This is a genomic window from Mycolicibacterium llatzerense (genome assembly GCF_000878195.1).
GTDB classification, from domain to species: Bacteria; Actinomycetota; Actinomycetes; order Mycobacteriales; family Mycobacteriaceae; genus Mycobacterium; species Mycobacterium llatzerense.
On sequence record NZ_JXST01000021.1, the window covers coordinates 57,672 to 112,345 of the forward strand.

Below are 54,674 nucleotides of genomic sequence, written 5' to 3' on the forward strand. Positions count from 1 at the left end.
TATCGCCGACTACGTGCTGGCCGGCTACGGCACCGGCGCCATCATGGCGGTGCCCGGCCACGACCAGCGGGACTGGGAGTTCGCCACGGCGTTCGGCCTGCCCATCGTGGAAGTCATTGCCGGCGGCGATCTTTCGGAGTCGGCGCACACGGGCGACGGCGCACTGGTCAACTCTGACTACCTCGACGGCCTTCAGGTCGCCGACGCCAAGGCCGCCGTCACCGAGAAGCTGGTGGCGGCCGGCCGGGGACAGGCCCGTGTCGAATTCAAGCTCCGCGACTGGCTTTTCGCCCGCCAGCGGTACTGGGGCGAACCCTTCCCGATCGTCTACGACGCAGACGGCCGGGCCCACCCGCTGCCGGACTCGGCGCTGCCTGTCGAACTGCCGGACGTGCCGGACTACTCGCCGGTGCTGTTCGACCCGGACAACGCCGACAGCGAGCCGTCGCCGCCGCTGAACAAGGCCACCGAATGGGTGCACGTCGACCTGGATCTGGGTGACGGCCTGCAGCCGTACACGCGCGACACCAACGTCATGCCGCAGTGGGCCGGCAGCTCCTGGTACGAGCTGCGCTACGCCGACCCGCACAACTCGGAAACGTTCTGCGCCAAGGAGAACGAGGCCTACTGGATGGGCCCGCGCCCCGAGATCCACGGTGCCGCTGACCCGGGTGGTGTCGACCTATATGTCGGCGGTGTCGAGCACGCGGTGCTGCACCTGCTGTACTCGCGGTTCTGGCACAAGGTGCTGTTCGACCTCGGCCACGTGTCGTCGCGCGAGCCGTACCGGCGCCTGGTCAACCAGGGCTACATCCAGGCGTTCGCCTACACCGATGCCCGCGGCGCCTATGTGCCGGCCGCGGAAGTCGTTGAACGCGAAGGCAAGTTCTTCTGGACCGGCCCGGACGGTGAGATCGAGGTCAACCAGGAGTTCGGCAAGATCGGCAAGAGCCTGAAGAACTCCGTCTCGCCCGACGAGATCTGCGAGGAATACGGCGCCGACACCCTGCGCGTCTACGAGATGTCGATGGGTCCGCTGGAGGCGTCGCGGCCGTGGGCCACCAAGGACGTCGTCGGCGCGCACCGGTTCCTGCAGCGCGTGTGGCGCGTCGTCGTCGACGAAACCACCGGTGAGCCAAGGGTTTCCGACGACGCCCTGTCCGACGACACCCTGCGCCAGCTGCACAAGACCATCGCCGGGGTGAACGAGGACTACGCGGCGCTGCGCAACAACACCGCAGCGGCCAAGCTCATCGAGTACACGAACCACCTCACCAAGGGGGGCGTCACCGCCCGCGCCGCGGTCGAGCCGCTGGTGCTGATGGTCGCGCCGCTGGCCCCGCACCTGGCCGAGGAACTGTGGCGCCGGCTGGGCGGTGCCGCGTCACTGGCGCACGGCCCGTTCCCCGTCGCCGACGAGCGCTACCTGGTCGACGACACCGTCGAGTACCCGGTGCAGGTCAACGGCAAGGTGCGCGGCAAGATCGTCGTCGCCGCCGATGCCGACAAGGCCACGCTGGAAGCCGCCGCCCTCGCCGACGAGAAGGTGCAGGCCTTCCTGGCCGGTGCGACCCCCAAGAAGGTCATCGTGGTGCCCGGCCGACTGGTCAACATCGTCGCCTGACCCGTGATTTGTGCACGATTTTCCGCGGTCGGCGCGGAAAATCGTGCACAAACCCCACGGATCAGCGCGGGCGGATGATCACCTCGTGCTGGTGGGCGTCGTCGGGGGTGGCCACCACCTGGGCGATCACCTGGGCGACGGTCGAGGGCTTCAGGAACCGCTCGGGCTTGTACTCGCCGCCTTCGTAGGCCACCAGGTTCCATTGCATGTCGGTGTCGATCCGGCCCGGGTACACCGTCGTCACCCGCAGTGACGGTTCGTCGGTGCGCAGGGCGTCGGCGAAGGCCCGCAGCGCGAACTTGCTGGCCGCGTACGACGCCAGGCCGGGGGACGGGCTGCGGCCCGCGCCGGAGTTGACGAAGATCACCTGACCCCGGGCCGCGCGCAACGCCGGTAGCAGGGGCAGCGTAAGTCCCACGGCGCCAATCACATTCACTTCCATGGTGGCCCGCCACTCCTCGACCGACGATTCGCCGACCCGGCCGGGGTACGCCACGCCGGCGTTGTGCACCAGCACGTCGAGCTCGACGATCGGCTCGACCGTCGCCTCGACGCCCTCGTAGTCGGTGAGGTCCATGGGCCAGGTGGTCGCGCCCAGCCGCTCGGCGACGGCGTCGAGTTCGGCCGACGGCCGGCCCGCCAGGAACAGCGTGTGGGTCGGGGCCAAGGCTTCGGCGATGGCCAGTCCGAGGCCCCGGGAAGCGCCGGTGATCATTGCGGTCGGCATGGCGTGAGCCTACCGATCAGCGAATCCCGGAGCCGCGACGCACAATGGACAGCGATGCCACCCGACCACAGCTTCGCGCCCACCCAGCTCTCCGCCCGCGCCGCCTACCTGCTGCGCGGTAATGACCTGGGCGTCATGACGACGGCGGCGCCGCTGCTGTACCCGCACATGTGGAGCTGGGACGCCGCGTTCGTGTCGATCGGGCTGGCGTCGCTGACCGTCGAGCGCGCTGTCGTCGAACTGGACACGTTGTTGTCGGCGCAGTGGGCCAACGGCATGATCCCGCACATCGTGTTCGCCAACGGCGTCGACGGCTACTTTCCCGGGCCGGCTCGATGGGAGACCTCCACGCTGGCCATCAACGCGCCGCGCAACCGGGACACGTCCGGCATCACGCAGCCTCCGGTGCATGCCATTGCGGTGCAACGGATTCTGGACCACGCGCGCACCCGCGGGCGGTCCACCCGGGTGGTGGCCGAGTCGTTCCTGGACCGCAGGTGGGACGACCTGGTGCGCTGGCACCGCTGGCTGGCCGAGGCGCGTGATCCGCAGGAGCGCGGCCGGGTGACGCTGTATCACGGCTGGGAATCCGGCATGGACAACTCGCCACGGTGGGATAGCTCCTACGCCAACGTGATTCCGGGCGCGGTGCCCGAATACCAGCGCGAGGACAACGCGATCATCACCGACACCAGCCAGCGCCCGTCCGACGTCGAGTACGACCGGTACCTGTGGTTGCTGGAGGAGATGAAGTCCGTCCGGTACGACGACGCGCTGCTGCCGAAGGTGATGAGCTTTCAGGTCGAGGATGTGTTCGTCTCGGCCATCCTGTCGGTGGCGTGCACGGTTCTGGCGGAGATCGGCGAGGACTACAAGCGGCCGAATGCGGATGTGCGCGAACTGTATTCGTGGGCCGAGCGGTTCCGTCAGGGTGTGGTGGCGACCACCGACGAACGCACGGGCGCGGCCCGCGATTTCGATCTGCGGGCCGACAAGTGGATCCCGAGTGAGACCGTGGCGCAGTTCGCCCCGTTGCTCTGTGGCGGTCTGCCGCATGACCGCGAACGCGCGCTGCTGCGGCTGCTGGAGGGTCCGCGGTTCTGCGCGCACCCCGACCTCAAGTACCCACTGATCCCGTCGACGTCACCGGTGTCCCGCGACTTCCGCCCGCGGGAGTACTGGCGCGGCCCGGTGTGGCCGGTGATGACGTGGCTGTTCTCGTGGTGTTTCGCGCGCCGCGGGTGGTCGGAGCGGGCATCGATCCTGCGCCGGGAAGGCCTGCGGCAGGCCAGTGACGGCACGTTCGCCGAATACTACGAGCCCTTCACCGGGGAACCGCTCGGCAGCATGCAGCAGTCGTGGACCGCCGCGGCCGTACTGGACTGGCTGGGTTGAGCTAGGCCGTATTGCCGCGCTTCTCATCGTGGCTCGTTCCTCGCCGCTTGATCCTCGCGCGGCTAGTCGTCGTTGCTGGTGGCCAGCTTCTCCAGTGGCGCAAGGGCCTTGGAGATGTTGTCGATGTCCTCGGGTGTCAGCTTGGCCATCATTGCGATCAGGACCTTGCGACGGGCCTCGAGGGCCTCACGGTGCTGCACGAGTCCGCGCGGCGTCACGTTCACCAGGACAGCGCGCAGGTCAGAAGGGTCACGGGACCGCTTGACCAGACCCAGCTTCTCCAACCGCCGGATCGCCACCGTCGTGGTGGGGGTGCGGACCCGCTCATGCGCGGCCAGCTCGGTCATCCGGATGGGTCCGCGATCCAGCAGCGTGAGCAGGATGGACAACTGCGCGAGGGTCAGGTCGGCGCCGGCCTCGGCGTCCTTCGGGATCTCGACGCGTCGGCGCATCACGTTGAACAGCTTGGAGAGGACCTGCTGCAGGTCTCCTGCAAGGTCCGCGACCTGCGGCTCCGTCGACGACATAGTTCGATAGTCTAACGTGTATGCCGGGTACTGGCCGGTATTAGACAACCTGCGCCAGAAATTGACGTAAACGTTGAGTTTCAGCGGATTCGAAGATCCGCTCGGGGGTTCCGGTCTCGATCACGCGGCCGCCGTCCATGAACACCACCGAATCTGCCGCTGACCGGGCGAAACCCATCTCGTGGGTGACGACCACCATGGTCATGCCGTCGGCCCCGAGTTCGCTGATGAGCGTCAGGATGCCCTTGACCAGTTCGGGATCCAGCGCCGAAGTGGCCTCGTCGAAGAACATCACCTGGGGATTCATGGCCAGGGCGCGGGCGATCGCGACACGTTGCTGTTGTCCGCCGGAGAGGGTCGCGGGGCGGACCTCGGCCTTGTGCTTCAGCCCGACGCGCTCCAGCAGTTTCAGGCCGAGTTCGCGGGCGGCATCGGCGTCCAGGCGCTTGAGTTTGCGGGGCCCCAGCGTGACGTTCTCCAGCACCGTCCGATGCGGGAACAGGTTGAAATGCTGGAACACCATCCCGATCCGCTGGCGCAGCTGATCGGGGTTGTCCTTCAGGACCGAACGACCGTCGAGCAGGATGTCGCCGCGGTCCGGTTCGTACAACCGGTTCAGGGTGCGCAGCAGCGTCGATTTGCCCGAGCCCGACGGGCCGATGACGGCCGTCGTGGTGCCGGCCGGCACGTCCAGGTCGACGCCCCGCAAGACGGTGCTGGCACCGAAGGACAGGTGAATGTCGTTGGCGGCCAGGGAAACCGGCTGCGGGGCGGTCATGCGATCTCCTCGGTCGCGGCGGTGAGCTCGGGTTCGGCGGGCCGACCTTTACTGAGTCGCCGGTCGATGTAGTTGACCAGGTGGGTCAGGGGCACGGTCAGGGCCAGGTAGAACAAGCCGGAAGCAACCAGGGGAGAAAGGTTTCCGGTCTGCGCGTTGAGGTCGCGGCCCACCTGGAACAGCTCGCGCTGACTGGCGATCAACCCGAGGAAGTACACCAGCGACGACGCCTTCAGCAGCGAGATGAACTGGTTCATCAGCGCCGGCAGCACGCGGCGGACGCCCTGCGGCACCACCACCAGGCGCATCGATGCCGGGTAGCCGAAGCCGAGCGCGCGCGAAGCCTCGAGCTGGCCGGCGTCGACACTCTGAATACCCGAACGCAGAATTTCCCCGATATAGGCGCCCGCCATCAGCCCCAGCGCGGCAATTCCCAAGGGGTACGGGTTGTTTCCGGTCAGCGAGCCCACCACCGGACCGATGCCCAGCCCGATCACCAGGATGATCACCACTTCGGGCAGACCGCGGAAGATGTCGGTGTACACCCGCGCCGGCCACCGCAGCCAGCGCGACCGGGAGATGCCCGCGATGGCCAGCGTCATGCCGATGATCAAGCCGATGATGCTGGCGCTGACGGTCAGGATGAGGGTGTTCGGCAGGCCCGTCTTGAACAGATCCGGGATGGCCTGCCGATACAGCCGCCAGTCCAGGAATGCGTCTTTCAGTTGGGACAGAGTGGATTTCGGCGCGGGACCGGACGTCGGCGCCGCGGACGCGTGCGACGCGGCGATGGCGTTGAAGTCGGGCAGTTGCGGCAGCGGAGCGGCCTTCGATCCGGGCTTCCAGCCCGGCGGCAGGGCTCGCGGTACCCAGTCCGAATAGAGCCGAGCCCAGGTGCCGTCGGCGATCACCGCGTCGAGGCCCGCGTTGAGCGCGTCGATCAGCGGCTTGTTCTCCTTCGCGACCGCGTAGGCCACGAAATTGTCCAAGCTGAAGGTGTTTTCGACGATCCGCGCCGGGTCACCCGGCTGCACGGTGCCGGAGGCCTGCTGCGACGGCGCCACCCAGGCGTCGATCTGCCGGGTCTTGATGTTGGCGTAAACCGTTGCGTAGTCCGGGAATTTCACCGGTTCCAGGTGCAGGGTGTCGACGACGTAGGCCTCCTGCACGGTGCCCTGTACGACGCCGATGCGCTGGCCCGCCTTCAGTGCACCGAACCCGTTGATGGCCGATCCGCTCGGCACGACGAGCGAAAAGTAGCCGAAGTCATAGCCATTGGTGAATCCGACGGTGCGGCGCCGGGCGTCGGTGGTGGTGATCGATGACGACCCGACGTCGAATCGGCGGGAGGCGACCTGGGCGAGCAGCCCGGCGAAATCGGTGCCGACGAAGTTGACGCGCAGCCCGATCTTCTCGGCGATGGCCCGCAGCAGCTCGTTGTCGAAGCCGGTGAACTGGCCGCCCGAGTTGATACAGATGCTCGGCGGCGCATCGGACAGTGTGCCGACGGTCAGCACCCCGGGGGCGCTCAGCCCCAAGGTCTCCGGCCGCACTGTCGAAAGCGGTTGGGTACCAGGCGTCGTGTACTTGTCGGTGCCGTCGCCCTGGGCGGCGGTGGCCAGGTTGGTGGGCAGCGCGCTGGCGCTCTGCACGCCCGGCGGAGCGCACTGGTCGGTGGTGGCGCGGGCCGGGGCGCCCACGGACAGCGAGCAGACCAGGAGTGCCACCAGTATCGCTACCGTCGCACGCAGGAAAGAGGTCACGCAGGTCAACCTAGCGGGTGCCCGGCCGAATTCAGCGGCTTCAGCTCGCCCGGAATTGATCCGGCCGGGCCACGTCGGTTACTGGCTGTCGCGCCACCGGCACAGGGTTTCGGCGTGGCCCAGGTCGTAGTCCGGCCCGTTGACGCCCACCGTCAGCAACGAAACACCCAGCGCGGTCAGGGCTTCGGCGTTGGCGATCAACCCGTCGCCGCTGTCGTCCACGCCGGCCGAGCGGACGATGGTGCTGGGGTCGCGGCCGACGTCGGCACAGTGCCGGTCCAGCACGGCGGCCTTCTCCGGATACGTCGACGCCGAGGTGAAGCTGTGCCACATCTGGGCGTACTGCGCGACGAGCTTGAGCGTCTTGCGTTCGCCCTGGCCGCCGATCAGGATCGGAATCTCGCGCACCGGGGCCGGATTGAGCTTGCCCAACCGCGAGATGATCCGCGGCATCGCCGCTGCCAGGTCGTCGAGTCTGCTTCCGGCCGTGCCGAATTCGTAGCCGTACTCGTCGTAGTCCTTCTCTTTCCAGCCCGATCCGATGCCCAGGATCAGCCGCCCGTCGGAAATGTTGTCGACCGTCCGCGCCATGTCCGCCAGCAGTTCCGGGTTGCGGTACGAGTTACAGCTGACCAGGGCGCCGATCTCGATCCGCGACGTTTGCTCGGCCCAGGCGCCCAGCATCGTCCAGCATTCGTAGTGCGCGCCGTCGGGATCGCCGTACAGCGGGAAGAAGTGGTCCCAGTTGAAGGCGACGTCGACGCCGAGGTCCTCGCTGCGACGGACCGCGTCGCGCATCAGGCCGTAGTTGGGGGAGTGCTGGGGCTGCAGTTGAACCCCGATGCGGATGGGAAAGGTCATGTCCCCACGCTAGCGGCCGAGGACGCCCCGCAGAATGTCCACGAGCGCCGCGGGCTGATCGCCCTGCACCGAGTGCCCGGAATCGGCGACCATGTGGGTCCGCTGGAAACCCGGCGCGCCTGCGGCGAAGGCGGCGGCATCGTCGTCGTTGACGAAGTACGACTTGGCGCCCCGCACCAGGGTGGTCGGCATGGTGATGGACGGGACGTCGTCCCACAGTCCGGCGAAACCGTCACCGACGCGGAGCGAATCGTAGCGCCAGGTCCAGGTGCCGTCGTCGAGTTGCTTGGCGTTGTGAAAGACGCCGCGGCGCAACGAGTCCCGGCTGCGGTGCGGGGATGCGGCCATCGTGACGTCCAGCATCGCGGCGAAACTGGGGAAGCTGCGGTCGCCCTTCACCAGCGCGACCGCGCCCAGCTGGGCCTGGGTCATCTGCTCGTGCCGCTCCGGCGCCGACGGGGTGACGTCGATCAGGACCAGCGAGGGCACCAGGGCCGTGTCGGTCGCCGCGATGCGCAGCGCGGTCAGCCCACCCAATGACATCCCGACCACCAGCCGGGCCGACGGGGCGTGCGCGCGCAGCACCGGCCGCAGGGTTTCCGCGTTGAGCTTGGGCCCGTAGTCGCCGTCCTCGCGCCAGGCCGACCGCCCGTGCCCGGGCAGGTCGATCGCCAGCGCCGGCACGCCGAGGCCGAGAATGACCGTGTCCCAGGTGTGCGCGTTCTGTCCGCCGCCGTGCAGGAACACCACCTCGGGTTCCGAGGTGCCCCACTTCAGCAGGCTGATCGGCCCGTCCTCGATCCGGGACACCGCGGGCAGCGGACCGGTCGCGCCGATCTGCTCGGCGTTCTCGGGCAGCAGCGCGAACTCGTCGAGCGCCAGCAGGTCGTCGTCGGAAATCTCGAGGGCCACGTTTCGGACATTACCCCCGGCGCCGGGGAGCGCTCAGCTGCCGACCGGGGCGGAGGTTCGGATCAGGTGATCGAACGCCGACAGCGCCGCTGTCGCACCAGCTCCCGCCGCGATGACGATCTGCTTGAACGGCACCGTCGTGCAGTCGCCGGCGGCGAACACGCCGGGGACCGACGTCTGGCCGCGTTCGTCGATGACGATCTCGCCGCGCTTGGACAGTTCGACGCTGCCTTCGAGCCACTCGGTGTTGGGCAGCAGGCCGATCTGGACGAAGACGCCCTGCAGCTCGAGGGTGTGCGCCTCGCCGGTGGAGCGGTCCTGGTAGGTCAGGCCGGTGACCTGATCGCCGTCGCCGAGCACCTCGGTGGTCAGCGTGCTCAGCAGGATGTCGACGTTGGGCAGGCTGCGCAGCTTGCGCTGCAGCACCTCGTCGGCGCGCAACACGGAATCGAACTCGATGAGCGTCACGTGGGAGACGACGCCGGCGAGGTCGATCGCGGCCTCCACGCCGGAGTTGCCGCCGCCGACGACGGCGACGCGCTTGCCCTTGAACAGCGGTCCGTCGCAGTGCGGGCAGTAGGTGACGCCCTTGTTGCGGTACTCGGCCTCGCCCGGCACGTCCATCGAGCGCCAGCGGGCGCCGGTGGACAGGATGACGGTGCGAGCGGTCAGCGAGGCGCCGCTTTCCAGCGAGATCTCGATGAGCCCGCCCTCGTCGATCGCGGGCAGCAGCTTCGCGCCGCGCTGGGTGTTCATCACGTCGACGTCGTACTCGCCGACATGGGCTTCCAGCGCCGCGGCGTACTTCGGTCCTTCGGTGTGCGGGACGGAGATGTAGTTCTCGATCGCCATGGTGTCGAGCACCTGACCACCGAATCGCTCGGCGACCACGCCGGTGCGAATTCCCTTGCGGGCAGCGTAGATTGCGGCCGCCGCTCCTGCGGGTCCGCCACCGATCACCAGCACGTCGAAGGGGTCCTTCTCGGCGATCGCTTCGGCAGTGCGCTGCGCGGCGCCGACGTCGACCTTGCCGATGATCTGCTCGAGGGTCATCCGGCCCGAGTCGAACACCTCACCGTTGAGGAAGACGGTGGGCACCGCCAGCACCTTGCGCTGCTCGACCTCGTCTTTGAACAGCGCGCCGTCGATGGCGACATGGGTGATGCGCGGGTTGAGGATCGCCATCAGGTTCAGCGCCTGCACCACGTCGGGGCAGTTCTGGCAGGACAGCGAGAAGTAGGTCTCGAAGTGCAGGTCGGCGTCGAGGCCCCGCACCTGCTCGAGCAGTTCGGGGGCTTCCTTCGACGGGTATCCGCCGACCTGCAGCAGGGCCAGGGCCAGCGACGAGAACTCGTGGCCGAGGGGGATGCCTGCGAACCGGACCTCGACGTCGGTGCCGGCGCGACGGATCGCGAACGACGGCCGACGGGCGTCGTCGTCGGCACGCGAGTAGGTGATCTTGTCCGACATCGCCGCGATCTCGGTGAGCAGTGCGGCGAGTTCGGTGGACTTGGGGCTGTCATCGAGGGAGGACACCAGCTCGATGGGCGCGGTCAGGCGCTCCAACAGGGACTTCAACTGGCCGGCGAGTGAGGTGTCGAGCATGCGGATCAACTCCATCGATGAGAGGACTGGCTGGGCCATTTATGGCCCGAAAGATATTGGTGAAAAACAGTTTTGATGGGCGGTGCGGGCCGGATGAACCAGACCCGCACCGTCAACCAACAGTGCAGAGCTAGATCTTGCCGACGAGTTCCAGCGACGGGGCCAGGGTCTCTTCGCCCTCTTCCCACTTGGCCGGGCAGACCTCGCCCGGGTGGTTGCGGACGTACTGAGCGGCCTTGACCTTGCGGACCAGCTCGGCGGCGTTGCGGCCGATGCCCTCGGCGGTGACCTCGGTGAACTGGACGACGCCGTCGGGGTCGACCAGGAAGGTGCCGCGGTCGGCCAGGCCCTGGTCTTCGCGGAGCACCTCGAAGTTGGTGCTGATCTGCAGGGTCGGGTCGCCGATCATGGCGTACTGGATCTTGCCGATGGTGTCGGACGAGTCGTGCCACGCCTTGTGGGTGAAGTGGGTGTCGGTGGACACCGAGAACACCTCGACGCCGAGGCGCTGCAGCTCCTCGTAGTGGTCGGCGAGGTCGCCGAGCTCGGTCGGGCAGACGAACGTGAAGTCGGCCGGGTAGAAGAAGAAGATCGCCCACTTGCCCGCGATGTCGGCGTCGGACACGGGGATGAAGGTGCCGTTCTTGTACGCGGTGGCGGAGAACGGCTTGATCTGCTTGTTGATCAGGGCCACGGGAACCTCACTTCGGGTCACTATCGGATGTTGGTTACGACTCCGTAGCTTAGTCCCATTTTTTGGACTAGTTCCAGTTTGAGGAGGGTGGTTGTGGCCAGTCTCACAGCGCCGGACCTGATCATCGCGGCGCCCCAAATGCAAAGTGGGCGGCCAGGTTTCACCTGGCCGCCCACTCTGACGTCGATAATTACCCTGCGATGAAGGCTTCCAGCTGAGTGCGGGCGAGGTCGTCGGCGACCTGCTCCGGCGGGCTCTTCATCAGGTAGGCCGAGGCCGGCAGGATGGGGCCACCGATGCCGCGGTCCTTGGCGATCTTGGCGGCGCGCACGGCGTCGATGATGATGCCGGCCGAGTTGGGGGAGTCCCAGACCTCGAGCTTGTACTCCAGGTTCAGCGGCACGTCACCGAAGGCGCGGCCCTCGAGGCGGACGTACGCCCACTTGCGGTCGTCGAGCCACGCGACGTAGTCCGACGGGCCGATGTGGACGTTCTTGTCGTAGACCTTGTCGGCCAGCGAGCCGGTCAGGTTCGAGGTGACGGCCTGGGTCTTGGAGACCTTCTTGGACTCCAGGCGCTCGCGCTCGAGCATGTTCTTGAAGTCCATGTTGCCGCCGACGTTCAGCTGGTACGTGCGGTCCAGGGCGACGCCGCGGTCCTCGAACAGCTTGGCCATCACGCGGTGGGTGATGGTGGCGCCGACCTGGCTCTTGATGTCGTCGCCGACGATCGCCACACCGGCGTCGGTGAACTTCTTGGCCCACACCGGGTCGGAGGCGATGAACACCGGCAGCGCGTTGACGAACGCGACCTTGGCGTCGATGGCGCACTGCGCGTAGAACTTGTCGGCCTCTTCCGAGCCGACGGGCAGGTAGGAGACCAGAACGTCGACCTCGGCGTCCTTGAGCGCCTTGACCACGTCGACGGCCTCGGCGTCGGACACCTCGATGGTCTCGGCGTAGTACTTGCCGATGCCGTCCAGGGTCGGGCCGCGCTGCACCGTCACATTGGTGGGCGGCACGTCCGCGATCTTGATGGTGTTGTTCTCGGAAGCGAAGATGGCCTCGGACAGGTCGAAGCCGACCTTCTTGGCATCCACATCGAACGCGGCCACGAACTTCACGTCGCGCACGTGATACTGGCCGAACTTCACGTGCATCAGTCCCGGCACGATCGTGTTCTCGTCAGCGTTCTGGTAGTACTGCACGCCCTGGACGAGCGATGCCGCGCAGTTGCCTACGCCGACGATTGCGACCCGAACCTCGTTCGACTCAGACATGTGACGGTCTCCTTTTCCTACTCTTTCAGTGCGTTCGCCGGGGCGTGAGCGCTCAGGTTTGGTCGGCGTGACCCTGCGCCACGCGCTCGGCTGCAATCAGTTCGTTGAGCCATTTCACTTCGCGCTCACTGGACTCGAGACCGAGCTGATGCAGCTGGCTGGTGTAGCGGTCGAGTGAACTACTGGCCCTTGCGATCGCCTCGCGCAGACCTTCGCGACGCTCCTCGACCTGACGGCGCCGCCCTTCCAGGATTCGCATCCTGGCTTCGGCGGGCGTCCGATTGAAGAACGCCAAGTGCACACCGAATCCGTCGTCGGTGTAGTTCTGGGGGCCGGTGTCTGCGACGAGTTCGGTGAACCGTTGCTTGCCGGTGTCGGTGAGTTGGTAGACGCGGCGCGCCCGGCGCACCTTCGTCGAACCGAGCGGTGCGGCGTCTTCGACGATCAGGCCGTCGGCCTGCATGCGACGCAGCGCCGGGTAGAGGGAGCCGTAGGAGAAAGCCCGGAAGGCTCCCAATAGCCCGGTCAGGCGCTTGCGCAGCTCGTAGCCGTGCATGGGGGACTCCAGCAGAAGCCCCAGGATGGCCAGCTCCAGCACAGTGTCACCTCCCGATTTGACTGACGGCGTCACCTATCAGGCGCTACGACGCCTCAACACCTCGCACAATAGTATCGCGCCGATATATACGGAGCCAATCGAGAGCTCACATGGAGATGAACGGCATTCGATGCGGGCGTCAACGCGGCCCGAACATGGGGCGAATCAGCCGGGGTAGTTGATCTGCTTCTGGTTGCCGTCCGGGTCGAGATTGATGTAGCCGCTGTTGTTGAACTTGCCGGACACGTAGATCGAGATCTCGACGGTGTCCTGCGGCGCCGTGATGTCCTTGCCGGCCTTGATCGACATGTAGACGGTGTTGATCTCGTTGCGCTTGATGCCCAGGGTCTCGGGGGCGCCGTGCAGGATTCCGGCGATCTTCTCGACGTTGAATTTGCCCAGGTCGACGACGCGCTCGTCGCTGCTCACCGAGGTGGTGTCGGGGTCGTCCCAGCCTCCGCGGTAGTCGTACCGCAGCACTCGGCGCGGTTCGCCCGGGTCGGGGCGCTCGAGGATCGCGTAGTCCCCGTAGATGTTCAGCTCATAGCCGGTGGTGTCGCCGAATTTTTTCTTCATCTGGGCCAGCAACCCGGTCAGCCCGCCGAGCGACTGCAGCTGGCGCGGCGGGGTCAGCACGATCGGCGCGATCCCGTCGGGCTTGGCGCCGGGGTCTTCGGCTGCGCTCAGCGGCGACTGGCCCGGCGCGGCGTAGATACCCCAGCCGATCGCGAGACCGACCACGAGCATCACCGCGGCGCCGGCGGCGAGCACGCCCCAGCCGGTGGACGGCACCGCGCGGCCCGCGCCCGTCTTCAACGTGGGCAGCTTGACCGACGAGTTCCCGGTCTGCAGATCGGTCACCAGCGAGCGCAGCTCCCCGAGGGTCACGGCTTTGGTGGCCGTTGCGACGCGCTGCCGGTGCTCCTCGGCCGACAGCTGGCCGTCGGCCAGCGCCGTGTCCAGAATCTGGCAGGTGTCGTTGCGGTCGCTGTCTTTCGCCCGGGTCGCTGCGGTGGCCACCGGGAAAGAGTAAAGGTCAGGTGGCACGGCCGCGTGAGCCCGGCCACAAGCCATCTACCACTGCACCTCTCAAGCTGGCTACAACCCGGCCACATGCGTGCCATCACGCATCGGCGTCCAGCTGCCCGACGTACTCTGGTCAACGTGCGATTGCAGCGGCAGGTGGTCGACTATGCGCTCCGGCGCAGGTCGCTGCTGGCCGAGGTCTACTCGGGCCGTACCGGCGTCACAGAGGTGTGTGACGCCAACCCCTACCTGCTGCGCGCTGCAAAATTTCATGGCCGGTCCAGTTCGGTGATGTGCCCCATCTGCCGGAAGGAACCACTGACATTGGTGTCGTGGGTGTTCGGCGATCACCTCGGGGCGGTGTCGGGTTCGGCCCGTTCCACCGAGGAGCTCGTCCTGCTGGCCGCCAAGTTCGACGAATTCGCGGTTCACGTGGTGGAGGTATGCCGCACTTGCAGTTGGAATCATTTGGTCAAGTCATATGTATTAGGGACGCCGAGTCCCCCGAAGTCGGCGAAGCCTCGTGGCACGCGCGCGGCGCGCTCGAAAGCGCGCACCGCCAGTGAGTGACGGAGTGAGTGGGGCTGGGCGTCACAGCCGGTCAGGCGACGACGCGACCAGACGACCGGCCGCCGGCGCGCAGCAAGGTCGCCCTGGCCCCGTGCCGCCGGATGACCGGCGCACCATGATCCTGCCGTCGGTCGGGAAGGCCGACGACCCGCGGCTGCGGGATCCGATCGACGCCGTGAAGGCGGCGCTGGACGGCACCAAACGGCCGAGTCAGCCCCCGATGAGCGCGGGCGGCGGCATGAACCCGCCGCCGAAATCGCCGCCAGCACCGCCTCCGCGGACCGGCGGTGGAAAGTCCGGCGGACCCCAGCTGCCGAAGTTCAAGTGGAACTGGAAGCTGTTCCGGCGGCTCTGTTACGCCGGCATCGTCGTGTTGCTGGTGCTGCCGATCGTCACGTTCGGCATGGCGTACCTCATCGTCGACATCCCCAAGCCGGGTGACATCCGCACCAACCAGGTGTCGACCATCCTGGCCAGCGACGGCACCGAGCTGGCGAAGTTCGTTCCGCCGGAAGGCAACCGGGTCGACGTCAATATCGACCAGATTCCCGTGCATGTGCGCAACGCGGTGATGGCCGCCGAGGACCGGGATTTCTACACCAACCCGGGCTTCTCGTTCTCCGGCTTCGCGCGCGCGTTCAAGAACAACATCTTCGGCGGCGACCTGCAGGGCGGGTCGACCATCACGCAGCAGTACGTGAAGAACGCGTTGGTCGGTGATGCCCGCTCCGGCATGGGCGGCTTGGTCCGCAAGGCCAAGGAGCTGGTGATCGCCACCAAGATGTCGCGGCAGTGGTCGAAAGACGAAGTGCTGCAGGCGTATCTGAACATCATCTATTTCGGCCGCGGCACCTACGGCATCGGCGCGGCGTCGAAGGCCTACTTCGGCAAACCGGTCGAGCAACTCGACGTGGCCGAGGGCGCGCTGCTCGCCGCTCTGATCCAGCGGCCGTCGACCCTGGACCCGGCCGTCGACCCCGAGGGCGCCGCCGAGCGCTGGAACTGGGTACTCGACGGCATGGTGACCATGGGCGCGCTGTCCAAGGAGGACCGCGCACAGCAGAAGTTCCCGGCCACCGTGCCGCCGGAGCAGGCGCGCCAGGCGAACCAGACCGAGGGTCCCAACGGCTTGATCCAGCGGCAGGTGATGAAGGAGCTGCAGAGCATCTTCAACATCAACGAGCAGGCGCTGAACACCGAAGGGCTGCAGGTCACCACGACCATCGACCCGAAGGCGCAGCAGGCCGCACAGGATGCGGTGTCGAAGTACCTGGACGGCCAGGCGGACGACATGCGGGCGGCCGTGGTGTCGGTCGATCCGCACACCGGCGGCATCAAGGCGTACTACGGCGGCTCCGACGCCAACGGCTTCGACTTCGCGCAGGCGGGTCTGCCGACGGGTTCGTCGTTCAAGGTCTTCGCGTTGGTGGCGGCCCTGGAGCAGGGCATCGGCCTGGGTTACCAGGTGGACAGCTCACCGGTGACGGTCAACGGCATCAACATCACCAACGTCGAGGGCGAGGGCTGCGGCACCTGCAGCATCGCCGAGGCATTGAAGCGGTCGCTGAACACCAGTTACTACCGGTTGATGCTCAAGCTCAAGCACGGCGCGCAGGATGTCGCCGACGCCGCGCACAAGGCCGGCGTCGCCGACAGCTTCCCCGGCGTCGAACACACGCTGTCCGAGGACGGCAAGGGCGGCCCGCCCAACAACGGTGTGGTGCTGGGCCAGTACCAGAGCCGCGCGCTGGACATGGCCTCCGCGTACGCGACGCTCGCCGCGTCCGGTCAGTACCACAAGCCGCACTTCGTGCAGAAGGTCGTCAACGGCGACGGGCAGGTGCTGTTCGACGCGTCGTCGCAGGACGGCTCGGGTGAGCAGCGGATTCCGAAGGCGGTCGCCGACAACGTGACCTCGGCGATGCAGCCGATTGCCGGGTACTCCCGCGGCCACAACCTGGCCGGCGGCCGGGCCTCGGCGTCCAAGACGGGCACCGTGCAGCTCGGTGACACCGGCGCCAACCGCGATGCGTGGATGGTCGGCTACACGCCGTCGCTGTCCACCGCGGTGTGGGTCGGCACAACGGCCGGGACGCAGCCCCTGGTGAACAAGGGCGGCGGACCGGTGTACGGCTCGGGGCTGCCGTCGGACATCTGGAAATCCACGATGGACGGCGCGCTGAAGGGCACCGACAACGAGTCGTTCCCCAAGCCCACTGCCATTGGCGGGTACGCCGGCGTCCCGCAGGCCCCGGTGATCAAGCCACCGGCGCCTGATGACCCGCAAGGGCCGCCGCCGGGTGCGCCCACGGAGACGGTGGTCCAGCCGACGCTCGTCATCGCCCCGGGTATCACCATCCCGTTCGGTCCGCCGACGACCATGCAGGTCGGTCCGCACCAGGACGCGCCGCCTCCTGGCGGCGGTGACCCGAACCAGCCTGGCCCCCCGCCGCCGCCGTGACGGTCGAGGAACCAGACAAGCCCGGCGCCCCGACGGTCTCGCCGGCCCGGCTGGCCCGGGACCTGCGCAGCGCCGACGACCGCGACCTGCCCAGCCGCACCGACGTCCTGGGTGCCGCGCTGTCCGGTGTCGTGGGCGGGCCGGTGGGCCGGCACGCCATGATCGGCCGGGCGCCGTTCCTGACCCCGTTCCGGGTGATGCTGCTGATCGCGCTCGTCTTCCTGGGGCTGGGCTACACCACCAAGGCGCCATGCCTGGTGACGACCGGCTCCGGCACCGCCGATCAGCGGGTCGCAAACTGGCAGAACCAGCGGGCCTACTACGAGTTCTGCTATTCGGACACCGTGCCGCTGTACACCGCGGAGCTGCTGAACCTGGGCAAGTTCCCGTACAAGTCCAGCTGGATCGAGACCGACAGCGCGCACAAGCCGCGCGTCCAGTACGACGGCACGCGGGCCATCCGCTACATGGAATACCCGGTGCTGACGGGCATGTACCAGTACGCGTCCATGTCGGTGGCCAAGACCTACACGGCGCTGTCGAAACTGGTCCGGATACCGGTGGTCGCCGAGGTGATCATGTTCTTCAACATCTCGGCGTTCGGGCTGGCCCTGGCGTGGATGGCCACCGTCTGGGCGACCATGCGAATGTCCGGCCGACGGGTCTGGGACGCCGCGATCGTGGCCGGGTCGCCGATCCTGATCTTCCAGGCGTTCACGAACTTCGACGCGCTCGCGACGGGGTGCGCGGCCGGCGCCATGCTGGCCTGGTCGCGGCGGAAACCAGTGGTGGCCGGGGTGCTCATCGGGGTCGGCGTGGCCCTCAAGCTCTACCCGCTGCTGTTGCTGATCCCGCTGGCGATGCTGGCGGTGCGGACCGGCAAGTGGCGGCCCGTGGTCAAGACCGCGATCGCCGCGCTCGTGACGTGGATTGCGGTGAACCTGCCGATCATGCTGATGTACCCGCGCGGTTGGTCGGAGTTCTTCCGGCTCAACACCCGGCGCGGGGATGACATGGACTCGCTGTACAACGTGGTGAAGTCCTTCACCGGCTGGAGCGGCTTCGACACCAACCTCGGGTTCTGGGAACCGCCGACGGTGCTCAACACCGTCACCGCGGTGCTCTTCGTCCTATGTTGTGCGGCAATCGCTTACGTGGCGTGGACGGCGCCGCAGCGGCCGCGGCTGGCGCAGCTGGCGTTCCTGGTCGTCGCGGCGTTCCTGCTGACCAACAAGGTGTGGAGCCCGCAGTACTCGCTGTGGCTGGTGCCGCTGGCCGCGCTCGCGCTGCCGCATCGTCGAATCCTGTTGGCGTGGATGACCATTGACGCACTGATCTGGATTCCGCGGATGCTGTATCTGTACGACGACCCGAAGCTCGGGCTGCCCGAACAGTTCTTCACCACGACCGTGCTGCTGCGGGACATCGCGGTGATCGGCTTGTGCGCGTTGGTGATTCGTGCCATCTACCGGCCGGAGGTGGACCTGGTCCGCTGGGGCGGCCGGGTGGACGATCCGTCCGGCGGCGTGTTCGACGAAGCCGACGACAATCCGCCGCGCTGGTTGCCCGCCCGGCTGCGTCCGCGCCCTGCGGCCGTCGCAGAACCCGACCCCGCGTCCGAGCCTGAACCGGAGCTTGCGCCCACGGCATAAAGGGGCTGCGTTCTGTCGCGCTCGGTGGCAGGGTCGAGGCGTGACTGACTTGACCTTCTCCGATTCCATCGTCGTCGACACCGATCCCGAGACCCTCTATGCGCTGGTCTCCGACGTGACCAACATGGGCCAGTGGAGCCCGCAGTGCAAAGAGTGCTGGTGGGAGGACGAGGACGGCGGCCCGGTGGCCGGCGCCTGGTTCAAGGGCCGCAACGAGGAGGGCGACCGGACCTGGGAGACCCGCAGCCAGGTGGTCGTCGCCGAGCCCGGCCGCGAGTTCGTGTGGGAGGTCAACGGCGGCTGGGTGCGCTGGGGCTTCACCGTCGATCCCGTCGACGACGGCACCCGGCTGACGCAGTCCTGGGAGTTCCTGCCGGCCGGGATCGAGGGCTTCCACGGGCGCTGGCCCGACGACGCCGAGCATCAGATCGCACTCCGCACGAAGTACGCGAAGGAAGGCATCCCGGTGACGCTGGCCGCGATCAAGAAGACCGCCGAGGCCTAGGTTTTTCTTGCCGCGAGTGTGCAGTCGGCGCGGATGTCGCTTTTGCGGCGCGCTGGCCGCACTTCGCGGCGCCGGTCGCGCTCTCTCCCTTGGCAACTTCGATCTGGAGCCGTCAACTTTCCCTGACGTCAAGGAAAGAAAGCTGACGGCCCGGGATCGCACATGCCGGGGAGGGCTGGCCCCGACTCAGCCCTGATGCGGCGGGTAATACGCGTACTGCGGAAGTTGTTGTGGCGCAGCCTGACTCTGCCCCGCTCTGATCCACGCGGTGGTTGACGGCAGCAGCACCAGGACCATCGTGACGATCGGGAATGCCAGGCCGACAAAGGCGCTGACGACACTTTCGGGCGAGTACCAGCCATCCGACGTCACGGCGGTGGTGAAGACGGAGGTCATCAGGTTGCTCACGATGGCCACCGCACATCCACTGACCACGAGCCACCGGCCGAGCATCTTGCGCCGAAAGAGCAGCACTGCGCCGGCGATGAGCAACACGCTCAGCAGCGTGCCGAGCACGAAGCCGATGATCACCACGGCGACCATTCCGATGGCAAGGACGCCGAAGATGCTGTCGAGGAGTTCGAGATCAGAATGGTCGAAGTTGCTGCCGATCGATGCGATGGCGATCAGGAAGAACAGTGACACGGCGGTGAGGCCGAGGCCGAGCAATCCGCCCAATGCCGCCAGCACTCCGGCGGTGATCGCGGTGCCGCCGCTCGGCTGGGTCGGTGCCGCCGGCGGGGCGGGGTAGGCGCCTGGCTGCGGGTATTGCGGATACGTCATTTTTCCCCTCTGACGCCAGGTTGATCCATTTAGCCCTGGTACGGCAGCCTATCGGCCGTGACGCGTCTGCCGGGGTGACGGAAGACTCCTGCGTTGATTGTGAACTGACGCCGCAAAAGTTCGAGTGAGTGTCTGCGTAGACGCACAGTCAACGCCCCGCGCGGACGGCTGGATCCGACTCAGCCCTGGTACGGCGGATACTGCGGAAAGTACTGCGGTGCAGTGAGATTCCGCTTGGCGTGCATCCATCGGGTGGTCGAGGGTAGGAAGGTCAGCACGACGGTCGCCACCGAAAAGATCGCGATCGGGAGGGCTATCACCCCCACGGGGCCGGCCCCGTCCGCATTCGCCGCCAGGAAGGCTCCCAACCCGAACGCGAAGATGGGCACGCATCCGATGCCGATGAGCCACCGACTGGCCGGCTTGCGCGACAGCAGCATGAAGCCCCCGACCAGGATCAGCAGGCCGCCGATGACCGACATCGCAAGGAACAAGTGGCCGACGTGCGACGAAGAGCGGGTGGTGAAGGGGCCCGGTTCTTTCGTGAGGGACTCTACCAAGGCCATGGCACCGAGGCAGCCATGCAGCAGTCCGCCCATGATCGACAGCACGCCCGCGATGACTCCACCGACCCCGCCAGTCGACGCGGGCGGCAGGGGTGCGGGCGGAAAACTGCCCGGATAGCCGCCGGGATATGCGCCCGGCTGCGGGTATCCCTGCTGGTAGGCGGGTTGCGCGGGGTAACCGGGCGGATACCCTGGCTGCTGCGGGTAGCCGGGCTGCCCGGGGAACCCCTGGCCGTAAGGACCCTGCGGATAGGTCATGCGTCCCCCTCGCCGACAACAATCGTGCACCCAGCCTATCGATCTTTACGGCTCCGTCAGGGCGGCACTTCTGAGTGCCGATTTCGCAGCTCAGGGGCTCTTCGGGTAACCTGGCCCGGTTGCCGACGCAGGCGACCCTCCTGCCACGGAACACGCCGTGGCCGACACGACCATAGGAGGTGATGGGTTCCACATGCGTCCATACGAAATCATGGTCATTCTCGACCCCACACTTGACGAGCGCACCGTAGCTCCGTCGCTGGAGACGTTCTTGAACGTCGTCCGCAAAGACGGCGGCAGCGTCGAAAAGGTGGACATCTGGGGCCGCCGCCGGCTGGCTTACGAGATCGCCAAGCACGGTGAAGGCATCTACGCGGTTGTCGACGTGAAGGCCGAACCGGCCACGGTCAACGAGCTCGACCGTCAGCTGAACCTGAACGAGTCGGTGTTGCGTACCAAGGTCCTGCGGACCGACAAGCACTAGAAGCACCGAAGCTCTGCGGATTTGTCGCGAGCCTTGCGTAGGCTCGCGCCTAATTCACCCAATCCGTCCCAGGAGGATCTCGTGGCTGGTGACACCACCATCACCGTTATCGGAAACCTGACCGCTGACCCGGAACTGCGCTTCACGCCGTCCGGTGCTGCCGTTGCGAACTTCACCGTGGCCTCGACGCCGCGGATGTTCGACCGGCAGAGCAATGAGTGGAAGGACGGGGAGGCGCTGTTCCTGCGCTGCAACATCTGGCGGGAGGCGGCCGAGAACGTCGCCGAGAGCCTGACCCGGGGGTCGCGTGTCATCGTGACCGGCCGGCTGAAGCAGCGCTCGTTCGAGACCCGTGAGGGTGAGAAGCGCACTGTGATGGAGGTCGAGGTCGACGAGATCGGCCCGTCTCTGCGGTACGCGACGGCGAAGGTGAACAAGGCCAACCGCAGTGGCGGCGGTGGTGGCGGCTTCGGTGGCGGCGGCGGTTCCCGCCAGCCCGCCGGTGGCGGCGGCGCTCCGGCCGACGACCCGTGGGGCAGTGCCCCGGCATCGGGTTCGTTCGGCGGCGCCGACGACGAGCCGCCCTTCTGATCCACGTAATTGGCTGGGAAACCAGCTAGACCCAGAAAGAGAAACACATGGCTAAGGCCACCAAGCGGCGTCCGGCCCCGGAAAAGCCGGTCAAGACCCGCAAGTGCGTGTTCTGCTCCAAGAAGGCGCAGATCATCGACTACAAGGACACCGGACTGCTCCGGACCTACATCAGTGAGCGCGGCAAGATCCGTGCCCGTCGCGTCACCGGTAACTGCGTGCAGCACCAGCGCGACATCGCCATCGCCGTGAAGAACGCCCGTGAGGTTGCGTTGCTTCCGTTCAGCTCGTCGACGCGATAGGGAGGACTGAGAAATATGAAGCTCATTCTGACCACCGAGGTCGACCACCTGGGTTCGGCCGGCGACGCCGTTGAGGTTCGTGACGGCTACGGCCGTAACTACCTGCTGCCCCGCGGTCTGGCCATCCTGGCCAGCCGTGGTGCCGAGCGCCAGGCCAACGAGATCCGTCGGGCGCGCGACGCCAAGACGGTTCGCGACCTGGACCACGCCAACGAGCTGAAGCAGGCGATCGAGGCCCTCGGCCCCGTGTCGCTGGCTGTCAAGGCCGGCGCCGACAGCGGCAAGCTGTTCGGTTCGGTGACCGCGGGCGACGTCGTCGCCGCGATCAAGAAGGCCGGTGGCCCGAACCTCGACAAGCGCACCGTCGAGCTGCCCAAGGCGCACATCAAGTCGGTCGGCACCCACAAGATCGCGGTGCGTCTGCACCCGTCGGTCAACGTGCCGGTGTCGCTGGCTGTCGTCGCCGGATAGGCATGCAGTAGCTCAAGCAGCAGAACGCCCGGGTGGAGTCAATCTTTGACTTCGCCCGGGCGTTTTCTGTTGACAGCGGGCGAATATTTTCAGCCAATCTGCAAACAGTGATCTACGCCGGCTGTTAACCTGCGCGGCCCTTTTCCGCTACGCGCCCGCAACACAACACGCCCGAGATGGCTACCCGGCACGACACGCCGCACCAATTCTCATGCACAGGCTCAGAGCCGATATATAGGCCGTTGAGCAGCATGTTTGGGAATTTACCCGCGGGTATTCCACAAGTTCTCCCCAAGCGGTCAACATCGTTGTCCACGTCTTTCCACATTTCATCCACAGGGTTGCTAACAGGGGCGGTTCCGGACTGCTCCAGCAACGCCTAACGTGGTGCGTCGCACGGCAGGTGAGCGGCTTGAGAGCCCGGTCTGTCGGCAGGGTGAAGTACGGTCACGAGTAGCTCGTTCGAACGTTTGTTTGCTGTTGGTTTTCGGGGGAAGAGGAGCGCTTCGTGGCTGTCGCTGACGACCTGGGTCGGTCCGACATGGAGGAGCCGCCGAGCGAGGATTTCGGCCGGCAACCGCCGCAGGACATGGCTGCCGAGCAGTCGGTGTTGGGCGGCATGCTGCTGTCCAAGGACGCGGTCGCCGACGTCCTGGAGCGTCTCCGCCCCGGCGATTTCTACCGGCCGGCACACCAGAACGTCTACGACGCCATCCTCGACCTGTACGGCCGCGGGGAGCCCGCTGACGCCGTCACTGTCGCCGCGGAGCTGGACCGTCGCGGTCTGCTCAAGCGCATCGGTGGCGCGCCGTATCTGCACACCCTGATCTCCACCGTGCCCACGGCCGCCAACGCCGGCTTCTACGCCGGCATCGTCGCGGAGAAGGCCACGCTGCGCCGTCTCGTCGAGGCCGGCACGCGCGTCGTGCAGTACGGCTACGCGGGCGCTGAAGGCGCTGACGTGGCCGATCTGGTGGACCGGGCGCAGGCCGAGATGTACGACGTCACCCAGACCCGCAGCAGCGAGGATTTCACCGTCCTGGAGGAGCTGCTGCAGCCCACCATGGACGAGATCGACGCCATAGCCTCCAATGGCGGTATCTCGCGCGGCATCCCGACCGGCTTCACCGAGCTCGACGAGATCACCAACGGTCTGCACCCGGGCCAGATGATCATCGTGGCCGCGCGCCCCGGTGTGGGTAAGGCGCTGGCGCTCGACACCCCGCTGCCCACTCCCGGCGGCTGGACCACCATGGGTGACGTCTCGGTGGGCGACGAGCTGATCGACGCCAGCGGACGGCCCACCCGCGTGGTCGCCGCGACTCCGGTGATGGAGGAGCGGCCGTGCTACGAGATCGACCTCTCGGATGGCACCACCATCGTGGCCGACGCATCGCACCAGTGGCCGACCGGCCGCGGCATCGTCACCACCGCGACCCTGCGGCCCGGCGCGGACCGGCTCGAGCCGGCATTGACCGCCGGTGGGCTGGCCGTGCTCACCCGCCCCGTGACGATTGCCGATGTGCGCCGGGTGGATTCGGTGCCGGTGCGCTGCGTCGAGGTCGACAACCCGGCCCACCTGTACCTGGCCGGGCGGTCGATGGTGCCCACGCACAATTCGACGATCGGGCTGGACTTCATGCGGTCCTGCTCGATCAAGCACCAGCAGGCCAGCGTCATCTTCTCGCTGGAAATGAGCAAGACCGAGATCGTCATGCGATTGCTCTCGGCCGAAGCCAAGATCAAGCTGGGCGACATGCGCTCGGGCCGCATGAGCGACGACGACTGGACCAAGCTGGCACGCCGCATGAGCGAGATCTCCGAGGCGCCGCTGTACATCGACGACTCGCCGAACCTGACAATGATGGAGATCCGGGCCAAAGCCCGTCGTCTGCACCAGAAGGCCCAGCTGCGGCTGATCGTCGTGGACTACATGCAGCTGATGACCTCGGGTAAGAAGTTCGAGTCCCGGCAGCAGGAAGTCTCGGAGTTCTCGCGGTCGCTGAAGCTGATGGCCAAGGAACTCGAGGTTCCGGTGGTCGCGATCAGCCAGCTGAACCGTGGTCCCGAACAGCGCACCGACAAGCGCCCGCAGGTGTCGGACCTTCGTGAGTCCGGATCGCTGGAGCAGGACGCCGACATGGTCATGCTGCTGCACCGCCCGGACTCCATCGACCGTGACGACCCGCGCGGTGGTGAAGCCGACATCATCCTGGGCAAGCACCGCAACGGCCCGACCGCGAATATCACTGTGGCACACCAGCTCCACTTCTCGCGGTTTACGAATATGGCGCGGTAGCGGGCCGGGGAGCTTATCCGATGATCGTCTGTGCCGCTGTTCAATCGGCTGCTGCTGAGGCCCGGGGACGCTGATGACGGTGACCGTGCCGCAGGTGGAGGCGTCGCGGCCGGAGTCGTTGACTGAGTCGGCAGCTGAACTGAGTGGCAAGGCGTCGCGGCTGGCGGCCAGATCGACGCGCAGCGCGCTGCGATCGATGGGCTGCGGGGGAGCTGGCAGGGCACCGCTTCTGATGCCGCGGTGGCCAAAGTGCAACCGACTATGGCACGGATGCAGAAGATCTCCGATGCCCTCGGCCGTGCGCAGGCGGTGCTGCAGGTTGGCGGCACACAACTCGCAGCGGACGGTACGACGCTCCGGGCCTGGACCTCAAGGGCACCGGGGTAGCCGAGCCGTTCATGGCCCGTGACGTCAATGCACTAGCTGTTACACACGTGGGCGAGCACTCACACACCACGGTGATCGGCCATTCATATGGGTGGACGACGGTGGCCGATGCGGCGGCCGGGTACGGCATGAGCACGGACGACGTCATCCTGGTCAATGTCGACCGATGTCAAGGGAGCGCTCAAGTCCGGATAGCCCGCGGTCGGCCGTCGACCACGCCCATTCGGCGGCCCGATGGCGGCAGCGACATCTCGCAGTGCACAGTGTGGACGCCGGCTATAGCGCCGAAGGATTTGCACGGGAAGTGCACATCAAATATGTTGTGGTTCAACATCATTGACTCAACTAGCGAGTAGATCAAGCTGTTTGAGGCGCCGGACCAGCAGACTTGGGAGCCATTGGCCAGTCGATGACGCGGTGATGTTCGAGGTGTGGTCAAGTAGGTGACTGAGCACGATCCTTGCCTCCAATCGGGCGAGTGCCGCTCCCACGCAGAAGTGCGCTCCCTTTCCAAAGGTGATGTGCCCCTTGCCTGCTGGCCGGTCGAGCCGGAATTCGTCGGGTTCGATGAACTGTGCCGGGTCGCGGTTGGCGGCGCCCCATAACAGGAGCAGCCGTGATCCCGCTGGAAGCTGCATCCCACCGAGTTCGGTGTCGTTGACGACGTGGCGGTAGTGCCCGCGAAACGGCGGTTCGTAGCGCAGGACTTCTTCAAGGAACACGCCGAGTTGTTCCGGCTGCTCGCGCAGTTGGCGCTGGATATGTGGGTGAGTGGTGAGTATCGAGGCGGCTGAGCCGATGAGAGATGCGGTCGATTCTCCGCCGGCGCTGAACAGCGTGATCATTATGGCCAACGCGACCAGGTTGTCGAGTTCGCCGGTGGCGCATCCGGTAGCCAGGTCGCCGAGCAGGTTGTCTTGGGGGTTTGCTGCGGCGTGCTCGAACTGATCAATTATGTAGGCGGCCAGTTCCATGACCGCGACACCTGCGGCATCCATTTGTTCTTGTGTCACAAGACCTTCGACTATTTGTGTGGCCGAGTAGCCCCATTGGATGAGTTTGTCGGTAGCGTCGTCGGGCACGCCGATGATTCGGCCGACGATCATCATCGGCAACCTGTTGGCGATGCTGCCCATCCATTCGATATGCCGGTCGTTGAGATGGGTGTCCCAGAGGCGAGCGATGGTGTCGGCGATGAACGGTTCGAACGCCAGGATGCGTTTGGCCGCGAGCTGCGGCAGGAGTGCTTTGCGATGGATGGCGTGAGCGGGCTCGTCGGCGGTAGCAAGTATTTGTGTCTGTCCACCGAGTTCGCCGACGTGAAATGCTGAGATAGTTCCGTCGGGCTGATACATCATGGTGGCCGTCAGGTTCGAGGAGAAGTCCCTGCAGCGCGTGACAGCCTCGTTGACCGCTTCCCAGCCACTGACCGCGTAGAAGCTGGATGCTCCTATTCGATGCACCGGTCCAGCCCGGTGCATCTGCGCATAGAGCGGGTGCGGGTTCTGAACGTACTGGTCATCGAACAGTGTGAGGCCGAGCGCGCCGTCGGACGTAGTCATCGCTTCACGCTGACCGTGAAGTCATCTGTAGGTCAATGGAGCTGGCGCAAGTCGCAATGTGCAGCATGCGGCTGTTTTTGCTCGTGTCTCATTGCACGTGCGTTGATCAGCGCCGATACTGTTACATGACGATCAATTCGTCTCAGATTTGAGAAACTACGCCTGCATCGACACGCGGAGGGACGCTGCATTTGATGGTGCGCGAGGACTGGGTAGTTGGCGGTGACCGACAAGCGGCGGCGGCTGATCGTATCTACGCGGCAGCTACCGACCTGGTCCTGGCCAAGGGCTTGGATGCCTTCGGCATTGATGCACTCGCGTCTCGATTGCATTGTTCTCGCGCAACGATCTACCGATATGCCGGTGGCAAAGCCCAGATACGCGATGCGGTGTTACTGCGCCTGGCGGCAAGCATTATCGACACCGTCCGCAGCGCCGTGGCCGGCATGAGCGGCCAGCAGCGGGTCATCGTGGCAATCAGCGTGGCTCTGGAACAAATCAGATCCGATCCCCTGCGGCGCGTGATGCTTGAGTCTGGCCACTCACCTCAGCCCGGCGAATTGCACGCCTCACCCATGCTCAGCCACCTTGCCGCTGAGCTGACGGGCATCACCAACGATCCCGAGGCTGCGCAATGGATTGTGCGCGTGGTTGTTTCGCTAGCCCTGTGGCCGACACCCAACCATCGTGCCGAGCAAGCCGTACTCCAACGTTTCGTAGCCCCTGCCTTTGCGTGACAACGCCACTCCGAGTTGGCCTCGGTCACCCATTGACGCCTGCCGAGCTAATCTGCCGCAGAGTCCGGATGCCGGCTCCGAGCTCGGCTCTCGACACCACCGTTCAGCGGACTGGCCGTCATGGTGCCGTCGCGGTGAGGTCGGTATCGATACCCTGAAAGCGCAACTCGACGCCCAGTCGCCGTTGCAGGTCGGCGACGGACACGCCGAAGGTCTCGATCACCGTCACACCGCGCGTAGCGGACAGGTCGATGATCGCTATGTCACTGTAAATCCTTCGAACGCAGCGCTTTCCGGTGAGCGGGTAGGTGCGCGCGTCCACGAGCTTCGCCGATCCTCCTTCGGTTTGTCAGCGCTGGTGTTGGCGCACCATGCATCTCACCTCCTGCTACGTGTGCCTGTCGGTGTTTCGTGCGCCACTGCGTCTGGATGATCTGGGCGTGCGTGTGGGTAGCGGGGTCTGTTGGCCGGCCTGTAGTGCGGCGTTGCGCAGTTCCAGTGCGCTGTTGTCCGATGCGAGTTGGCTGTTCTGATCTTGAAGGTCGCCGTTTTGGTCTTGTAGGTCCAGGATGCGGCCGATGCCGGCGATGTTGACGCCGGCGGCGACCAGGGTGACGATCCGTTCGATGCGGGCCAGATCATCGGCGCTGTAGCGGCGGGTGCCCCCCTCGGAGCGGGCCGGGGACAGGAGACCGTGACGTTCCCACAATCGGAGTGATTGTGTTGGGGCGCCGGATAGTTCAGCGGCCACGGTAATCCCGTACACCCCGTGGCCGGGTGCGGGGATGCGCTGTCCGGGTGCCCGGTTTGGCAGGGCGGCGCCGTCGTTGGTCAGATCCACAATCTTTTTCTCGTTCCCTACTTGCATCTGATATCTGCCAGTGCTATATAAAAATCTATACCAGATGGCACAGATAAGCCAGTCTGGTTGACGCAACAGATGGCACAAGGGAAAGGACAGATGGAGGTGGCCACGATGCTGATGCGTACCGACCCGTTCCGGGAGTTGGACCGATTCACCCAGCAGGTGCTGGGCACGGCAGCACGCCCGGCGGGCATGCTGATGGATGCCTGGCGCGACGGAGATGAGTTCCATGTGGAGTTCGATCTGCCGGGTATCTCCGCAGATTCGCTGGATCTGGATATCGAGAACAATGTGGTGACTGTGCGCGCCGAGCGCGCCCCGGTGGATCCGGCCCGGGAGATGTTGGCCGCCGAGCGCCCCCGCGGGGTGTTCTCTCGCCAGCTGGTGCTGGGCAACAACCTCGATACCGGCCGGATCACCGCGGACTACCACGACGGGGTGCTGCGCCTGGTGATCCCAGTGGCCGAGAAAGCCAAGCCCCGCAAGATCACCGTGGGCCGCCCCGATGCGACCAAATCGATCGATGAGACCACAGTGATCAACGAGGACGGCGAGCAGGTGCGCGGCGGTAGTGCGGTCAGGGAGCCGGTCGGCGCCTGACCCAGGTTTGTCCCCTCCGGGGAACCGGGCTGCTGCTCCCTCGCCCCGCCCGGTTCCCCGGTTCCCCGTCGCCGTCAATGACCGGTTTACTGCTGCCGCAGCGACATTCGGGGTCTCGCGCGGTCGCATCCCACAATCTTGAATGGCCGACCTGCTGACAACAGGAAGAGGAGGTGAGCACTGATGCAGAGCACAACGATGGCGGCGCCGGCAGCGCCAAGCCCCACCGAGCCAGAGCTGCTGGCCATGTCCCTGGGCGTCGATGACCCCACGGGGGTGATGGCGCTGATCGCCGAAGTCGACGCCATCTTCCGCGCGCCTGTGGAAGCTCCCCGGTGTCGGCGGCCGGCACCACCAGCGGTCGGGTGCGCCCTTCGCGGGCCCCGGCGCGCTGGTCGGTCTTCCAATCACTCGGCGCCGCGACCGCACAGTGAGCCGGTCCAGCGTATCGATCCGATGCAGCGCAGCCCTCCGATGCGCAGATCACCGGCCCCACAACGCAATCCGACGACTCTGCGACCAGTTCCGTGAAAGCGAGGTGATGGCATCACCGCGACAGCGGCCGGGCCGGCCCACCCCCCGGGCCACATCCTGGGCGTCGTCCCCACCCACGCCGGGTACGTTCGGACACGCCAAAGCCCAACCGAGGCAACACTTCCCCCATGGCGGGTGGCCCCGGCCGCTGCCGACACCGATCACGTGGACGGTCACAACCGCGAATCACGCCCCAGCCCAGGAGAACCACCCATGACTGCCGAGCCCGAACAAACCGATGTCACGGACGAGCGGACCGCGCAGCATGCACACTCAATACATCTTCAGCGCGTGCGCAAAGCAAACGCGGCCGTCAGGGAGGCGCAGACCGCCCTGCGCAACACTGTCGAAGATGCCCGCAAGGCCGGCCACACGTGGGAAGACATCGCTGCAGCCTTCAACAGCACCGGTCATTCTGACACCCCCGACATTCTCGGCATCAGTGATATTCCCAGCATCAGTGACATCGTCCAGACCGTGCTGGGAACGAGCTAAGCCGATCGGCTAAATCTGCTGCCGCTCAATCCAACCCGCCAGGATCAGAAACATCCTCGCCGGGCCAACCACAGCTACAGCCGCGACCGAATGGCCTTGAACAGGCCAGCTTGAGTTGCGTGCCGCTCCTGTGTGCCTCGGATCACGTAATACCGACGTTCGGTTCCGGCCACGGGTCACGACTAACCACATATAGCGGTGGCTAATTCCACGAAGGTTCAGGCGTTCCGGAACCTTCGCGGCGAACCCACCGCTTACGCACAACCCAGATGGCCCGGGAGAACCCCTCCTCGGCGGGGACATTCTCGAAAGGGGAACTGGAGCAGCATGTTTAGTCGTCTACTGTCGCTCGCCGGCGCCGCAGCGGTCCTCGGGGCGTTGCTATCCACCGCAATCCCTGTGCACCTGGGCTCTGTGGACCGGGCCGGAACTCCAATTCCCTGCGGCAACGGCTTTCACCCACGCCTCGAAGTCGCCCGAGAACAAGACCAACTCAACTTCGATCAGCACACCAGCGGCGGGCCCATGTTCGTGACGAGCAACTATGTCGAGCAGTGCCAATCGATACTGTCTGATCGCCAATCAACCACGCTCCCGGTCGGCGCCGGTGGCGCTGCAGCGCTTATCGCCGCCATTGTCCTGTGGAGTCACCGTCGTGCCCACGTGGGCCAGGACCCTGCCGTGGCACCGATGTTGATCCGGCCGATCAACCGAGAGCCTGCATTGTTGTAACAGCGGGTGTGGCACGCGGACTCACGTCGGTCGTCTTCTTGACGGCTAGAGCGGTCTAATGAACCCATGGCAGAACGCGATCGCGATGAATCCGGGCGGCCTCGCAACGATCGACCCCGCGACGCGTGGGGCCGCCCCCTTCCGGCGGGCAGCGAGGGCATTCCCCGCGTGCCAGACGACCTTGAGCTGTCGCCGACTGAAACCCTCGCCTATGCCCAGGGTCTATTGAACGAGGGTTTCGCGTTCACAGCGCATGAGGTTCTCGAGGCCGCGTGGAAGAACGGCCCAGACGACGAGAGACCGCTCTGGCAAGGCCTGGCCCAGCTCGCAGTCGGCATCACTCACGTCCAGCGTGGCAACCGCAACGGTGCGATCGCTCTGCTTCAGCGCGGGTCTGGTCACCTGGGCGAGGTGCGCCAGCCGCCGCCGCACTGCGTTGACATCGACGGCCTAGGCTCCTGGGCCGGTGCGCTGATAACCGACCTTGCCGCAGATGCCGACATCTCACCGACACGTCTGCGCCCGCCGCTGACGACCCGCTAGCGTGCGCTGCTGGCGCGAGACAGTTTGCAAACGGCCACGTCAGCCCTAGCGGGGACACGGCGGTCGTGAGAAGCTACTGCGGACAGAACCAATAGTGCCCAAGTCGCCTAAAAAGGCTTCAGCACAACGCTTCTAGGGCGTCGATCCGCTGACTACCGACGTCGCCGCATCGGCGAAACGCTGTGCAGATGATGTGCCAGCGTCTCGTTCCGTGCTCGGGTGATCGACGCCGGCTATCCAAAATATCCCACAGGTCGTAATCACGATCGTGACCACTAGAACCACCGGCACCCGCCACCAACGACTGCGACACCACCACGACCGGTCGCCCGGCGAAAAGTCCTCCACGACGGTTCCCTCTGCATCCACGCGGTCTGATATCCGACGTCAATGTCAGACACGTTCTTGCAAGGTGTAGTCGGGAGTCCGTCCCGAAACCGAATGCCGCCCGACGGTGACCTAGCGCACAGCAAACGACAGTGCCGGCAACCGAGCGCAGCTTGTCGGTATCTCCTGGGATGTCGAAGTCATCAGCGCGCAATGGGTTTCGCCGGCGCGATGTGCGTGACGGGTGATATGTCGATGGGGCTCATGTGAGCCCGAGCACCATGCAGGCGCGAGAGTTTCGGCAAGCCCCCGGTTCAGCGTTTAATGACAGAGCGCTCGGCGCTAGCGAATCAGCAAGGAGGCGCAATGGCCGGTCTCGACTCGACGGAAGACAGCGACGCGCTGCCACCGCCGCCGATCGCCGAGGGGCAGGTCCACGCCCCGTTGAACCCTGACCGGTCACCGCCCTACCGCGCGGCAGCGGTGGGGCTGGTGCTGTTCGCGGTGCTGGTGCTGGCGCTGACTTGGTTCCAGTTCCGAGGCTATTTCGACACGAAGGCAGTGTTGTATGTGATGTACAACCGGTCCGGATTGTCGATGGATCCCGGTTCTAAGGTCACCTACAACGGGGTGCCGATCGGCCGGCTGCAGGCCGCTGAGGCCCAAAGCGGTAGCGACGGCCGGACTCAAGCCAAACTCGTCCTCAGCGTTGATCCGCAGTATGTGGGCCTGCTGCCCGCCAATGTGGACGTCAAACTGTTGGCCACCACCGCCTTTGGCAACAAGTACATCTCGTTCACCTCGCCGGCGAACCCGTCGCCGCAGCGCGTCAACAGTGGTGACGTGATCAACGCCAGTGGCGTCACCACCGAGTTCAACACGCTGTTCGAGACCATCACCGCGATCTCCGACCAGGTCGACCCGGTCAAGCTGAACGCGACGCTGACCGCGGCCGCCCAGGCGCTCGACGGGCTGGGTGAAAAGTTCGGTCAGTCGCTGGTCAACGGCAACACGATCCTGGCCGACCTGAACCAGCGGATGCCGACCTTCCGGCACGACATCACGGCCCTCGCCGACCTATCCGACGTGTACGCCAACGCATCCCCGGATCTGTGGGACGGCCTCAAGAGTGCCGTGACCACCGAGCGCACTTTGAACGATCAGCGCGGCAACATCGACCAGGCGCTGATGGCCGCAGTCGGTTTTGGCAACACCGGTGGTGACATCTTCGAACGGGGCGGCCCGTACCTGACCCGGGGCGCCGAGGACCTGTTGCCGACCGCCCGGTTGCTGGACAAGTACAGCCCTGAGCTCGACTGTATGTTCCGCGGTTTCGCCACCGGTGCGCCGGCCGCGGCCAAGGGCGTGGGCGGTAACGGCTACTCGCTGGCGATGAATCAAGAACTGGTCGGTGCCGCCAACGCGTATGTCTATCCGGACAACCTGCCCCGGATCAACGCCTCCGGCGGTCCGATGGGTCGACCGGGCTGCTGGACGGTCAGCAAGGACATCTGGCCGATGCCGTACATGGTGATGGACACTGGCGCGTCGATCGCGCCGTACAACCACCTTGGCCTGGGTTCGCCTTTCGCGTCCGAATACGTCTGGGGCCGTCAAGACGGGGACTACACCATCAACCCATGACCCGAGTGTCGCCCGGCGGCACAGTTGGGGTGCTCTGGTACGGGTGTACGTCACCTTCACGCTCCCGTGGACGCTGACCTCAGTGTTGTCGGGGTGGGCTTGCCGACGCGGGAATGGTGGGTCCGCTATCGATTCCCAGGTACATCCACGACGTACCCGAGAAGCTTGGTGAACGGCGAAAACGCAAGGGCTGCAACCACATCACGGCCGGAGCTGAGGTGGGCCGCATTGCCGCAGGACGGACGGACCCGGTCGACTGGCAGTGTCCCGATCGCACGCCTGCGCAATGTCGATGACGGTGACGCGGCGTCGATCCTCGCAGGGACCTACCGTCCCGGTGTCGACGGTTCTGGAGCGGGGTCGGGCGCTGGCCTGAGCAGTCGGTGTGCGATCACGCCGATCACCAGCGCCCAGAACGCCGCACCGACACCGGCCACCGTCGTCCCCGAAGCTGCAACGACAAGCGTCACCACTGCAGGGAGTCGCGCCGATTCGTCGGCCATTGCTCCCGCGCAGGCGCCGGCAAAAGCACTGAGCAGCGCCACACCGGCAACGGCCTGCACGACACCGGCCGGGGCGGAGAGAACAGCCGCTGTCAGTCCGGTGGAGACCAGGCCGAGCCCGCAGTACACCGCGCCGGTCGTGAACCCGGCGATCCAGCGGCGGCGGGGGTTCGGGTCGGCGTCCGGTGCGGCTGCCAACGCGGCGCTGATCGCGGCCAGGTTGACGGCGTGTCCGCCGAACGGAGTCGCCAGCAAGGAACCGATCCCGGTCACCGTCAGCGCCGGACGCCAGGGAACGCGGTAGCCGAAACCCGACATGACTGCGACGCCGGGGATGTTCTGCGCTGCCATTGTCACGATGTACAGCGGCACAGCGATGCCGGTGAGGGCTTGCAACGTGAAGCTGGGAGCCGTGAACTGCAGGTGGGGGATCCATGCACTGGCTGCGGGCAGGGCGTGGTTTCGGACCAGCGTCACCGCGATCACCACCAGGGCGGCGCCGAACGCGGCCGGTACCGCCCAGCGGGGTCGCAGCGCCACCATGATGAGCCACACCACCAGCACCGGTGCGATCGCGCCCGGATCGTGGGCCAAGGCGGTTACCGGAGCAACGCAGAGCGGGAGGAGGACCCCCGCGAGCATCGCCTGAGCGACGGGATTGGGGATGCGGGTGACCAGGCGTGCGAGCGCCGGCCAGAGGCCGGTCGCCAGCAGCAGCACCGCCGTGAGCGCGAACGCACCGACGGCCGCGGACCATCCGCCGGCCACCGCACCGGTCGTGACCAGCAGCGCCGCGCCGGGCGTCGACCATGCACTGGTGATCGGCATCCGGAACCGCCGCGACAACAGCATCGATGACGCGCCCATCGCCAAACTCACCGCCACCAAACCCGAGGCCGCCTGTTGCGGATTTGCGCCCGCTGCCCGCAATCCCGCGAGAACCACCGCGAACGACGACGTGAAGCCGACCAGCGCGCACACCACGCCGGCACTGATCGGGACTGCCTTCGAGACGTCCTGTTCCATCCGCACTCTCCGTTCTGAATACGGAACGTTCTGTAAACAGAACGTATCATGGGGCGATGTACGCGGGAGAGGTCGGTCGCCGATTGCGAGAGCTACGGGTCGAGCGGGGTCTGAGCCTGTCCGAGCTCGCCCGCAGAGCGGGGGTGGGCAAGGGGTCGTTGTCCGAGATCGAGTCGGGCGGTCGCAATCCCACGGTCGAGACCCTCTACGCCCTGTGTGGACCCCTGGATGTGCCGCTGACCGCGCTGGTCGGGGAGTCTCCGGGCGTGCACTCTGCCGCCGGCGGCGGGATGCGCACGGTGCTGCTCTCGGTGCGGCACCTGCCCCGGGTGACCGTCGAGGTGTTCCGCCTGGAGTTCCCCGACGGCGCCGAGCACATCTCGCCGTCGCACGGGGTGGGCGTTCGCGAGCACCTCACGGTCGTCGACGGCAAGGTGCTGGCCGGGCCGGTCGGTGAGGAGAGCCTGGTCGAGGAGGGGGCGACGCTGAGTTGGCTGAGCGATCGCCGCCACCGGTTCGCCGCCGTCGATGGTGCTGCCGAAGCGGTAGTGGTGATCACCACCCCGCGGTGAGGCCGGCGGAAGGACGCAAGCCGTCCGGCTAGGCGGGGAAATCCGCGCTGCGAGAGAGTGTTTCGCTGGCCCGGATGTCGGCCAGGTTCTGCTCCAGAGCATCGATCACGGCGTCGTATCCGCTGTTGCCCAGGACCAGTCGGCGCGGCGGCGGGTCCTGGGCCATCGCCGCGAGCACCGCACGTGCTCCGCGGCGCGGATCGCCAGGCTGCACTCCGTCCATCCCGACGAAAGCGGCGCGGACCTGCTCCAGCATGTCGTGATACTCCGGAATCGACTTAGCGACAGGCTCGTTGGTGAAGCCGGCGTAGGCGTTCGTGCGGAACGCCCCCGGTTCGACCGCCAACACGGAGATTCCCTGTGCGGCAACCTCGTCGCGCAGCGCATCGGTGATGGCTTCGATGGCGAACTTCGTCGCGCTGTAGTAGCCGAATCCGACCGCCGACACCAGTCCGGCCACCGAGGACACGTTGACGATGCACCCGCTTCCGCGGGCGCGCATGCCTGGCAGCACGGCACGCGTCACGGACAGCACCGCGAAGAAGTTCAGATCGAACATTGCCCGCAACGAGGTCTCGTCCATCCCTTCGATTGAGCCGTACCAACCGCGACCGGCGTTGTTGACCAGCACGTCGATGCCGCCGAAGTGCTCCTCGGCGGCGCGCACCGCGCGCTGCACCTGCGCCGCATCGGTGAGTTCCAGCGGCACGACGAGAACGGCATCACCGTACTGTTCGGCCCAGGTCGCCAGCTCTTGTGGACGCCGGGACGTGAGCACCACGCGGTCTCCCGTCTCGAGCGCCGCCTCGGCGAAGGCCACCCCGAAGCCGCCGGGCGTGCCCCCTGTGATGAACCATCTCCTGCTCATGGCTCGATCACCAGCCGGCTGATCGACGCGCCGTCCAATGTGAAGCGGTAGTGCAGGTCGACGACCCCGCCGGGGAAGTTGCCCTCCAGATGCTGCCCGACGTCGATGGTCGTGTCGGTGGTGGTCGCGCCGGTGAACTCGGAGGTATAGGTGTACTCGCCGGCCGAGGCGGTCAGCCAGGCCCCGATCTCGTCACGGCCTGTGTAGTCGCGCCCCTCATCGGTCACGACGGCATCGGCGGTGAAGGTGGCAACCGCGCAGCCGTCGTGCGGGGTGCTGAGTGCGGTCATGAACGTCTTTATGTTGCCCGGGAGGGCATCCCAATCTGTGGTCATGACCCCACGGTGGAGCTTCCCGTAGGGGGAGGGTCAAGCCTGGGCCGCGATGTTGACCTTGCCCCAGGGGGAGACTGCAGGATGGCCTCAGCCGATAACGCAGGCGGCCGATCGCATGAGGAGGACGTCGTGGGCGCACAGGTTTCGATCGGTGACTTCGCCGTGATGACCAGCCTGAGTAGGAAAGCGCTACGGCACTATCACGACATCGGGATTCTCGAACCAGCTCACATCGATGCGCACACCGGCTACCGCTTCTACGACACCAGCCAGGTCGATCATGCGCACATCATCCGCCGGTTCCGCACTCTCGGCATGTCCATTCCCGACATCAAGGCGCTGCTGAGCACAGACGACGCCGCGACGCGCACCGAGATCATCACGACTCATCTCGAACAGATGGAAGAGCAGCTGCAGCAGACTCGTGACACCGTCGGCGCGCTGCGCGAGTTGCTTTCTCCCGTGCAGACCCCCGCCTTCGTGCAGGTGCGCCAAGAGCCGGCACTCGCCGTCTGGTCCATTGGCGCCACCATCGAGGTATCCGAGATCGACAGCTGGTTCGCGGCGACACTGGCGAGACTGCGAGACGCAGTTGCCGCGGCGGCGGGCGAACCATCCGCGGTCGTGCCGGGCGGCCTCTACGACCGCGCACTGTTCCTCGAATCACGCGGCCACGCAACTCTATTCGTGCCCGCGCCACAAACCAAGGATCCACCGGAGGGTGTCCGTGCCGAGGTGTTACCCAAGGCCGAGTACGCGGTGCTCACCCACTCCGGTGGTCACGACGAAAGCATCGACCGCAGCTACGGGGCACTGGGCGTATACGCCAACGAGCATCTCATCAGCGGCCAGGGGCCGATCCGTGAACACTACCTCGGCAGCACGCCCTCTGATCCGACAGCGTTCACCGCTACAGAAATCTGTTGGCCGATCTTCAGCACCACCCCGCTGCCGGAATGATGGCAACGCTCGGCCGGCTCAGAGGCGTGCCCGCATCCAGTCGACGAGGCCCGCGGCGTCGTCGCTGGACAGCGCGACGCCAAAGGTGTCGGCCAACAAGGTAGGTACGTCAGAGATCTCGACGTGCCGTGTGCTGCACGAGCCGTCGGGATTCGTTGTGGTCCAGGTGGTTCCGTCGAGAACATGCTGGACGTCGGCGGCGAATCGCTGAACAAACGGCCGGGCGGTGAACGGTGATCGCGGCGAGGTCGACACGAAGTGGTTGGCGACGGCGTAGTCGATCGGATACTGCGGGTCGAGCGTGAAGACGTGCCGGTCGAGCCATGCGACCTTGCCATCGACGCTCGACCGCTGCCACAGCGTCCACTCGTCTGGATGGAATACCTCGGTGTCGGCGCCGAGAGGTGCAGAGGACAGCCGCAACTGCCAGCCGTCTTGATCGACCTCGTTGCCTGCGACGAGCTCGATGGGTTCGAGTGGGCCCCGGCCGAATCCGACATCACACAGCCAGCGTCGTTCGTCGTCGAACTCGACGACGATCAGCGCGTGCGTCCGAGGGCGCTGCGCGTCCGCGCCCAGGGTGACGCGCCCGGCGAGCGCGGTGAACCGGAAACCGAGCCGCTCCAGCGCCGCCGCGAACACCGTCACATGCTCGTAGCAGTAGCCGCCGCGGTTGTGCCGAATCAGCTTGTTCTGCAGGGAATCCAGATCGAGGACGATCGGCCGGCCGAGCATGATCTCGAGATTCTCGAACGGGATCGACGTGGTGTGAGCGCGGTGCAGTGCCGCCAAGGTCTGGGCCGTCGGGTGTCGCTCGCCATCGAAACCGATGCGCGTCAGGTAAGCATCAAGGTCGAGTTCGTCGCCATGCCAAGTGGTCACAGCCCCACGATAGATGGGCTGGCCCTATGCCTGTTTGCGTGACGCTGAGTCAACTGCCGGCAGGTAGATGAGGTCGACCAGCTCGGCCAGGCTACTGGATTGAATTGTGTTGCGCCCAAACAATAATTCGTTACGCACGAGTGCCAGAATGCTTGTTGCCACGCGGTCGGGAATTCTGGCAGGTCCTATCTCGCCTCGATCTCGCGCGGCGTCCAGCGTGCGGCGAATCGTGTGATCCGTGTGTGCGGCCACCTTCGTCTGGAAAGTGTCCAGGGTGGCGTCGTCGGCTTCGGCGATGAGACTGCGGAAGGTGTCGAGTCCGATCTCTCGCCACTCATTGACCAGGGAATTGACCATCGTGAGGATGTCCTCGCGAAGGTTCTGAGACGAAGGCACCTCGGCGGGTGGGGTGCGAAGCGTCGGCAGGGCGTCGGTGACCATTTGCGCCCGAGAACTATAGCGGCGGTAGAGGACTGGTTTTCCGGTCTTAGCGCGGCGGGCGACACCTTCGAAGGTGACACCGGAGTATCCGTGATCCGTCAGCTCGGCCCAGGTGGCGTCGCGGATGGCGGACATCAGCGCGTCGTCCCGGCGCCGTGAACCAGGCTCGGGCGGCACGGCCGCTTCTCGATTAGACACGTTGCGTATCTTATCGGGCCGCGCTACCCTCGCCCATAGGGAACGCACCGTTTCTTATGGGCGGCGCGGACATCGACTCCTTTGAAGCGAAGGTGAGGACTCGTGGCTGTTCAACTGCCAAATGTGGAGGACCTGGACTCGGCGCAACGCGAGGCCTACGAACTCTTTCCGGCGAACCTGTCGAGGGGTTTGGTCATGACCAGGTCCAGCGCGAAGCCCTATCTGGCACTTGGCCTTTCATTTCGCACTGGTGCGTTGTCGCCGCAGGTGCGGGAGTTGGTGATCTTGCGTGTCGGTGCAGTGACCAACGCGCCGTACGAGATCCATCACCACGTGCCCGAAGCGCGGGCCGCTGGGGTTTCGGAATCGATGATCGACGGCGTGCTGTCGGGGACCACGTCGGTCGGGGACCGGTCCGTCGACGTGCTCATCGGGTTCGTCGACGACCTGCTGGCGCGGATCAAGGGCGACGGAGCCGACCCGACTGCCATGCAGGAGTTCTACTCCGACAACGAAATTGCCGAGGTGACCCTGCTGGTCGGCCACTACGTGATGACCGCGATGTTCATCAAAACCCTCGGCATCGTCCCCGAAGAAGGTGCCGCTGACGTCGCGAACATTCTGGCCGACGCCACCGCCAAGCTGCACGACGAACGAGCAAAGGACGGACAATGACCGACGAAATCCCTTTTGAGGAAGGCCTATTCGACCTCGGTGGGGGAGCCCACGTCTTTCTCTCCGGCAATGAAGCTCTGGGATTGGCCAACGCGGGCCTGGTGGTGAGCGCCGGCGAAGCGCTGGTCATCGACACGCTTTACGACGTGCAACATGCGCGGGCAATGTGCGCGTCCATGGACGAACTGACCAAGTCAGCGCCGGTCCGGTACGTCTTCAACACCCATACCGATGGCGACCACTTTTTCGGTAACCAGGTGTTCTCCGCCGATACCGAGATCATCACCACCGAAGCTGCCAGTGCGTTGATGACGCAGGAACATGCCGACCTCACCGCAAAACTACTGAACACGGACACCCAACCGGGCGGCGCCCTGCAGGCCCTCGCACCGCTCGGGCGGCCATTCAACTTCTCCGAGGTGCAGGTCCGGGCCGCTGACACCACGTTCAACGGCGAAAAGGCGCTCAGAGTGGGCAAACTGGATATCGAGCTCCACGAACTCGGACCCGCGCACACGGTAGGTGACGCCGTCGCCTACCTCCCCGAGCTGGGCGTGTTATACGCGGGAGATCTGTTGACCCACAACCCCGTTGCGGTCATCTGGTCGGGTTCGATCCCGAATTGGATCAAAGCACTGGAGCGCATTCGGGCCTTCGGTGCCCGGAAGGTCGTGGCCGGCCACGGTCCCGTACTTATCGGCGGCGAGATCACCGCGGCCATCGATCGCGGAATCAGATTCTGGTCGAGCCTGCATACCGACGCGACGCGTCTCTTCGACCAGGGTGTGCCAGTGGCTGAGGCAGTGGCGCGAATGAACATCGAAAGTTATCCGGAAGCCGTTGCGACACTGCCGGTCATCGTCACCGCGATCTACCACGAACGCGACCCCAACATCCCGTACTTGGACCTGGCGCAGGCAATCGAGTCCATCGCCTCGCAGCTCGCGCACCACGCCCGCCAGTAAGCGTCGGAACGGCGTCCCAAGAATTTCCCAAGGCGGTCACGGCAACCTTGATGCCGACATGGTGGAGCGACAACAGCGGATGCGTCGTGAAGTCGACGGCGGGCTGATGCGCCGGCTGATTCAAACTCGAGGGAGTCTGATGTCTGCAGCAATTCGGTTGACTGCGTTGATGGGTGCGGCCGTGATTGCCGCGGCTACGGCGTGCCAAGCGCCGAGCTCTCCGTCAGTGACGACGACGGTCACTGCGCCTCCAGCGGCCACCACCACTGCGTCTGTATCTACCACCACCGCGAGTGCGACACCCAGCGCCACTGCGAGCGCAGCGCAGAGTCGCACGGCTACGCCAACAAGCGTGGCGCCGACGACGCATCCGTGCGACCTGCTCACCCCAGACGTCGCCAGGAAATACGTGGGCGACGACGCCCAAAGGCAGTTCTCCTACGACGGTCACCCGCCGGTACCGGTCGGCGATGGCGCCTGCTACTACACGGGCGCCACCCGCGAAATCGAAGTGTCGATTCGGCCGAGGCCAACTGACCCGACCGCCCCCATCAACCATTTCCACGTCATCAGCCCGGACAACCGAGTCGACGCCCTCGGCTTCGAGGCCTACTGGTTCGGCCCCGGTGAGAGCCTCGTGGCAGTCAAGGACGGACTGGTGGTTTCCGTGAAGGTCGCAAATATCAAGGGTGACTGGTCAGATCAGGATCGCGCAGACGACGTCGAACTCGCGAAGCTGGTCGTTCCGCGCGTCGGCTGACGGCGTATTCCGGCGTGCTAACAATGCCCGCGTGATCGCCGATAGGACAGGCATGATTTCACCGCGTCCTGCCGCAGCTCTTATCGCCGCGCTGTTGGCGCCGTCGCTGTCGGTCGCAACGGCCAATGCCGACGCCTTCGCGCAACTCGCAGCGGTTCCGGTCGTGGCCTCCCCGACGTGCGGCGGCACCGTCAGCGCCGACGCGCAGGCGGCGCCGGTGCAGATCGGTGACCAGGTGGGGCACGGTGTCGGTGTGTCGATCCGCTACGACGCCGGCATCTACGACGGTTCGTGCACCCTCACCGTGACGGCCGCGTGGAAAAATCTCGACACCGGTGCCGCCGGACGCGGAGACATCACCTCGGTGTCGACGATCGACGGCCATTACGGATTCATCGGCTACGCGAGCACCTCGTTCGCGACGGGCAGCGGCACCGTGGTCATCACGCTGAGTTCGCACCCGGGCGCTGAAATGCGCGTCACGGCGTAAGGCGACGGTCAGTCGATGTCGTGCGGCGCCTGATGCTCGGGCAGGGCCGCGACGTCTTCGCCCTCGTCCACCAGACAGGCGCGGCAGAAGTCGACGCCGAACGGCGTGAGATGGATCGAGCGACGGACGACCTTGTGCGCGCGCACCGAGTGCATCGCGGCCAGGACGTCCGGTTGCGCCTCGACAACCTGGTACTCGAGCGGGTCGCGCAGTTGCTCCTGCGAGAACCAGATCAGTCCCAGCCGGAACAGATTGTTGAGGTAGGCGGGAACGTTGTCCAGATAGCGCAGCCCGGCCCGCGGGCCGATCATGTTGAGGCCCGGAGCCACCAACCTCGAGGACACCATGCCGATGGGGCCACCCGTGCGGACGTCGACCGCTGGCTGCGGCCCGCCGCGCAGGAGTAACAGCAGGATGCGGGCCTCGTCGGGAGCCATCTCCTCGAGAATGCGGGCGTATGCGGGGTGGCCGCGCTCGGTGTTCCACACGTCGCGCGAGCGGGTCAGCAGCGCCTGCCCCTGAGCGCGCAACGACTGCTCCATCTTGAGTTGGCGCTCTTGCTCTTCCTGCTGATGCGACACGTCGTGCGTCGTCGTCACCGTCTCGGTGAGCGAGGCGCTGACCTGGACGACGGCCTGTGACACCGAGACGCCGTTCGAGACTGCTTTGGCCACCTCACCGAAAACAGCGCCGGCCTGGGCGACACCGGCGATCAGCTCGCGGGCGGAGTCGGCCGCGGATGCCGGGTCAGCGGCTATCTCGAGTGCGCGACGACCAGTTTTGAGCCCCGCAACCAGCGTCCACTCGGCGGTACGTACCCAGGCTGTCGCGGCCAGGCGGACCAGGCCGGGCAGTGCTTCGCCGACGCCCGTCGGGATGAGCGACGAGGACTGCTCCGGTGGGGGAGAGAACGTGGCGCTGAAGGGTCCCCACTGGGCGTGGCGCCGTCCGGAACCCTGACGTCGGTCGTCACTCATGCCACACCAAGTCCCAAGAAAATGCCGTAGTGAAGGAAGCCACCTGCCGCGCCCATGATCGCGCCGTGAGCGTAGAGCATCCACTCATCTTCCTTGATAGCCGACCGCAGCATCTCTACGAAGTCGGTGGGCGGAAGTTCTTTGGTGCGTTGGGCAATCAGCGTGCGAATTTTCCCCGACTGCGCCTTCGAGAACTCTTCGTCCTTGAAGGGTGTCAGCGTCCGGCCGACGGCCTCGGCAGCAAAGCCTGCCTTGATCGAGTCGTAAGCCTGGGCTCCGAGTGCTACCCGCGCGGCGCCCCGGATCGGCCCGGCTGCCCGGTCGATCGCCGGGCCCAGCGCGGCGCCCATCAGCTGGCGGGTGCGGTCGCCGCTCGGGCCGTCGATCAGGAAGTCGCCGATGCGTTCCAGCGTGATGACGTCGTCGGCAATGATCCCGGCGTACACCTCGGCGGCCTGCTCTTGCCGGCGCAGGAACAACCCCTGGACCTTGATGCCGAAGTAGCGGGTCGGTTCGGTCGGCTCGAAGATGAGCCACATACCGAGCGCGTTGGTGATCCAGCCGACGAAGACGCCCAGCGTCGGCAGCATCCACCACGTATGGAACCAGTGATCGATGAACGCGACGGGTATGCCCAACACGAACCCGAAGATGAAGCCGAAGTTGACCATCAGGTTGAGCTCGCGCTGGCCGATGTCCTTGAAGACGCGGATGACGAGGTCAGGGTTCTTGCGGAAGTGCTCGATGACCATGATCTTGGGGTCGAGCAACTGGTCGATGTGGATGCCGATCTCGGTGGTGATCGACTGCACCACTTCCGGCAATTGCGACTGGACCCGGGCGACGATCGCGCGTTTGCCGACGGTAGGCAGGTCGCGCCAGAACTGCGGGTCGTTGGCGACCATCACCTCATCGACGAGCTGCGGGATCTCGGGCTGGAAAAGCCGGACGATGTGCTCGGCGATCTTGTCCGGCTCGAGCTGCTGATAGAACTCCGCAGGCGTACCGAGCTTGGCAATGGCCTTGTCTGACGCGATCGAGCCCATCTTGGCCGCGCGCGCCGGCACGATGCCCTGCCAGCCGACACCGCCTTGCAGGATGCCGGGGATTTCCTGCAGTTTGTGCGGCAGCAGCCGTGCCAGCTCCCGCATCCCCGGGATTCTGAACCCGTGGAAGTTGACCGGGTAGAACAGCATGATCAGGCCGGTCCAGTTGATGAGCCAGCCGATCACCGCAGTGAACAACGGGATGCTGAGGAACGCGAACCACTCCATCGGGGTGTGGATCTGGCTCAACGTCCAGTCGCGATTGACAAACCAACTCCAGAATTCGCCGAACGTAGTCCTCACCGCCTTTCGTCGAGCACGTTGATCCGCGACCATGCGTGGCTTTGCCGCCTGTGCGAGTGCACATTATCGGTTGGTGCCGCGTCAGGTTGCTGTACTGAGCCACGCTTTCGCCTCAGCCCGGTATCAGTCGGAGTGGACACACTTACCGTGACCGCCGCGCGGACTCGTACTCAACCAAAAGGTTGACAAAGCTCGGTGCTGGCGCGCACACTCGTACTCAACCAAATAGTTGAGGAACAGAATGACGGACCAGTTGTCGAAAGTATTTGCGGCGCTGAGTGATCCGCTCCGTCGGGACATCGTCGCCCGGCTGACGACGGCCGACGCCACGGTCAGCGAACTCGCCGAACCGTACGACGTCAGCCTGCAGGCGGTCTCCAAGCACCTCAAAGTGCTCGAGGACGCGGGACTGGTCAGCCGGGGCCGCGCGGCACAGACCCGCCCGGTGCACTTGGAAGCGCAGGTGTTCGACCTGATGACCAAGTGGATCGAGCGCTACCAACAGCAGGCCGAACAGCGTTACCAGCGCCTGGATGCGGTGCTGGCAGAGATGAATGACACCGAAGCGAAACCGCGACGAAAGGGCAAAGCATCATGAACACTGCACAGGCCGTGATCGAAGCCGACAAGGATGTGCCACTCATCCGCATCACCCGCGATTTCCATGCCACCCCAGCACAATTGCTGAAGGCACATACTGATCCGGAGGTGTTCGCCCGCTGGGTCGGACCCGACGGTATGGACACCCGGATCCTGGAGTGGGACGCCCGAGACGGCGGCAGTTGGCGTTATGTCGCGACCCGCGACGGCCAGGAGTTCGGCTTCCGCGGCTGCTTCCACACCGTTGGCGAAGACAAGATCGTGCAGACCTTCACCTTCGAGGGCATGCCCGACGACGTTTCCCTCGAGACATTGTGGTTCGAAGATCTCGGTGACGGCCGCACCAGGCTGCATGCGCAGTCGTTGGTGGACAGCTTCGAAGGACGCGACGCCTGGCTGGCGTCCGGGATGGAGACGGGCGTCGATCAGGGCTACGCGAAACTCGACGCACTGGTCGGCGGTCTCTGAGCGCGATGGTTGTTCTCAACGCACTCACGCTCGCCGACCGGCACCGCGCCGTCGCCGCTGGGTTCACCGAACATGCTGCGGCGGTGCGGGATTGGTCAGCTCCAACGCCGGTGACCGACTGGACCACGGGCGACATCGTCGCGCACCTGGTCGGTTGGTTCACCGAGTTCCTCGGTGCGGGCGGTGTGACGTTGCCGGTCGGTCCGCCCGTTGCCGACGACCCGCTCGCGGCGTGGATCGCACACGCCGCGGCGGTGCAGAGCGTGCTCGACAGTGACGCAGCCGACGGCGACTTCAGCCATCCGATGGCCGGTTCTCACCTGCTTGCCGACGCCATCGACCGGTTCTATACCGCCGATGTGTACATGCACACCTGGGATCTCGCCGCTGCCGGCCGCCGAAAATCGGGACTGGACCCCGAATTCGCCGCGCAGATGCTCGCCGGGATGACCGAAATCGAGGACCTGCTGCGCTCATCGGGGCAATACGGGCCACCCGTCGCAGTGGCGGACGATGCGGACCCGGTTACCCGGCTGATGGGGTTCATCGGTCGGGACCCGGCGTGGTCGGGCAGTACGCGCCAGCTCCCGTAGGGGCTTGCTCGGCCCGCACGCGGGTGCATTTACCCCGGCCGCTCAACTCCCGCGAACCCCGACAGCGCAAACCACGTCGGCACGGCCCGCCGCACTGAGCTGGGCGCCTCGATCGCGAGCGCATCACCGCGGAGGGCATCGGTCCACGACAGGTCGCCCCGCCAGATGCCGGTCATGGTGCGCAGGTTTGTGGTGACGGTCGCGGTGGCCGGTTGGCCCGGGTCGGTGTCGCAGACGTACGCGTCGTCGGGTGTGATCACCAGCCACCAGTGGCTGCCGCGCGGCTCGACATCGGGGAAGCGGAAGTGGACGACGGCGTTCCCGTCGGGGACCGCTCCGTGGTTGATGTTGCGGTGCATGTCCCATAGGAGCAGTTTCGGGTCGAGGTCCTCGTCGCCGAGTTCACCGATCCACCGGATGCCCCACGTCCCGACGGCCTCGACGATGGGCCAGAGTTCACGGCCGGCCTCGGTCAGCACATAGCGGACATCGGTGCCGTCCGCTCGTCGCTCCACGATCCCCGCGCGGGTGAGCTGCTGCAGCCGCTTGGACAGCAGCGTCGGCGACATCTGCGGGACGCCGCGACGGAGGTCATTGAAACCTTCACTGCCACAGTCGAGTTCGCGGATGATCAGCATGGTCCATCGCTCGTCGAGCAACTCCATCGCTTTCGCCACGGGGCAGAACTGGTGGTACGAAGCGCCCATCGGCTCAGCGTATGACCATCGCTGTGGGCGGTCCAGATCTTGTACCAGTTGCCGCGACGAGGGGCTCGTAGCGTCAGCACCAGAGAGAAGGGAGCCGACATGACCACCACAGCCTCATTGGCCGACGAGGACCGCGCGCTCAAGGAGCGCACCGCGCAATGTGGGCGCTGGGCGACTACCCGACGTTGGCGAACGACATCATCGCCGGGCTCGGCCCAGTGCTCGTCACTGCCTGCGAGATCCCGGCCGGGCCAGCGAGTGCTGGACGTCGCCGCGGGATCCGGCAACGCTGCCATTCCCGCTGCCCGCGCGGGCGCCGACGTCGTCGCCTCCGACCTGACGCCCGAACTCCTCGGCGCCGGAAAGGAATTTTAGGTTGCATTTCTCCGTGTCATATCCCACTCCTCTGACCTGCGACTTCGCAGGATTGCATCAGGTTTGGCGGGCGGGTTTTGCATCGTAGATGACGAATCCTAGAACGGTACGGTCGTACCCAAATGGGTCAACCCTCGCGGACAGGCGCGGGCTCCGTCGCTGCACAGTTCGGGCACCGAAGTAGCCGGCGACCTCGACTCCGTGGCCGCTCCCACGTGCGGTCACATTGAGAGCACTTGAGAGTCCGAATCTTCGGAGGCTGCTGAGCTACAACAGGTTTCACGCGAAATGTCCGTTAACGACGCTCCACACGAGAGGTGCCCGGAGCCGACGAAATACCTCAGCCAACTGCACATGCAAAGCGCTGCCGTCAAAGCCTGGCGCCTCAGCTAACATTGACGACGAGCCATGAATTCATGTTGGCCCGCGGTCCCGGTGCAGTTGATCGAAGTACCTAGGCGCAACTGACGACGGAGTTCGCCCCAGAGGCGTTGGCGCTTTCGGACTTCTTCCCATGAGACTCAGGGGCGTAACTTCTCCGGCAGCTCACGGTCATGCACGGATGTGCCCAGCGTTCGCAGCAGCGCCAGCGCCCGCTCCGAGGGGGACCCCGCAACGGTGGTGACCACGATCAGGCTCTGACCAGGCGAGCGCGCGATGGCCAACGTCTGCTGGGTGACAGTCAGGGCGCCTACCACCGGATGGTGTAGGTCATAGGACGCGGCATCACAGGGCGTGATCCGATGATCGCCCCACATCGCGACGAACTCCGAGCTCTTCATCGTCAGCTCACCGATGAGAGCGGCGAGGTCACGATCGTCGGGATACCGGCCCACGGCGATACGCAGATTGCCGACCACTGCCCTGGCCTTGCGCCGCCAGTCCGTGTAGAGCTCGCGCTTGTGTCCGTCCAAGAACACCATTCGGCTCATGTTGGGTCGGTTCACCACATCGTCAACGGCGGTCCGGTCGACGTGTCCCGCCAGCAGCGCGTGCCCCAGCTGATTCCAGGCCAGCACATCGGTGCGCCGGCCCAGAACGAGCGCCGGAACACCGTCGAGGGCGCGAAGCAGATCCCGCGTCTCGTCACTCACCTTCTCTGGCCGCGGGCGCCGCGGCCGAGATGCCCGCCGCGCAGCCCCCGCCAACCGTTCGAGGTGCTCACGTTCGTGCGTATCGAGTTGCAGCGCAACGGCAATCGCTTCCAGAACCTCGGGTGACGCGCCGCGGGAGATCCCCTGCTCGAGCCGCGTGTAATAGGGCACGCTGACTCCCGCCAGGTGCGCCACCTCGTCGCGGCGCAGACCCTGCACCCGTCGTCGCGCACCGAAGTCCGGCAAACCGATGTCCTCGGGGCGGGTGCGCGCGCGCCGCGCCTGCAGAAATTCTCCGAGCGGCCCAGGTCCGTCCATCTCCTCAGTATCCGTGTGGTGTCAGATCCCAGCCACACCCTGCCAGGGGTAGGACCGACGAGGTGTGGCTACCCACCGCGCCCGTCCACAAACTCGTGTGAGCACCACCGATGATCGAGGGAGTCACATGGAACAGATCGAACTAGGCGACGTCACCATCACCCGGGTCAAGGAGTACTACGGCTCCGTGCAGATGCGTCCCGCAGAATTCTTTCCAGACAGCACCCACCACGACTGGGAAGCAAACAAGCACTGGTTGGCTCCCGACTTCTGGGATCCCGCCACAGATCAATGCATCTCGGCGATCCAGACCTGGGTGCTGCGCAGCGCTGGACGCACCATCCTGGTCGATACCGGTGTCGGCAATCACAAGGAACGGCCGCATGTCCCGGTGTGGAACCACCTCGACACCGCGTTCCTCCACAATTTGGCCGCCGCAGGTGTTACGCCCGAGGACGTCGACCTGGTGATCAACACCCATCTGCACATCGACCACGTGGGCTGGAACACCCGTCTGGACGATTCGACGTGGGTGCCCACCTTCCCGAACGCGACCTACCTGATGCCACAACGCGATTTCGACTTCTGGAACCCTGCCAATGCCCACAAATCCGCCGCCAGCCGCGGGAGTCTGAATGTGTTCGAAGACAGCGTCGCCCCGATCGATGACGCAGGGTTGACCCAGCTCTGGGACGAGACCTACCAGATCGACAAGAATCTGCGGCTGGACCTTGCACCCGGACACACCCCCGGTTCGTCGGTCCTGACACTGGAATCCGGCGGAGACCGAGCGGTGTTCGTCGGTGATCTCATCCATACCCCGCTGCAGATTGTCACACCGCATACCAACAGCTGCTTCTGCGAAGACCCCGCAAAATCACGCAACACCAGGCACAAGCTGCTGGGCCGTGCCAGCGACGACAACGCGCTCCTGTTTCCGGCCCACCTCGGCGGACACGGCGCTGTCGAGGTGGGCCGGGACGGCTCCAGCTTCGCCATCAAGAGCTGGGCCGGTTTCGCCCGTATCAGCTGACACCAACCACCAGAGGAGAACCCTTGTCTCAGAACAACACTCCCGTCGTTCGAACCCCTTCGGGCGCGGTAAGCGGCGTCCGCGACCACGGCGGCGAGCGCTACCGCGGGCTCCCCTACGCCGCCACCCCGACGGGGGCGGCCCGCTTCGCTCCACCGACACCTCACCCGGGTTGGGGCGGCGTCCGCGACATGACGGGTCCCGGGGCGACTGCGCCACAGCCTGTTCGGGACTTCGGTGCACTCGACATGCGGCCGTACTTCGGTCCCGGGTGGGTCACCGGTGCGGACTATCTGACGCTCGACGTGCACACCCCCGCAGCCGACGACGCGGCGCGACCGGTGATGGTGTTCGTCCACGGCGGCGGATTCGTCACCGGGTCGTCTCAGGCCGCGCTGTACGACGGCCGGGCATTCACTCGTGACGGCGTCGTGCTCGTTACTGTCAACTACCGTTTGGGGATCCCCGGCTTTCTCGATGCCCCTGGGGCGCCACGCAACCGCGGGCTGCTCGACGTGCTCGCCGCGCTGAGATGGGTCCGCGATACGATCAGCGCCTTCGGCGGTGACCCCGGAAATGTCACCCTCTTCGGCCAGTCCGCGGGTGCCACTTTGGTGGGAGCCCTGCTCGCCACACCGGAGGCCAGCGGGTTGTTCAAGCGGGCCATCATGCAGAGTGGCAGCGGCACAGGCGCTTTCACGCCGGAGCAGGCTGCACGAGTCACCCGCGCTGTAGCCGCTGAGCTTGGCGTGGAACCCACCGCGGACGGGTTCGCAGACGTCTCCGATGAACTATTCGTCGCCGTGCTCCCGGCGCTGGCTGGTCTTGACCTGCGCACCGCCACCGCCACAGACCCGCTGGTAGGCCTGAGCCCGTTCAGCCTCGTCCTGGACCGGCAGCCCGCCGATGCGCTGACCAATGGCCCGGCGGCCGACGTCACTCTGCTCATCGGCACCAACACCGAAGAGGGCAACCTCTATCTCGTCCCCCAGGGCACCTTCGATACGTCACAGCACGCTGATGTCTTGGCCGTTGCGGCACAAACACATTCGGATTCAGCCGTGGCGGCGGCCGTGGCCGCCGCCCGTCCACATGCCACTCACGGCGAAGTACGCTCGGCTCTGCTCGGCGATGCGCTCTTCGGTGTCGGCTCGGCCCGAATGGCGCAAGCCCACACGTCGATCTCTCAACGCGGCACCTATGTCTACCGCTTCGGCTTCCGCTCGACGGCGGTCGACGGCAACCTCGGCGCTGCACACACCGTCGAGCTTCCCTTTGTCTTCGACATCGCCGATTCGCCGTGGCTGCACGGGAAGACGGGCTTGCTGGGGCCCGATCCCGCTCCCGAAAGTCTGGCCCGGCGGATGCACGGCTCGTGGGTGGCGTTCGCCCGCAACGGTTCTCCTGGCTGGGACGGCTATCGCGGCGACGAGATTGCGGTACAGCATTTCGAGTAATGAGATCGCCGATCGTCAGTGCACGTGACCACCAGCCCGCTTGGGCCCGTTGCCTTCGGGGTTGCCTGGCTGGCGGCGGCCATGCCGCTTTGGCAGCAGCCATGGCGGCCGGCTCGTACGCTCCCGAACTCAACGTTGTCGGAACCTATGCCAACTGCGCTACGACCGATCTGCCCTCCACGATTCGCAGCGCATCGTGGAGCAGTGTGCCGGATCTTTCGTACAACCGATGGGATTCCTTCGCGACCAACGCCGCTGTCGACGGCCGATTGACGCTCGGCGTCGGCGTGAGCCATCCCTCGATGATCGAGGCCCTCGGCTATTCCTATGAGCGTCCTGCGCAATATCTGCGCGAGTACCTGGAGATTTTGATCCCTGCGCTGGCCGGAGAACCCGTCGACTACCACGGCAACCAGCTCACAGCCGTGGGCCAGGTGGACCTGCCCACAGCGCCAGCACCCGCCGTCGTGCTCGCGGCGCTCGGACCACGGATGCTCGGCTTCGCGGGCTCGATGAGTGATGGCACAATCACCACCTGGACCGGCCCTAAAACGTTGGAACACAGCATCGTTCCCCGCGTCACCGCGGCGGCTACGGCAGCTGGACGTCCGGCGCCACAGGTGGTCGCAGGCCTGCCGGTGATGGTGACCTCCGATCCGGATGCCGGCCGAGAATCCATCGCGGCCGCCTTCGCCCTCGCCGGGCAAGAGCCTGCCTACCGGACGGTGCTGGCCGCCGAGGGTGTCACCAGTGTCGCCGACGTCAGCATCGTGGGCGACGAGGAACACGTTGCCGCGCAATTGCGGCGGTTCGCCGAAGCCGGCGTGACGGAGTTCGCCGCCATGCCGTACGGAGGCTCCGACACCGTCAAGCGCACCACCGCACTGTTATCCGAAATAAGGTTGTGATGCAACGGATTCCGCCGAATATAGCGGAATACTCTTGAGCGCACAGCAGGTTGACTAGGCCATGACTAATCCGACTATGGGCACCTTCGGCGTTTTCGGTCTTTTCGAACAGTGGAAACAACTGACCACCGCCCAATTGAGGGATATCGAGGCGCTCGGCTACGGAGCAATCTGGGGAGGCGGCTCGCCGCCGGCCGAACTCGACTGGGTTGAGTCGGTCCTGGAGGCGACCAACAATCTGAAGGTGGCAACGGGCATCGTCAACATCTGGTCGGCGTCCGCGGGGCCGGTCTCCGAGTCGTTTCACCGCATCGAGGCGGCCCATCCCGGACGGCTTCTACTCGGTATCGGGGCCGGACATCCCGAACTGATCGCTGAATACAAGAAACCCTACGCCGCGCTCACGGAGTACCTCGACAAGCTAGATGAATACGGCGTGCCCCAGGACAGGCGCGTCGTCGCCGCGCTAGGCCCACAGGTGCTCAAGCTGGCCGCACGCCGCAGCGCGGGAGCCCATCCCTACCTGACCACTCCGGAGCACACAGCCCGGGCGCGTGCTCTGGTCGGACCGGATGCGTTCATCGCCCCAGGGCACAAGGTGGTGCTGACCATGGACGCCGTCGAAGCGAGAGCCATCGGACGCGAGGCTCTCGCCGTCTACCTCAAAGGGACCAACTACGTGAACAACTGGAAGCGATTGGGGTTCAACGACTCCGATGTCGCCGCACCCGGTAGTGGCGCCCTGATCGACGCGCTCGTAGCGTACGGCAGCACTGACACCATCGCACGCAGACTGAAAGAGCATCTCGCCGCCGGCGCGACCCACGTGCCCGTGCAGGTTCTGACCGGACCTGGCCAACTGATTCCCTCGCTTACCAAATTGGCCGGACCGCTCGGCCTCAACTGATCCATAACGCACGGATCAAGAGCCAGCTCAAAGCTAGTCGTGGCGCGGCTCTTGCTGGCTCTCACCGGCCCGCGTCGTGAAGGGCATCAGCGACTGCCTTAAGGCAGGTCGCTGCCCTTTATGCGGTCGAGGTGCGCCATGTCGTGGTTGCGGTAGCTGAACGACCGCCACTATTCACGGGCTTGGCCGGACTCAGAACTGCCCTGCCGTACCAATGGCATAGCAACAGGGCGACTTCCACATCAAGGTGATCATTGCCGATCGGTCTACCCCGACGTTCGAGGGCGCGTTGTACGCGATACTTCACCGAATTGACATGAATGTGCAGCTCGTACGCGCTGGCTTTGAAGCTCGATCTATTGCGCAGGAATTCAGACAACGTCTCCCGCAGCCGCTCGTCGCTGTCATTGTCCGAAGCAAGTGGGCCCAGGACCTGCCCCACCCATGAACGGGCGCTTTCCAGATCGGAGCTGAACTGTGCTGCGACGACGAGACCGGGTTCGTTGGCAGCGGTCACCCGCCGTGGCGGTGCCTTCGGCGCGAGCGCCACGGTGCGGGCCGCGCAGGCCTGTCGATGTGACCGCCGAAACCCGGCGACACCAGGCAACACAGTGCCGGCGGCGAGCCACGGCGAGTTCGAATGCAAGCGGACGAAGTCCTGGAGCCGGCCCATCACGTCGCAGGCCGCGGCGTCGGCGGTGAGCGGAATCCACGCCCAGCCGGTGATGCGATCGGAGGCGACAAACAACGGGCGCTCCCGAGCGCCCAATGCTATGGACAGCTCTGCGACAAACCGTTCCATGGTGTCCAGTTCCTCGCCATCTTCCTGTTCAGGGCACCAGAGAATGAGTGCGAGATGAACCCGGCGCATGGGATAGCAGATGAGAACTGAGGTTTCGTCGATATCGAGATCGTCGTCGCCATCGAGCACCTCGCGTACGCGCAGTGACCGCGCCTGGTTTTGATTGGCCAGCCACCGATCGCGTTCCTCCTGATAGGCGTCGACCACTTGATGCGACACGCAATCGAGATAAGCGAATGAGCTCGCCGATAACTGCGCGAATACCAACAATCCCAGATGAGCCTCAAGCTGCGCGGTCCGAATTTCATCGAGGATGACCGCGAGGAAATCTTGGTAGCCGAGCCAATAGGCGCGGACCAATTCTTCGACATGGGTACCGCGTTGCGCCATCCGACGCGCATGCTCAAGGGCTGCAGTAGGCGCCACTATGCGGTCACGGGGGATCCCGTGGCGGATGGCGGGGAAGAACGTTTCAAGGTTGCTCTGGACCGTGTCGTAAAGCAATGCCAGCAATTCGCCGTCGCCTGCTATTTCCGGCTTTTCCCGGTACAGCATCTGCTGAATGGACAGCGACGTAGCTGGGAGTTTCTGGCTCAACCGCTCCATGATGACGGCGGCGGTTTCCGCGGCAAGCGTTCGGGGAGTGTCTACTTGCGGCATGATTCGCCCCTCTGCGCGGCTAGGACGGAATGATGGTAAGGGCCTTCGCTTGCGCCGGTAGGCATAGCACCCACGTCGACGCGATTGGATCTCGTCGGTACCGAGCCGGACTTGCTGGATGGCGGACGGAAGTTACTGCTGAACAACAACATACAGACAGTCATCATCTCGGCTCGTGCAGCAAGATCGTAATCAACTGCAGGACAATAAATTTGATAGTCCGGCACCTGTGCGCACTTCACCAGGCTCCGACATTGCGTCGGCGTTGATCGTGCGCTCGGCCCGGACCCGGAACCGACGAGACCGAGGGCAGCGCCGAGCTGGACGCGGTCGTCCGCGCAGTAATGTGCGCCCGGTCGGCGTGCACGCATCAGCGTAGGAATCCGCCGATTGGGTTCCAGCCTCGGCAACAAATGTTGCGAAGCTGGCGCAACCGCCGTTACCACGTTGATGAAACCCGCTCTGTTACAGCGTGACTCGGAAGACCTGGAATTCGACGACAGGTCCGGGTTGGATCCGTCCCTGTCCGACGAAGATCGTCTGGTTTACCCAGGCGTACTTGGGGTCTCCGCATTCCAGGCGCGGGGTGGTGAC

Annotated in this window: 56 protein-coding genes and 2 pseudogenes (1 of these 58 only partly in view); 31 read left to right on the forward strand and 27 right to left on the reverse strand. The window is 65.7% G+C overall.

Translation table 11 applies throughout. The features are described 5' to 3' along the window. Window positions 1-1,624: the 3' portion of a leucine--tRNA ligase gene (gene leuS, locus TL10_RS15905; RefSeq protein ID WP_043986385.1), read on the forward strand. 1,211 nt of this gene lie to the left of the window's left edge; 1,624 of the gene's 2,835 nt are visible here — the last part of the coding sequence; the start codon falls outside the window, past its left edge; its stop codon occupies window positions 1,622-1,624. Window positions 1,625-1,685: 61 nt separating this feature from the next. Here the strand turns inward: leuS and TL10_RS15910 are convergent, their stop codons facing one another. Next, entirely contained in the window at window positions 1,686-2,351 is a 666-nt protein-coding gene (locus tag TL10_RS15910; protein ID WP_043986339.1) for an SDR family oxidoreductase, read from the reverse strand. A 54-nt stretch (window positions 2,352-2,405) separates the two neighbouring features. Here TL10_RS15910 and ggh point away from each other — a divergent pair, with 54 nt between their 5' ends. After that, window positions 2,406-3,746, forward strand: a complete 1,341-nt coding sequence (gene ggh / locus TL10_RS15915) for a glucosylglycerate hydrolase (RefSeq protein WP_043986340.1) — start codon at window positions 2,406-2,408, stop codon at window positions 3,744-3,746. A gap of 62 nt (window positions 3,747-3,808) precedes the next feature. On the opposite strand, the gene TL10_RS15920 is transcribed toward ggh, so the two are convergent. From TL10_RS15920 to TL10_RS15965, 10 genes are all read right to left on the reverse strand, one after another. Beyond that, window positions 3,809-4,273, reverse strand: a complete 465-nt coding sequence (locus TL10_RS15920; RefSeq protein ID WP_043391536.1) for a MarR family winged helix-turn-helix transcriptional regulator — start codon at window positions 4,271-4,273, stop codon at window positions 3,809-3,811. Window positions 4,274-4,313: 40 nt separating this feature from the next. Next, window positions 4,314-5,051: an amino acid ABC transporter ATP-binding protein gene (locus tag TL10_RS15925; RefSeq protein WP_043986341.1), complete on the reverse strand. Its 738-nt coding sequence runs from the start codon at window positions 5,049-5,051 to the stop codon at window positions 4,314-4,316. Continuing rightward, window positions 5,048-6,802, reverse strand: coding sequence for an ABC transporter substrate-binding protein/permease (locus tag TL10_RS15930; RefSeq protein WP_043986386.1), 1,755 nt, complete (start codon window positions 6,800-6,802; stop codon window positions 5,048-5,050). The genes TL10_RS15925 and TL10_RS15930 overlap by 4 nt, the downstream gene beginning before the upstream one ends. A 90-nt stretch (window positions 6,803-6,892) precedes the next feature. Then, complete coding sequence (locus TL10_RS15935; protein WP_043986342.1) at window positions 6,893-7,675, reverse strand: LLM class F420-dependent oxidoreductase; 783 nt, start codon at window positions 7,673-7,675, stop codon at window positions 6,893-6,895. A gap of 9 nt (window positions 7,676-7,684) precedes the next feature. Next, window positions 7,685-8,587 carry an Rv0045c family esterase gene (locus TL10_RS15940; protein ID WP_043986343.1) on the reverse strand — a complete coding sequence of 301 codons (903 nt, stop codon included), beginning with the start codon at window positions 8,585-8,587 and terminating at the stop codon, window positions 7,685-7,687. Between the two features lie 33 nt (window positions 8,588-8,620). Beyond that, a complete protein-coding gene (gene ahpF / locus TL10_RS15945; protein ID WP_043986387.1) occupies window positions 8,621-10,192 on the reverse strand; it encodes an alkyl hydroperoxide reductase subunit F in 1,572 nt (523 codons plus the stop codon). Window positions 10,193-10,322: 130 nt separating this feature from the next. Beyond that, window positions 10,323-10,886: an alkyl hydroperoxide reductase subunit C gene (gene ahpC, locus TL10_RS15950; RefSeq protein WP_043391547.1), complete on the reverse strand. Its 564-nt coding sequence runs from the start codon at window positions 10,884-10,886 to the stop codon at window positions 10,323-10,325. A 190-nt stretch (window positions 10,887-11,076) separates the two neighbouring features. After that, window positions 11,077-12,165, reverse strand: a complete 1,089-nt coding sequence (locus TL10_RS15955; RefSeq protein WP_043391549.1) for an inositol-3-phosphate synthase — start codon at window positions 12,163-12,165, stop codon at window positions 11,077-11,079. A gap of 52 nt (window positions 12,166-12,217) precedes the next feature. Next, a complete protein-coding gene (locus TL10_RS15960; protein ID WP_043391550.1) occupies window positions 12,218-12,763 on the reverse strand; it encodes a PadR family transcriptional regulator in 546 nt (181 codons plus the stop codon). A gap of 165 nt (window positions 12,764-12,928) precedes the next feature. Beyond that, a complete protein-coding gene (locus tag TL10_RS15965; protein ID WP_043391552.1) occupies window positions 12,929-13,783 on the reverse strand; it encodes a DUF1707 SHOCT-like domain-containing protein in 855 nt (284 codons plus the stop codon). 144 nt (window positions 13,784-13,927) lie between these two features. On the opposite strand from TL10_RS15965, the gene TL10_RS15970 reads away from it, so the two are divergent. The 4 genes from TL10_RS15970 (at window position 13,928) to TL10_RS15985 (ending at window position 18,977) form a co-directional block, all read left to right on the forward strand. After that, window positions 13,928-14,359: a DUF5318 domain-containing protein gene (locus TL10_RS15970; RefSeq protein ID WP_043391555.1), complete on the forward strand. Its 432-nt coding sequence runs from the start codon at window positions 13,928-13,930 to the stop codon at window positions 14,357-14,359. Between the two features lie 91 nt (window positions 14,360-14,450). Continuing rightward, window positions 14,451-16,820, forward strand: coding sequence for a transglycosylase domain-containing protein (locus TL10_RS15975; RefSeq protein WP_110789100.1), 2,370 nt, complete (start codon window positions 14,451-14,453; stop codon window positions 16,818-16,820). Then, window positions 16,817-18,472: a glycosyltransferase family 87 protein gene (locus tag TL10_RS15980; RefSeq protein ID WP_043986346.1), complete on the forward strand. Its 1,656-nt coding sequence runs from the start codon at window positions 16,817-16,819 to the stop codon at window positions 18,470-18,472. Before TL10_RS15975 ends, TL10_RS15980 begins: the two co-directional genes overlap by 4 nt. Before the next feature lie 40 nt (window positions 18,473-18,512). Further along, on the forward strand, window positions 18,513-18,977 hold the full coding sequence (locus TL10_RS15985) for an SRPBCC family protein (RefSeq protein WP_043986347.1): 465 nt from the start codon (window positions 18,513-18,515) through the stop codon (window positions 18,975-18,977). Between the two features lie 186 nt (window positions 18,978-19,163). Here the strand turns inward: TL10_RS15985 and TL10_RS15990 are convergent, their stop codons facing one another. Together TL10_RS15990 and TL10_RS15995 are read right to left on the reverse strand one after the other, a co-directional pair. Beyond that, window positions 19,164-19,760: a hypothetical protein gene (locus TL10_RS15990; RefSeq protein ID WP_051954555.1), complete on the reverse strand. Its 597-nt coding sequence runs from the start codon at window positions 19,758-19,760 to the stop codon at window positions 19,164-19,166. 179 nt (window positions 19,761-19,939) lie between these two features. Further along, on the reverse strand, window positions 19,940-20,584 hold the full coding sequence (locus TL10_RS15995) for a hypothetical protein (protein WP_043986348.1): 645 nt from the start codon (window positions 20,582-20,584) through the stop codon (window positions 19,940-19,942). A gap of 193 nt (window positions 20,585-20,777) precedes the next feature. On the opposite strand from TL10_RS15995, the gene rpsF reads away from it, so the two are divergent. The 5 genes from rpsF to dnaB all read left to right on the forward strand — a co-directional run bounded on the left by rpsF (window position 20,778) and on the right by dnaB (window position 24,731). Continuing rightward, the gene (gene rpsF, locus TL10_RS16000; RefSeq protein ID WP_043391567.1) at window positions 20,778-21,068 is read left to right on the forward strand and encodes a 30S ribosomal protein S6; all 291 of its coding nucleotides are present in this window, start codon (window positions 20,778-20,780) and stop codon (window positions 21,066-21,068) included. Between the two features lie 81 nt (window positions 21,069-21,149). Beyond that, window positions 21,150-21,659, forward strand: coding sequence for a single-stranded DNA-binding protein (locus TL10_RS16005; protein ID WP_043391569.1), 510 nt, complete (start codon window positions 21,150-21,152; stop codon window positions 21,657-21,659). A 47-nt stretch (window positions 21,660-21,706) separates the two neighbouring features. Further along, window positions 21,707-21,961 (forward strand): 30S ribosomal protein S18, encoded by a 255-nt coding sequence (gene rpsR, locus TL10_RS16010; protein WP_043391572.1) that lies wholly within the window; start codon window positions 21,707-21,709, stop codon window positions 21,959-21,961. 15 nt (window positions 21,962-21,976) lie between these two features. Next, the gene (gene rplI, locus TL10_RS16015; RefSeq protein WP_043391573.1) at window positions 21,977-22,432 is read left to right on the forward strand and encodes a 50S ribosomal protein L9; all 456 of its coding nucleotides are present in this window, start codon (window positions 21,977-21,979) and stop codon (window positions 22,430-22,432) included. Window positions 22,433-22,940: 508 nt separating this feature from the next. Beyond that, window positions 22,941-24,731, forward strand: a complete 1,791-nt coding sequence (gene dnaB, locus TL10_RS16020) for a replicative DNA helicase (protein ID WP_043986349.1) — start codon at window positions 22,941-22,943, stop codon at window positions 24,729-24,731. Window positions 24,732-25,459: 728 nt separating this feature from the next. Here the strand turns inward: dnaB and TL10_RS16025 are convergent. Further along, complete coding sequence (locus tag TL10_RS16025; RefSeq protein WP_043986350.1) at window positions 25,460-26,680, reverse strand: cytochrome P450; 1,221 nt, start codon at window positions 26,678-26,680, stop codon at window positions 25,460-25,462. Between the two features lie 194 nt (window positions 26,681-26,874). Here TL10_RS16025 and TL10_RS16030 point away from each other — a divergent pair, with 194 nt between their 5' ends. After that, window positions 26,875-27,417, forward strand: a complete 543-nt coding sequence (locus TL10_RS16030) for a TetR/AcrR family transcriptional regulator (protein ID WP_043986351.1) — start codon at window positions 26,875-26,877, stop codon at window positions 27,415-27,417. Between the two features lie 118 nt (window positions 27,418-27,535). Here the strand turns inward: TL10_RS16030 and TL10_RS30980 are convergent, their stop codons facing one another. Together TL10_RS30980 and TL10_RS16035 are read right to left on the reverse strand one after the other, a co-directional pair. Then, window positions 27,536-27,739, reverse strand: coding sequence for a hypothetical protein (locus TL10_RS30980; RefSeq protein WP_131630749.1), 204 nt, complete (start codon window positions 27,737-27,739; stop codon window positions 27,536-27,538). A gap of 66 nt (window positions 27,740-27,805) precedes the next feature. Further along, window positions 27,806-28,261: a MerR family transcriptional regulator gene (locus tag TL10_RS16035; RefSeq protein ID WP_390892709.1), complete on the reverse strand. Its 456-nt coding sequence runs from the start codon at window positions 28,259-28,261 to the stop codon at window positions 27,806-27,808. A gap of 132 nt (window positions 28,262-28,393) precedes the next feature. Here TL10_RS16035 and TL10_RS16040 point away from each other — a divergent pair, with 132 nt between their 5' ends. The 4 genes from TL10_RS16040 to TL10_RS16065 all read left to right on the forward strand — a co-directional run bounded on the left by TL10_RS16040 (window position 28,394) and on the right by TL10_RS16065 (window position 33,157). After that, complete coding sequence (locus TL10_RS16040; protein ID WP_043986389.1) at window positions 28,394-28,882, forward strand: Hsp20/alpha crystallin family protein; 489 nt, start codon at window positions 28,394-28,396, stop codon at window positions 28,880-28,882. Between the two features lie 747 nt (window positions 28,883-29,629). After that, window positions 29,630-29,911, forward strand: a complete 282-nt coding sequence (locus TL10_RS16050; protein ID WP_131630750.1) for a hypothetical protein — start codon at window positions 29,630-29,632, stop codon at window positions 29,909-29,911. Window positions 29,912-30,709: 798 nt separating this feature from the next. Then, entirely contained in the window at window positions 30,710-31,186 is a 477-nt protein-coding gene (locus TL10_RS16060; protein WP_043986353.1) for a DUF309 domain-containing protein, read from the forward strand. A gap of 693 nt (window positions 31,187-31,879) precedes the next feature. Beyond that, window positions 31,880-33,157 (forward strand): MCE family protein, encoded by a 1,278-nt coding sequence (locus TL10_RS16065; protein ID WP_082067960.1) that lies wholly within the window; start codon window positions 31,880-31,882, stop codon window positions 33,155-33,157. A gap of 326 nt (window positions 33,158-33,483) precedes the next feature. Here TL10_RS16065 and TL10_RS16070 read toward each other — a convergent pair whose 3' ends face one another. Further along, window positions 33,484-34,686, reverse strand: a complete 1,203-nt coding sequence (locus TL10_RS16070) for a benzoate/H(+) symporter BenE family transporter (RefSeq protein WP_043986354.1) — start codon at window positions 34,684-34,686, stop codon at window positions 33,484-33,486. Window positions 34,687-34,742: 56 nt separating this feature from the next. Here TL10_RS16070 and TL10_RS16075 point away from each other — a divergent pair, with 56 nt between their 5' ends. After that, window positions 34,743-35,258 (forward strand): type II toxin-antitoxin system RelB family anti-toxin, encoded by a 516-nt coding sequence (locus TL10_RS16075; RefSeq protein ID WP_043986355.1) that lies wholly within the window; start codon window positions 34,743-34,745, stop codon window positions 35,256-35,258. A 28-nt stretch (window positions 35,259-35,286) separates the two neighbouring features. Here the strand turns inward: TL10_RS16075 and TL10_RS16080 are convergent, their stop codons facing one another. Together TL10_RS16080 and TL10_RS16085 are read right to left on the reverse strand one after the other, a co-directional pair. Then, window positions 35,287-36,126 (reverse strand): SDR family NAD(P)-dependent oxidoreductase, encoded by an 840-nt coding sequence (locus TL10_RS16080; protein WP_043986356.1) that lies wholly within the window; start codon window positions 36,124-36,126, stop codon window positions 35,287-35,289. After that, window positions 36,123-36,461: a hypothetical protein gene (locus tag TL10_RS16085; RefSeq protein ID WP_043986357.1), complete on the reverse strand. Its 339-nt coding sequence runs from the start codon at window positions 36,459-36,461 to the stop codon at window positions 36,123-36,125. Before TL10_RS16085 ends, TL10_RS16080 begins: the two co-directional genes overlap by 4 nt. A 129-nt stretch (window positions 36,462-36,590) precedes the next feature. On the opposite strand from TL10_RS16085, the gene TL10_RS16090 reads away from it, so the two are divergent. After that, on the forward strand, window positions 36,591-37,421 hold the full coding sequence (locus TL10_RS16090) for a MerR family transcriptional regulator (protein ID WP_110789103.1): 831 nt from the start codon (window positions 36,591-36,593) through the stop codon (window positions 37,419-37,421). An 18-nt stretch (window positions 37,422-37,439) separates the two neighbouring features. Here the strand turns inward: TL10_RS16090 and TL10_RS16095 are convergent, their stop codons facing one another. Further along, complete coding sequence (locus TL10_RS16095) at window positions 37,440-38,303, reverse strand: arylamine N-acetyltransferase family protein (protein WP_043986359.1); 864 nt, start codon at window positions 38,301-38,303, stop codon at window positions 37,440-37,442. 24 nt (window positions 38,304-38,327) lie between these two features. Continuing rightward, a complete protein-coding gene (locus tag TL10_RS16100; RefSeq protein ID WP_043986391.1) occupies window positions 38,328-38,879 on the reverse strand; it encodes a TetR/AcrR family transcriptional regulator in 552 nt (183 codons plus the stop codon). Window positions 38,880-39,044: 165 nt separating this feature from the next. On the opposite strand from TL10_RS16100, the gene TL10_RS16105 reads away from it, so the two are divergent. The 4 genes from TL10_RS16105 to TL10_RS16120 all read left to right on the forward strand — a co-directional run bounded on the left by TL10_RS16105 (window position 39,045) and on the right by TL10_RS16120 (window position 41,832). Continuing rightward, window positions 39,045-39,617 (forward strand): carboxymuconolactone decarboxylase family protein, encoded by a 573-nt coding sequence (locus TL10_RS16105; protein ID WP_043986361.1) that lies wholly within the window; start codon window positions 39,045-39,047, stop codon window positions 39,615-39,617. Further along, window positions 39,614-40,582 (forward strand): MBL fold metallo-hydrolase, encoded by a 969-nt coding sequence (locus TL10_RS16110; protein ID WP_043986363.1) that lies wholly within the window; start codon window positions 39,614-39,616, stop codon window positions 40,580-40,582. Before TL10_RS16105 ends, TL10_RS16110 begins: the two co-directional genes overlap by 4 nt. A 352-nt stretch (window positions 40,583-40,934) precedes the next feature. Continuing rightward, on the forward strand, window positions 40,935-41,342 hold the full coding sequence (locus TL10_RS16115; protein ID WP_043986365.1) for a hypothetical protein: 408 nt from the start codon (window positions 40,935-40,937) through the stop codon (window positions 41,340-41,342). 52 nt (window positions 41,343-41,394) lie between these two features. After that, window positions 41,395-41,832, forward strand: a complete 438-nt coding sequence (locus TL10_RS16120; protein WP_043986366.1) for a hypothetical protein — start codon at window positions 41,395-41,397, stop codon at window positions 41,830-41,832. 8 nt (window positions 41,833-41,840) lie between these two features. Here TL10_RS16120 and TL10_RS31715 read toward each other — a convergent pair whose 3' ends face one another. Then, a complete protein-coding gene (locus tag TL10_RS31715) occupies window positions 41,841-42,809 on the reverse strand; it encodes an Abi-alpha family protein (RefSeq protein WP_043391625.1) in 969 nt (322 codons plus the stop codon). After that, window positions 42,806-44,158 (reverse strand): DUF445 domain-containing protein, encoded by a 1,353-nt coding sequence (locus tag TL10_RS16130; RefSeq protein ID WP_052506433.1) that lies wholly within the window; start codon window positions 44,156-44,158, stop codon window positions 42,806-42,808. The genes TL10_RS31715 and TL10_RS16130 overlap by 4 nt, the downstream gene beginning before the upstream one ends. A 241-nt stretch (window positions 44,159-44,399) precedes the next feature. On the opposite strand from TL10_RS16130, the gene TL10_RS16135 reads away from it, so the two are divergent. Genes TL10_RS16135 through TL10_RS16145 form a run of 3 tightly spaced genes read left to right on the forward strand, consistent with a single transcriptional unit; the run spans window position 44,400 to window position 45,819 of the window. Next, window positions 44,400-44,756: an ArsR/SmtB family transcription factor gene (locus tag TL10_RS16135; protein WP_043986368.1), complete on the forward strand. Its 357-nt coding sequence runs from the start codon at window positions 44,400-44,402 to the stop codon at window positions 44,754-44,756. Then, on the forward strand, window positions 44,753-45,226 hold the full coding sequence (locus TL10_RS16140; protein WP_043986369.1) for an SRPBCC domain-containing protein: 474 nt from the start codon (window positions 44,753-44,755) through the stop codon (window positions 45,224-45,226). Before TL10_RS16135 ends, TL10_RS16140 begins: the two co-directional genes overlap by 4 nt. A 5-nt stretch (window positions 45,227-45,231) precedes the next feature. Further along, window positions 45,232-45,819 (forward strand): TIGR03086 family metal-binding protein, encoded by a 588-nt coding sequence (locus TL10_RS16145; protein ID WP_043986370.1) that lies wholly within the window; start codon window positions 45,232-45,234, stop codon window positions 45,817-45,819. A gap of 29 nt (window positions 45,820-45,848) precedes the next feature. Here the strand turns inward: TL10_RS16145 and TL10_RS16150 are convergent, their stop codons facing one another. Further along, entirely contained in the window at window positions 45,849-46,526 is a 678-nt protein-coding gene (locus tag TL10_RS16150; RefSeq protein WP_043986372.1) for a winged helix-turn-helix transcriptional regulator, read from the reverse strand. Window positions 46,527-46,625: 99 nt separating this feature from the next. Between TL10_RS16150 and TL10_RS30205 the strand changes: the two are divergent. Continuing rightward, window positions 46,626-46,892 (forward strand): annotated as a pseudogene (locus TL10_RS30205) (SAM-dependent methyltransferase); the annotation flags it as partial. A 530-nt stretch (window positions 46,893-47,422) separates the two neighbouring features. On the opposite strand, the gene TL10_RS16155 reads toward TL10_RS30205, so the two are convergent. Next, entirely contained in the window at window positions 47,423-48,313 is an 891-nt protein-coding gene (locus tag TL10_RS16155) for a helix-turn-helix domain-containing protein (RefSeq protein WP_043986373.1), read from the reverse strand. A gap of 127 nt (window positions 48,314-48,440) precedes the next feature. Between TL10_RS16155 and TL10_RS16160 the strand changes: the two genes are divergently transcribed. The 5 genes and pseudogenes from TL10_RS16160 (at window position 48,441) to TL10_RS16175 (ending at window position 52,618) form a co-directional block, all read left to right on the forward strand. Continuing rightward, window positions 48,441-49,346 (forward strand): MBL fold metallo-hydrolase, encoded by a 906-nt coding sequence (locus TL10_RS16160; protein ID WP_043986374.1) that lies wholly within the window; start codon window positions 48,441-48,443, stop codon window positions 49,344-49,346. Between the two features lie 23 nt (window positions 49,347-49,369). Next, window positions 49,370-50,803, forward strand: a complete 1,434-nt coding sequence (locus tag TL10_RS16165; protein WP_043986375.1) for a carboxylesterase/lipase family protein — start codon at window positions 49,370-49,372, stop codon at window positions 50,801-50,803. Next, a pseudogene (locus tag TL10_RS32100) lies at window positions 50,803-50,985 on the forward strand (lipase family protein); the annotation flags it as partial. The gene TL10_RS16165 and the pseudogene TL10_RS32100, both read left to right, overlap by 1 nt. A gap of 24 nt (window positions 50,986-51,009) precedes the next feature. Next, the gene (locus tag TL10_RS16170; RefSeq protein WP_234711461.1) at window positions 51,010-51,711 is read left to right on the forward strand and encodes an LLM class flavin-dependent oxidoreductase; all 702 of its coding nucleotides are present in this window, start codon (window positions 51,010-51,012) and stop codon (window positions 51,709-51,711) included. 61 nt (window positions 51,712-51,772) lie between these two features. After that, the gene (locus TL10_RS16175; protein ID WP_043986377.1) at window positions 51,773-52,618 is read left to right on the forward strand and encodes an LLM class F420-dependent oxidoreductase; all 846 of its coding nucleotides are present in this window, start codon (window positions 51,773-51,775) and stop codon (window positions 52,616-52,618) included. A gap of 118 nt (window positions 52,619-52,736) precedes the next feature. On the opposite strand, the gene TL10_RS16180 is transcribed toward TL10_RS16175, so the two are convergent. Both TL10_RS16180 and TL10_RS31980 read right to left on the reverse strand, forming a co-directional pair. Then, the gene (locus tag TL10_RS16180) at window positions 52,737-54,080 is read right to left on the reverse strand and encodes a PucR family transcriptional regulator (RefSeq protein ID WP_043986379.1); all 1,344 of its coding nucleotides are present in this window, start codon (window positions 54,078-54,080) and stop codon (window positions 52,737-52,739) included. Window positions 54,081-54,545: 465 nt separating this feature from the next. Further along, the coding region (locus TL10_RS31980; protein WP_043986381.1) for a DUF3237 family protein at window positions 54,546-54,674 on the reverse strand (129 nt) is incomplete at its 5' end.

Excerpts from the sequence above, each read along its gene's own strand:
- TL10_RS15910 (WP_043986339.1), bottom strand. The coding sequence starts at position 2,351 with ATGCCGACCGCAATGATCACCGGCGCTTCCCGGGGCCTCGGACTGGCC.
- ggh (WP_043986340.1), top strand. The coding sequence starts at position 2,406 with ATGCCACCCGACCACAGCTTCGCGCCCACCCAGCTCTCCGCCCGCGCC.
- TL10_RS15920 (WP_043391536.1), bottom strand. The coding sequence starts at position 4,273 with ATGTCGTCGACGGAGCCGCAGGTCGCGGACCTTGCAGGAGACCTGCAG.
- TL10_RS15925 (WP_043986341.1), bottom strand. The coding sequence starts at position 5,051 with ATGACCGCCCCGCAGCCGGTTTCCCTGGCCGCCAACGACATTCACCTG.
- TL10_RS15935 (WP_043986342.1), bottom strand. The coding sequence starts at position 7,675 with ATGACCTTTCCCATCCGCATCGGGGTTCAACTGCAGCCCCAGCACTCC.
- ahpF (WP_043986387.1), bottom strand. The coding sequence starts at position 10,192 with ATGCTCGACACCTCACTCGCCGGCCAGTTGAAGTCCCTGTTGGAGCGC.
- TL10_RS15955 (WP_043391549.1), bottom strand. The coding sequence starts at position 12,165 with ATGTCTGAGTCGAACGAGGTTCGGGTCGCAATCGTCGGCGTAGGCAAC.
- TL10_RS15990 (WP_051954555.1), bottom strand. The coding sequence starts at position 19,760 with ATGACGTATCCGCAATACCCGCAGCCAGGCGCCTACCCCGCCCCGCCG.
- TL10_RS15995 (WP_043986348.1), bottom strand. The coding sequence starts at position 20,584 with ATGACCTATCCGCAGGGTCCTTACGGCCAGGGGTTCCCCGGGCAGCCC.
- rpsF (WP_043391567.1), top strand. The coding sequence starts at position 20,778 with ATGCGTCCATACGAAATCATGGTCATTCTCGACCCCACACTTGACGAG.
- rpsR (WP_043391572.1), top strand. The coding sequence starts at position 21,707 with ATGGCTAAGGCCACCAAGCGGCGTCCGGCCCCGGAAAAGCCGGTCAAG.
- rplI (WP_043391573.1), top strand. The coding sequence starts at position 21,977 with ATGAAGCTCATTCTGACCACCGAGGTCGACCACCTGGGTTCGGCCGGC.
- TL10_RS16025 (WP_043986350.1), bottom strand. The coding sequence starts at position 26,680 with ATGACTACGTCCGACGGCGCGCTCGGCCTCACACTGTTCGATGACCAG.
- TL10_RS16030 (WP_043986351.1), top strand. The coding sequence starts at position 26,875 with ATGGTGCGCGAGGACTGGGTAGTTGGCGGTGACCGACAAGCGGCGGCG.
- TL10_RS16040 (WP_043986389.1), top strand. The coding sequence starts at position 28,394 with ATGCTGATGCGTACCGACCCGTTCCGGGAGTTGGACCGATTCACCCAG.
- TL10_RS16050 (WP_131630750.1), top strand. The coding sequence starts at position 29,630 with ATGACTGCCGAGCCCGAACAAACCGATGTCACGGACGAGCGGACCGCG.
- TL10_RS16060 (WP_043986353.1), top strand. The coding sequence starts at position 30,710 with ATGGCAGAACGCGATCGCGATGAATCCGGGCGGCCTCGCAACGATCGA.
- TL10_RS16065 (WP_082067960.1), top strand. The coding sequence starts at position 31,880 with ATGGCCGGTCTCGACTCGACGGAAGACAGCGACGCGCTGCCACCGCCG.
- TL10_RS16070 (WP_043986354.1), bottom strand. The coding sequence starts at position 34,686 with ATGGAACAGGACGTCTCGAAGGCAGTCCCGATCAGTGCCGGCGTGGTG.
- TL10_RS16075 (WP_043986355.1), top strand. The coding sequence starts at position 34,743 with ATGTACGCGGGAGAGGTCGGTCGCCGATTGCGAGAGCTACGGGTCGAG.
- TL10_RS16080 (WP_043986356.1), bottom strand. The coding sequence starts at position 36,126 with ATGAGCAGGAGATGGTTCATCACAGGGGGCACGCCCGGCGGCTTCGGG.
- TL10_RS16085 (WP_043986357.1), bottom strand. The coding sequence starts at position 36,461 with ATGACCACAGATTGGGATGCCCTCCCGGGCAACATAAAGACGTTCATG.
- TL10_RS16100 (WP_043986391.1), bottom strand. The coding sequence starts at position 38,879 with ATGTCCGCCATCCGCGACGCCACCTGGGCCGAGCTGACGGATCACGGA.
- TL10_RS16110 (WP_043986363.1), top strand. The coding sequence starts at position 39,614 with ATGACCGACGAAATCCCTTTTGAGGAAGGCCTATTCGACCTCGGTGGG.
- TL10_RS16120 (WP_043986366.1), top strand. The coding sequence starts at position 41,395 with ATGATTTCACCGCGTCCTGCCGCAGCTCTTATCGCCGCGCTGTTGGCG.
- TL10_RS31715 (WP_043391625.1), bottom strand. The coding sequence starts at position 42,809 with ATGAGTGACGACCGACGTCAGGGTTCCGGACGGCGCCACGCCCAGTGG.
- TL10_RS16135 (WP_043986368.1), top strand. The coding sequence starts at position 44,400 with ATGACGGACCAGTTGTCGAAAGTATTTGCGGCGCTGAGTGATCCGCTC.
- TL10_RS16140 (WP_043986369.1), top strand. The coding sequence starts at position 44,753 with ATGAACACTGCACAGGCCGTGATCGAAGCCGACAAGGATGTGCCACTC.
- TL10_RS16145 (WP_043986370.1), top strand. The coding sequence starts at position 45,232 with ATGGTTGTTCTCAACGCACTCACGCTCGCCGACCGGCACCGCGCCGTC.
- TL10_RS16150 (WP_043986372.1), bottom strand. The coding sequence starts at position 46,526 with ATGGGCGCTTCGTACCACCAGTTCTGCCCCGTGGCGAAAGCGATGGAG.
- TL10_RS16155 (WP_043986373.1), bottom strand. The coding sequence starts at position 48,313 with ATGGACGGACCTGGGCCGCTCGGAGAATTTCTGCAGGCGCGGCGCGCG.
- TL10_RS16160 (WP_043986374.1), top strand. The coding sequence starts at position 48,441 with ATGGAACAGATCGAACTAGGCGACGTCACCATCACCCGGGTCAAGGAG.
- TL10_RS16175 (WP_043986377.1), top strand. The coding sequence starts at position 51,773 with ATGACTAATCCGACTATGGGCACCTTCGGCGTTTTCGGTCTTTTCGAA.
- TL10_RS16180 (WP_043986379.1), bottom strand. The coding sequence starts at position 54,080 with ATGCCGCAAGTAGACACTCCCCGAACGCTTGCCGCGGAAACCGCCGCC.